The sequence below is a fragment of the Blastococcus sp. SYSU D00813 genome (genome assembly GCF_054050735.1).
On record NZ_JBJGZX010000014.1, the window covers coordinates 1 to 56,533 of the forward strand.

55 protein-coding genes (1 of these 55 cut by a window edge) are annotated in these 56,533 nt (G+C 72.1%); 31 read left to right on the plus strand and 24 right to left on the minus strand.

What is annotated here, in order from left to right:
• The 3 genes from ACI8AX_RS11815 to ACI8AX_RS11825 form a co-directional block, all read left to right on the plus strand.
• Positions 1–1,276 (plus strand): hypothetical protein (locus ACI8AX_RS11815; RefSeq protein ID WP_456550006.1); only part of this gene is annotated, 1,276 nt, incomplete at its 5' end.
• A gap of 374 nt (positions 1,277–1,650) precedes the next feature.
• Positions 1,651–2,079 (plus strand): hypothetical protein, encoded by a 429-nt coding sequence (locus ACI8AX_RS11820; RefSeq protein ID WP_456550007.1) that lies wholly within the window; start codon positions 1,651–1,653, stop codon positions 2,077–2,079.
• Between the two features lie 49 nt (positions 2,080–2,128).
• Positions 2,129–2,389 carry a hypothetical protein gene (locus ACI8AX_RS11825; RefSeq protein WP_456550008.1) on the plus strand — a complete coding sequence of 87 codons (261 nt, stop codon included), beginning with the start codon at positions 2,129–2,131 and terminating at the stop codon, positions 2,387–2,389.
• Positions 2,390–2,401: 12 nt separating this feature from the next.
• On the opposite strand, the gene ACI8AX_RS11830 is transcribed toward ACI8AX_RS11825, so the two are convergent.
• From ACI8AX_RS11830 to ACI8AX_RS11850, 5 genes are all read right to left on the minus strand, one after another.
• Positions 2,402–3,442 carry a glutathione S-transferase family protein gene (locus ACI8AX_RS11830; RefSeq protein WP_456550009.1) on the minus strand — a complete coding sequence of 347 codons (1,041 nt, stop codon included), beginning with the start codon at positions 3,440–3,442 and terminating at the stop codon, positions 2,402–2,404.
• Positions 3,443–3,588: 146 nt separating this feature from the next.
• On the minus strand, positions 3,589–4,011 hold the full coding sequence (locus ACI8AX_RS11835) for a DUF1810 domain-containing protein (RefSeq protein ID WP_456550010.1): 423 nt from the start codon (positions 4,009–4,011) through the stop codon (positions 3,589–3,591).
• Between the two features lie 112 nt (positions 4,012–4,123).
• Complete coding sequence (locus ACI8AX_RS11840; RefSeq protein WP_456550011.1) at positions 4,124–4,888, minus strand: DUF6308 family protein; 765 nt, start codon at positions 4,886–4,888, stop codon at positions 4,124–4,126.
• Positions 4,889–4,958: 70 nt separating this feature from the next.
• The gene (locus ACI8AX_RS11845) at positions 4,959–6,143 is read right to left on the minus strand and encodes a hypothetical protein (protein ID WP_456550012.1); all 1,185 of its coding nucleotides are present in this window, start codon (positions 6,141–6,143) and stop codon (positions 4,959–4,961) included.
• 5 nt (positions 6,144–6,148) lie between these two features.
• On the minus strand, positions 6,149–7,351 hold the full coding sequence (locus ACI8AX_RS11850; protein ID WP_456550013.1) for a hypothetical protein: 1,203 nt from the start codon (positions 7,349–7,351) through the stop codon (positions 6,149–6,151).
• 98 nt (positions 7,352–7,449) lie between these two features.
• Between ACI8AX_RS11850 and ACI8AX_RS11855 the strand changes: the two genes are divergently transcribed.
• Together ACI8AX_RS11855 and ACI8AX_RS11860 are read left to right on the plus strand one after the other, a co-directional pair.
• Positions 7,450–7,671 carry a hypothetical protein gene (locus ACI8AX_RS11855; protein WP_456550014.1) on the plus strand — a complete coding sequence of 74 codons (222 nt, stop codon included), beginning with the start codon at positions 7,450–7,452 and terminating at the stop codon, positions 7,669–7,671.
• On the plus strand, positions 7,668–8,285 hold the full coding sequence (locus ACI8AX_RS11860; protein WP_456550015.1) for a TIGR03086 family metal-binding protein: 618 nt from the start codon (positions 7,668–7,670) through the stop codon (positions 8,283–8,285). Before ACI8AX_RS11855 ends, ACI8AX_RS11860 begins: the two co-directional genes overlap by 4 nt.
• A gap of 4 nt (positions 8,286–8,289) precedes the next feature.
• On the opposite strand, the gene ACI8AX_RS11865 is transcribed toward ACI8AX_RS11860, so the two are convergent.
• Complete coding sequence (locus ACI8AX_RS11865; RefSeq protein WP_456550016.1) at positions 8,290–9,504, minus strand: hypothetical protein; 1,215 nt, start codon at positions 9,502–9,504, stop codon at positions 8,290–8,292.
• A gap of 113 nt (positions 9,505–9,617) precedes the next feature.
• Between ACI8AX_RS11865 and ACI8AX_RS11870 the strand changes: the two genes are divergently transcribed.
• Positions 9,618–10,370 carry an enoyl-CoA hydratase-related protein gene (locus ACI8AX_RS11870; protein WP_456550017.1) on the plus strand — a complete coding sequence of 251 codons (753 nt, stop codon included), beginning with the start codon at positions 9,618–9,620 and terminating at the stop codon, positions 10,368–10,370.
• Position 10,371: 1 nt separating this feature from the next.
• On the opposite strand, the gene ACI8AX_RS11875 is transcribed toward ACI8AX_RS11870, so the two are convergent.
• Complete coding sequence (locus ACI8AX_RS11875; protein ID WP_456550018.1) at positions 10,372–11,415, minus strand: zinc-binding dehydrogenase; 1,044 nt, start codon at positions 11,413–11,415, stop codon at positions 10,372–10,374.
• Between the two features lie 32 nt (positions 11,416–11,447).
• On the opposite strand from ACI8AX_RS11875, the gene ACI8AX_RS11880 reads away from it, so the two are divergent.
• The 5 genes from ACI8AX_RS11880 (at position 11,448) to ACI8AX_RS11900 (ending at position 16,471) form a co-directional block, all read left to right on the plus strand.
• Entirely contained in the window at positions 11,448–12,404 is a 957-nt protein-coding gene (locus ACI8AX_RS11880; protein ID WP_456550019.1) for a TIGR03619 family F420-dependent LLM class oxidoreductase, read from the plus strand.
• A gap of 200 nt (positions 12,405–12,604) precedes the next feature.
• Positions 12,605–13,639, plus strand: coding sequence for an isopenicillin N synthase family dioxygenase (locus tag ACI8AX_RS11885; protein WP_456550020.1), 1,035 nt, complete (start codon positions 12,605–12,607; stop codon positions 13,637–13,639).
• 17 nt (positions 13,640–13,656) lie between these two features.
• Positions 13,657–14,628, plus strand: a complete 972-nt coding sequence (locus ACI8AX_RS11890) for a hypothetical protein (protein WP_456550021.1) — start codon at positions 13,657–13,659, stop codon at positions 14,626–14,628.
• A 47-nt stretch (positions 14,629–14,675) separates the two neighbouring features.
• Positions 14,676–16,073, plus strand: coding sequence for a DUF4407 domain-containing protein (locus ACI8AX_RS11895; protein WP_456550022.1), 1,398 nt, complete (start codon positions 14,676–14,678; stop codon positions 16,071–16,073).
• A gap of 101 nt (positions 16,074–16,174) precedes the next feature.
• Positions 16,175–16,471 (plus strand): hypothetical protein, encoded by a 297-nt coding sequence (locus ACI8AX_RS11900; protein ID WP_456550023.1) that lies wholly within the window; start codon positions 16,175–16,177, stop codon positions 16,469–16,471.
• Here the strand turns inward: ACI8AX_RS11900 and ACI8AX_RS11905 are convergent.
• Positions 16,468–18,051 carry a Na+/H+ antiporter gene (locus tag ACI8AX_RS11905; RefSeq protein ID WP_456550024.1) on the minus strand — a complete coding sequence of 528 codons (1,584 nt, stop codon included), beginning with the start codon at positions 18,049–18,051 and terminating at the stop codon, positions 16,468–16,470. The genes ACI8AX_RS11900 and ACI8AX_RS11905 overlap by 4 nt on opposite strands.
• Before the next feature lie 135 nt (positions 18,052–18,186).
• Between ACI8AX_RS11905 and ACI8AX_RS11910 the strand changes: the two genes are divergently transcribed.
• Positions 18,187–19,401: an acyl-CoA dehydrogenase family protein gene (locus ACI8AX_RS11910; protein WP_456550025.1), complete on the plus strand. Its 1,215-nt coding sequence runs from the start codon at positions 18,187–18,189 to the stop codon at positions 19,399–19,401.
• Complete coding sequence (locus tag ACI8AX_RS11915) at positions 19,398–20,477, plus strand: acyl-CoA dehydrogenase family protein (protein WP_456550026.1); 1,080 nt, start codon at positions 19,398–19,400, stop codon at positions 20,475–20,477. The genes ACI8AX_RS11910 and ACI8AX_RS11915 overlap by 4 nt, the downstream gene beginning before the upstream one ends.
• Here ACI8AX_RS11915 and ACI8AX_RS11920 read toward each other — a convergent pair.
• Positions 20,474–21,094, minus strand: a complete 621-nt coding sequence (locus ACI8AX_RS11920; protein ID WP_456550027.1) for an antibiotic biosynthesis monooxygenase — start codon at positions 21,092–21,094, stop codon at positions 20,474–20,476. The two genes, ACI8AX_RS11915 and ACI8AX_RS11920, sit on opposite strands and share 4 nt — an antisense overlap.
• A 104-nt stretch (positions 21,095–21,198) precedes the next feature.
• Here ACI8AX_RS11920 and ACI8AX_RS11925 point away from each other — a divergent pair, with 104 nt between their 5' ends.
• Both ACI8AX_RS11925 and ACI8AX_RS11930 read left to right on the plus strand, forming a co-directional pair.
• Complete coding sequence (locus tag ACI8AX_RS11925) at positions 21,199–22,059, plus strand: MaoC/PaaZ C-terminal domain-containing protein (RefSeq protein ID WP_456550028.1); 861 nt, start codon at positions 21,199–21,201, stop codon at positions 22,057–22,059.
• A gap of 106 nt (positions 22,060–22,165) precedes the next feature.
• A complete protein-coding gene (locus ACI8AX_RS11930) occupies positions 22,166–22,747 on the plus strand; it encodes a dihydrofolate reductase family protein (protein ID WP_456550029.1) in 582 nt (193 codons plus the stop codon).
• Positions 22,748–22,766: 19 nt separating this feature from the next.
• On the opposite strand, the gene ACI8AX_RS11935 is transcribed toward ACI8AX_RS11930, so the two are convergent.
• The 5 genes from ACI8AX_RS11935 to ACI8AX_RS11955 form a co-directional block, all read right to left on the minus strand.
• Positions 22,767–23,210: a nuclear transport factor 2 family protein gene (locus ACI8AX_RS11935; protein ID WP_456550030.1), complete on the minus strand. Its 444-nt coding sequence runs from the start codon at positions 23,208–23,210 to the stop codon at positions 22,767–22,769.
• A gap of 51 nt (positions 23,211–23,261) precedes the next feature.
• A complete protein-coding gene (locus tag ACI8AX_RS11940) occupies positions 23,262–24,530 on the minus strand; it encodes a hypothetical protein (protein ID WP_456550031.1) in 1,269 nt (422 codons plus the stop codon).
• A 76-nt stretch (positions 24,531–24,606) separates the two neighbouring features.
• The gene (locus tag ACI8AX_RS11945; protein ID WP_456550032.1) at positions 24,607–25,647 is read right to left on the minus strand and encodes a hypothetical protein; all 1,041 of its coding nucleotides are present in this window, start codon (positions 25,645–25,647) and stop codon (positions 24,607–24,609) included.
• Between the two features lie 83 nt (positions 25,648–25,730).
• Complete coding sequence (locus ACI8AX_RS11950) at positions 25,731–26,156, minus strand: type II toxin-antitoxin system VapC family toxin (protein ID WP_456550033.1); 426 nt, start codon at positions 26,154–26,156, stop codon at positions 25,731–25,733.
• Positions 26,153–26,413, minus strand: a complete 261-nt coding sequence (locus ACI8AX_RS11955) for a type II toxin-antitoxin system Phd/YefM family antitoxin (protein WP_456550034.1) — start codon at positions 26,411–26,413, stop codon at positions 26,153–26,155. Before ACI8AX_RS11955 ends, ACI8AX_RS11950 begins: the two co-directional genes overlap by 4 nt.
• Positions 26,414–26,543: 130 nt before the next feature.
• Here ACI8AX_RS11955 and ACI8AX_RS11960 point away from each other — a divergent pair, with 130 nt between their 5' ends.
• Positions 26,544–29,786 carry a DEAD/DEAH box helicase gene (locus ACI8AX_RS11960; protein ID WP_456550035.1) on the plus strand — a complete coding sequence of 1,081 codons (3,243 nt, stop codon included), beginning with the start codon at positions 26,544–26,546 and terminating at the stop codon, positions 29,784–29,786.
• Between the two features lie 73 nt (positions 29,787–29,859).
• Here ACI8AX_RS11960 and ACI8AX_RS11965 read toward each other — a convergent pair whose 3' ends face one another.
• The 3 genes from ACI8AX_RS11965 to ACI8AX_RS11975 are packed head-to-tail and all read right to left on the minus strand — an operon-like array spanning position 29,860 to position 30,985.
• The gene (locus tag ACI8AX_RS11965) at positions 29,860–30,252 is read right to left on the minus strand and encodes a PIN domain-containing protein (protein WP_456550036.1); all 393 of its coding nucleotides are present in this window, start codon (positions 30,250–30,252) and stop codon (positions 29,860–29,862) included.
• Positions 30,249–30,503: a type II toxin-antitoxin system Phd/YefM family antitoxin gene (locus ACI8AX_RS11970; RefSeq protein ID WP_456550037.1), complete on the minus strand. Its 255-nt coding sequence runs from the start codon at positions 30,501–30,503 to the stop codon at positions 30,249–30,251. The genes ACI8AX_RS11965 and ACI8AX_RS11970 overlap by 4 nt, the downstream gene beginning before the upstream one ends.
• 41 nt (positions 30,504–30,544) lie before the next feature.
• Entirely contained in the window at positions 30,545–30,985 is a 441-nt protein-coding gene (locus ACI8AX_RS11975; RefSeq protein ID WP_456550038.1) for a hypothetical protein, read from the minus strand.
• Between the two features lie 190 nt (positions 30,986–31,175).
• Here ACI8AX_RS11975 and ACI8AX_RS11980 point away from each other — a divergent pair, with 190 nt between their 5' ends.
• Positions 31,176–31,763, plus strand: a complete 588-nt coding sequence (locus ACI8AX_RS11980) for a winged helix-turn-helix transcriptional regulator (protein WP_456550039.1) — start codon at positions 31,176–31,178, stop codon at positions 31,761–31,763.
• A gap of 442 nt (positions 31,764–32,205) precedes the next feature.
• On the opposite strand, the gene ACI8AX_RS11985 is transcribed toward ACI8AX_RS11980, so the two are convergent.
• From ACI8AX_RS11985 to ACI8AX_RS12000, 4 genes are all read right to left on the minus strand, one after another.
• Positions 32,206–32,973, minus strand: coding sequence for a hypothetical protein (locus ACI8AX_RS11985; RefSeq protein ID WP_456550040.1), 768 nt, complete (start codon positions 32,971–32,973; stop codon positions 32,206–32,208).
• Between the two features lie 251 nt (positions 32,974–33,224).
• Positions 33,225–33,848, minus strand: coding sequence for a hypothetical protein (locus tag ACI8AX_RS11990; protein ID WP_456550041.1), 624 nt, complete (start codon positions 33,846–33,848; stop codon positions 33,225–33,227).
• Between the two features lie 96 nt (positions 33,849–33,944).
• Positions 33,945–34,307, minus strand: a complete 363-nt coding sequence (locus ACI8AX_RS11995; protein WP_456550042.1) for a DUF1330 domain-containing protein — start codon at positions 34,305–34,307, stop codon at positions 33,945–33,947.
• A gap of 11 nt (positions 34,308–34,318) precedes the next feature.
• Positions 34,319–35,098, minus strand: a complete 780-nt coding sequence (locus ACI8AX_RS12000) for an alpha/beta fold hydrolase (RefSeq protein WP_456550043.1) — start codon at positions 35,096–35,098, stop codon at positions 34,319–34,321.
• A gap of 119 nt (positions 35,099–35,217) precedes the next feature.
• On the opposite strand from ACI8AX_RS12000, the gene ACI8AX_RS12005 reads away from it, so the two are divergent.
• Complete coding sequence (locus ACI8AX_RS12005) at positions 35,218–35,598, plus strand: DUF4267 domain-containing protein (protein WP_456550044.1); 381 nt, start codon at positions 35,218–35,220, stop codon at positions 35,596–35,598.
• A 244-nt stretch (positions 35,599–35,842) separates the two neighbouring features.
• Positions 35,843–36,823: a DUF3048 domain-containing protein gene (locus ACI8AX_RS12010; RefSeq protein WP_456550045.1), complete on the plus strand. Its 981-nt coding sequence runs from the start codon at positions 35,843–35,845 to the stop codon at positions 36,821–36,823.
• A gap of 155 nt (positions 36,824–36,978) precedes the next feature.
• On the opposite strand, the gene ACI8AX_RS12015 is transcribed toward ACI8AX_RS12010, so the two are convergent.
• The 3 genes from ACI8AX_RS12015 to ACI8AX_RS12025 all read right to left on the minus strand — a co-directional run bounded on the left by ACI8AX_RS12015 (position 36,979) and on the right by ACI8AX_RS12025 (position 39,284).
• A complete protein-coding gene (locus ACI8AX_RS12015) occupies positions 36,979–37,518 on the minus strand; it encodes a hypothetical protein (RefSeq protein WP_456550046.1) in 540 nt (179 codons plus the stop codon).
• Positions 37,519–37,635: 117 nt separating this feature from the next.
• Positions 37,636–38,421: a hypothetical protein gene (locus ACI8AX_RS12020; protein ID WP_456550047.1), complete on the minus strand. Its 786-nt coding sequence runs from the start codon at positions 38,419–38,421 to the stop codon at positions 37,636–37,638.
• 239 nt (positions 38,422–38,660) lie between these two features.
• Positions 38,661–39,284 carry a hypothetical protein gene (locus tag ACI8AX_RS12025; RefSeq protein ID WP_456550048.1) on the minus strand — a complete coding sequence of 208 codons (624 nt, stop codon included), beginning with the start codon at positions 39,282–39,284 and terminating at the stop codon, positions 38,661–38,663.
• Positions 39,285–39,705: 421 nt separating this feature from the next.
• Here ACI8AX_RS12025 and ACI8AX_RS12030 point away from each other — a divergent pair, with 421 nt between their 5' ends.
• The 12 genes from ACI8AX_RS12030 to ACI8AX_RS12085 all read left to right on the plus strand — a co-directional run.
• Positions 39,706–40,101 (plus strand): very short patch repair endonuclease, encoded by a 396-nt coding sequence (locus tag ACI8AX_RS12030; protein ID WP_456550117.1) that lies wholly within the window; start codon positions 39,706–39,708, stop codon positions 40,099–40,101.
• Between the two features lie 93 nt (positions 40,102–40,194).
• Complete coding sequence (locus tag ACI8AX_RS12035) at positions 40,195–41,424, plus strand: ATP-binding protein (RefSeq protein WP_456550049.1); 1,230 nt, start codon at positions 40,195–40,197, stop codon at positions 41,422–41,424.
• A 100-nt stretch (positions 41,425–41,524) separates the two neighbouring features.
• Positions 41,525–43,432: a DNA (cytosine-5-)-methyltransferase gene (gene dcm / locus ACI8AX_RS12040; RefSeq protein ID WP_456550050.1), complete on the plus strand. Its 1,908-nt coding sequence runs from the start codon at positions 41,525–41,527 to the stop codon at positions 43,430–43,432.
• 147 nt (positions 43,433–43,579) lie between these two features.
• A complete protein-coding gene (locus tag ACI8AX_RS12045) occupies positions 43,580–43,840 on the plus strand; it encodes a leucine zipper domain-containing protein (RefSeq protein ID WP_456550051.1) in 261 nt (86 codons plus the stop codon).
• Between the two features lie 30 nt (positions 43,841–43,870).
• Entirely contained in the window at positions 43,871–44,119 is a 249-nt protein-coding gene (locus ACI8AX_RS12050) for a hypothetical protein (protein ID WP_456550052.1), read from the plus strand.
• On the plus strand, positions 44,119–44,436 hold the full coding sequence (locus ACI8AX_RS12055; protein WP_456550053.1) for a DDE-type integrase/transposase/recombinase: 318 nt from the start codon (positions 44,119–44,121) through the stop codon (positions 44,434–44,436). The genes ACI8AX_RS12050 and ACI8AX_RS12055 overlap by 1 nt, the downstream gene beginning before the upstream one ends.
• 67 nt (positions 44,437–44,503) lie before the next feature.
• A complete protein-coding gene (locus tag ACI8AX_RS12060; protein WP_456550054.1) occupies positions 44,504–46,042 on the plus strand; it encodes an ATP-binding protein in 1,539 nt (512 codons plus the stop codon).
• A gap of 16 nt (positions 46,043–46,058) precedes the next feature.
• Entirely contained in the window at positions 46,059–48,881 is a 2,823-nt protein-coding gene (locus tag ACI8AX_RS12065) for a Z1 domain-containing protein (RefSeq protein WP_456550055.1), read from the plus strand.
• Positions 48,878–49,882: a PD-(D/E)XK motif protein gene (locus ACI8AX_RS12070; RefSeq protein ID WP_456550056.1), complete on the plus strand. Its 1,005-nt coding sequence runs from the start codon at positions 48,878–48,880 to the stop codon at positions 49,880–49,882. Before ACI8AX_RS12065 ends, ACI8AX_RS12070 begins: the two co-directional genes overlap by 4 nt.
• Positions 49,883–49,884: 2 nt before the next feature.
• Positions 49,885–51,942 (plus strand): AIPR family protein, encoded by a 2,058-nt coding sequence (locus ACI8AX_RS12075; protein WP_456550057.1) that lies wholly within the window; start codon positions 49,885–49,887, stop codon positions 51,940–51,942.
• Positions 51,939–55,190, plus strand: coding sequence for a hypothetical protein (locus ACI8AX_RS12080; protein ID WP_456550058.1), 3,252 nt, complete (start codon positions 51,939–51,941; stop codon positions 55,188–55,190). Before ACI8AX_RS12075 ends, ACI8AX_RS12080 begins: the two co-directional genes overlap by 4 nt.
• A gap of 779 nt (positions 55,191–55,969) precedes the next feature.
• On the plus strand, positions 55,970–56,533 hold the beginning of the coding sequence (locus ACI8AX_RS12085) for a TM0106 family RecB-like putative nuclease (protein WP_456550059.1). 2,664 nt of this gene lie beyond the right edge of the window; 564 of the gene's 3,228 nt are visible here — the first part of the coding sequence; its start codon is at positions 55,970–55,972; its stop codon lies beyond the right edge, outside the window.

Sequence of the window (56,533 nt, forward strand, 5' to 3'; positions counted from 1 at the left end):
GGTCGAGCCGGTGGTCGAGGTCGTGGCCCCAGTGGTCGAGGTCGTGACCCCGGTGGTCGAGCCGGTGGTCGAGGTCGTGGCCCCAGTGGTCGAGGTCGTGACCCCGGTGGTCGAGCCGGTGGTCGAGGTCGTGGCCCCAGTGGTCGAGGTCGTGACCCCGGTGGTCGAGCCGGTGGTCGAGCCGGTGGTCGAGGTCGTCGCTCCGGTCGTGGATGTGGTGGCGCCGGTGCTGCCTCCGGTCGTCGGCGTCGTCGAGCCGGTGGTCGAGGCGGTCGTTCCGCCCGTGGTCGAGGTCGTGACCCCGGTGGTCGAGCCGGTGGTCGAGGTCGTCGCTCCGGTCGTGGATGTGGTGGCGCCGGTGCTGCCTCCGGTCGTCGCCGTCGTCGAGCCGGTGGTCGAGGCGGTCGTTCCGCCCGTGGTCGAGGTCGTGACCCCGGTGGTCGAGGTCGTGACCCCGGTCATCGAGCCAGTGGTCGAGGTCGTGACTCGGGTGGTGGACCCGGTGGTGGAGACGGTCGTTCCGCCCGTGGTCGAGGTCGTGACTCCGGTGGTCGAGCCGGTGGTCGAGGTCGTCGCTCCGGTCGTGGATGTGGTGGCGCCGGTGTTGCCGCCGGTCGTCGCGGTCGTCGAGCCGGTGGTGGAGGCGGTCGTTCCGCCCGTGGTCGAGGTCGTGACCCCGGTGGTCGGTGTGGTGGCGCCGGTCGTCGCCCCGGTGGCCGAGGTCCTGGCGCCCGTCGTCGAGGCTGTCGCGCCGGTCCTCACCCCGGCTGTTCCGCCGCTCGCTGAGCCCCTCGCACCGGTGTTCCGACCCGTCGTGCCGTCGGCGCCCGGGTCCGCTCCCGGCGCGGAACTGCCTGAAGCCCCGACGCCGGCCGCTCCCGCTGTCGACGCCGTCGCGCCCGCCGCGGTCGCGCCTCCCACCGCGACCCCCGTCGACGACCCGGCGCCGCTCGCGCTCGCCACGTCGACCGGGGACCCGCGCGCCACCGCGCCGGCTCCGTCCGCCCGCTCGACCGCGACCGGCTCGACGTCCGGGACCGCGGCCACGCCGCAGGCCGGTGCGCCGGTCGCCCCGGACACCCCGCGCCCGCCGGTCCCGGCGCCCGCGCCGTCGTCCTCGACGACCTCCTCGTCGTCCTCCTCTCCGGTCGCGTCTCCGGACGCGGCTCCCGCGCCGGTCCTCCCTCTGCCCGAGGGCGGGACGGCGTCCGTCGACACCTCGCCGGCCGGTGCGGCCGCCGGGGTCCTCGACGGCCCGGGCACCTCGCCCGACTGACCCTCCTCCCGGCCGCGCCCGGCCCCGCCCGCTGACCGCGGGCCCGCCGGCGACGCGCGGCCAGAAGGAGCGCGGACTGCGCGCTCCGGAGGAGGACCTCGCATGACGCCTCCCGCGTGACCGGCCGCCCGCGGCCGCCCGGTCCCGGACGTCGGCTCTCCTCCGGAAGCGACGCACCGGCCGGCCGCTGACACCGGTCGTGCCCCGGTCGGCCCCTCGGGCGGGCCGGAGCACGAGGCGGAGAGGTAACGGGGGCTGGAGTCACGCACCACGGACGACGCGGCGTCCCAGTGACTCCCGACCTCTCCGCCCCGGCTGGATCACCCGCTGTGCCGCCCTGGGCAGACCCTGTCCGGGGCGGCACAGTGGCGTCCGTGCTGTACACGGTGGTCTTCCTCGCCGTCGTCCTCGCGCTCGTGGTGCTGGGCGCGCGCCTGGCCGGCGCCTGGGGGCCGCGGCGGACGTCGTCGACGGACGCCCCGGACGCCGCTCGCTGGACCGGCCCGCCGAGGACCGCTGCGTGGACCGGGGACGGCGGCGCCTCCTCCGACACGACCTGGCAGCCCACCGCCGGCCCCTGGACCGGGGACGGCGGGGCCTCCTGGGACGACCACGACCCCGCCGACCGGGAGCCCCCAGGGCCCTGGCCCGGTGACGGCGGCGCCGGCGCGGACGACCGCGGCAGCTCCTGGGACGGCGGCGGCAGCGGCTCGGACAGCAGCAGCAGCGGCTCGGACAGCAGCAGCTCGGACAGCGGCGGCAGCGGCTCGGACGGCGGCAGCAGCTCCGGGGGCGGTGACTGAACGCGCGCAGGCTGGCCCGTTGGGCGGCGGCTGCGCCAGAGTGGCCCGCGTGAGGTACCTGCTGCTCGTCGTGCTGCTGGTCGTCCTGGCCGGCGTCGTCCTGGTCACCGCCCGGAGCGTCTCCGCGTCGCGCCGCCCGCGCCGCCGGCGCCCGGCCCGCGACGGCGGCGGCGACAGCGGCTACTGGGGCGGCGGTGGCGGCTCGTACGACGACGACCGCTCCGGGTGGGACGGCGGCGCCGACGGCGGAGCGGACTCCGGCGGCGGTGGTGGTGGGGACGGCGGCGGCGGAGGTGGCGGCGGGGACTGACCCCCGCCGCGCTCAGCGGTGGCCGATGCCGCCCGGGCCGTGCTCGGCGGGGACCTCCTCGCCCGCGGCGACCGGTCCCGGCGGCGTCCCGTCGCCGAAGGGTGACCCGCCGAGCTCCTCCCGGCCGTGCGGGGTCAGCCAGTTCGACGTGTCCGGCCCCATCGGGATGACCTGCGTCGGGTTGATGTCGGCGTGGACGACGTAGTAGTGCTCCTTGATCTGCGGGAAGTCGGTGGTGTCGCCGAAGCCCGGCGTCTGGAACAGGTCGCGGGCGTAGGCCCACAGCACCGGCATCTCCGACAGCTTCTGCCGGTTGCACTTGAAGTGGCCGTGGTAGACGGCGTCGAAGCGGGCCAGCGTGGTGAACAGCCGGACGTCGGCCTCGGTGATCGTGTCGCCCATCAGGTAGCGGCGGTCGGCCAGCCGCTCCGACAGCCAGTCCAGCGCGGTGAACAGCCGGGAGTACGCCTTGTCGTAGGCGCGCTGGGAGCCGGCGAAGCCGCAGCGGTACACGCCGTTGTTGACCTCCGTGTAGACCCGCTGCATCACCTCGTCCATCTCGTCCCGCAGGTGCTCGGGGTAGAGGTCCGGCGCGCCGTCGCGGTGGTACGCCGTCCACTCGGTGGACAGGTCCAGGGTGATCTGCGCGAAGTCGTTGGTGACGACGGCCTTGGTCGGGACGTCGACCATCGCCGGCACGGTGATGCCGCGCGGGTACTCCGGGTCGCGGGCGAGGAACGCCTCCTGCAGCCGCTCGTAGCCCAGCACCGGGTCGCGCCCGCCCGGGTCGAGGTCGAAGGTCCAGCTGCGCTCGTCGTGGACCGGGCCGCAGATGCCCATGGACAGCACCGGCTCGAGGCCCAGCAGCCGCCGCACGATCGCCGACCGGTTGGCCCACGGGCAGGCCCGGGCGATCACCAGGCGGTAGCGCCCCGGCTCGACCTTCCAGCCGCTGGACCCGTCGGCGGTGATGCGGTCGGGGAGGTAGTTGGAGTCGCGCTTGTACTCCTGGCCCTGCTCGACGTAGCCGGACCCGGTGGTGTCGTCGCTCACCGCCCCAGCTTGGTCGAGACCTCGCCGGTCCGCTCGTGATGACCTCCCGGTGACCGGTGGACGACGCGCCGGCGACATCTCGGTATGTCGACAGGGGGCCGCCTCGGGCGTGTTCGGGCGGCCGGGCCCGCTCGGCTGAGCCGTGGTCAGCCGAGCCGGGAGAGCGTGGCGTCGTCCCGCTGCCCGCCGTACCAGCGGTCCAGCACCGCGGCGAAGACGGCGGCCTCGGGCTCGGCGCTCTCGAACAGCGTCATCGACGAGCGCAGCTTCACCGCGTCGACGGGGCCGAGCACCCGCACGGGGTCGACCGGTCCGAGGTCCAGCAGCGCCTGGGCGCACTCCACCAGGCGTGGGCCCAGCACGGGGTGGTCGAGGTAGGCCTGCGCCTCCGGGAGCCCCGAGATCGCGTAGCGCTGCGCTGTCGGGCTGGAGCCGAGGCCGGTGATCTGGGGGAAGACGAACCACATCCAGTGGCCCCGCTTGGCGCCGGCGCGCAGCTCGGCGAGGGCCTGGTCATACGTGCCGGCCTGGGCGTCGACGAAGCGCTGCAGGTCGAAGGGGTCGCTCACGGCCGCTGCATGCCCGCCGTCCGCGCCCGACCAACCCTCGCCACGCCGCTCGGTCGATGCGGGCGCACGGCACCTCCCGCCGACGACCCGAGGGCCCGGCCGGCGACCCCGCCTACCGGGCGCCGACGGTGGCGGGCTCGCGGGTGCCGGCCTCGTCGTCGACGGCCCGGCCCAGCGCGATCGCCGTCTCCGTGCGCAGCGAGCCGGCCAGCCACAGCAGCACGTCGTGCAGCCGCAGCCGGGTCACCCGCTGCCCCAGGACGGCCCCGGCCCGGGCCTCCAGGAGCGCGAACGCCGCGGCGTTCGCGTGCAGCTCGCGCAGCACCACCGCGTGCACCCCGCTGTCGCCCTCGGCGGTGTGCGGCCACAGCTGCCGCCAGGTGATGCCGTCGAGCAGCGGGAACAGCTCCGGCCGGCGGTGGTGCAGCGCCGCCAGCACGTACGGAGCGTGCGGCCCCTCGCCCAGCGACCGCAGCGCCGCCCCCACGGTGCCCGGCTCGGCGAGCACGCTCGTCTCGTCCTCGGGCAGCTCCCAGAACGCCCGCCCGGCCGCGCGCCGCAGGGCACGCTCGGCCACCGGCAGCGCCGCGTCGAGGGCGGCGCGCACCGCGGACCAGCCCCCCGGGTCCAGCCGGCCGTGCAGGCCCTCGGCGAGCAGCACGTCGCGGTCGGTCATCCGGGGCCCGGTCTCGGGCGGCTGGCGGTCGAAGCGGTCGAAGGCGAAGGCCCGCACCCGCACCCAGTGGCCCTCGCGGGCGTTGGGCGCGCGGAAGCGCAGCGGCCGGCGCCCCAGGGCGTAGCCGACGACGGCGGCGAAGGCGTCGTCCACGCCGATCGGTTCCGGACCGGCGCTGGGCAGCATCAATGCGACGTCCATCGGCTCCCCCTCCGACGTCGGCGTCCTCGCCGACGGTACCCAGGACCGGGCGGTCCGGCCGGGCGAGCGCTCAGGCCAGCGTGACCAGCTCCGTCTCACTCGCGGCGGCGTCGCAGGTCACCGCGGCGTAGGCCGGTCCGGCGGCGTCCGGGACGACGAGGGCGTCCACCGTCGACCCGTCGCACAGGGGGACGTCCGGCCCGACCTCGCCGGTCGCGAGGTCGACCGCGGTGACCGTGACGGCGTCGGCGCCGATCGGCTGCCGCAGCCCGCCGAGGTAGGCGTACCGGGCCTCCGGGTCGACGGCGAGGGAGTCGATGACCTGCTCCTCCGACACGGTCGCCACGCGGGTCGCCGTCGTCGCGCCCGGCTCGACCAGGACCAGCGCCAGCACGTTCGCCTCGTCCCCGATCACGCCGTCGTGGACCGCCAGCACCGCGGCGCCGTCCGGGGTGACTGCCAGCCGGCGGACGTCGTACGCCGGCGTCCCGGGCAGCAGCGGCACCGTGCCGGCCGGCTCCAGTGCCGGGGTGAAGCGGGCGAGCTCGGCGGTCTGCTCCCCGTCGGGCCCCGTCTGGGTGTCCAGGCCGACGAACACCGTCCCGTCGGCCGCGACCGCGATCGCGTCGGCGCGGTTGAGGCCCTGCCCCGTCGAGGGCACGACCCGGTCGGCGGCCACCGCGCCCGTGGCGGCGTCCACCGCGAGCAGCCGGAGGGGCTGGTCCACCCGCTGCACCGCGAGGTAGAGCGTGGCGCCGTCGGGGGAGAGAGCGGTGGCGCTCACGTGTCCGGTGTCCGGGGGCAGGTCGGCGGCGACGGGGACGGTGCCCACCGTGCCGTCCGGCGCGATCCGGGAGACGGCCACGGCGTCGCCGCTGTAGCCGGCCACCACCACGGTGCCGTCGGGCGCGACGTCGAGCCCCGACTCCCAGATCCGCCGGTCGTAGGCGTCGAGGACGACCTCGGTCCAGCCGTCCTCCGCGGTGGGGCGGACGACGACCAGCGGCCCGCCGGCGTCGGCGTCGACGGCGAACAGCAGCACCGGCTCGCCGTCGGGGCCGACCGCGGCGTCCTCGGGGGTGGTGAGGGTCCCGCGCTCGGGCACGGTCAGCGACCCGGTGACCGTGTCGAGGGCGCCGCCGTCGGCGGCCGGCCGTGCCCCGGCGGGGCGGTCGCCGTCGTCGGCGGGAGAGGCGGTGCAGCCGGCGGCGAACAGCAGCGCGGCGCAGAGGGCGGGGAGGCGGAGGCGGGTCACCGGGATCACCCGACCAGCGAGGCGGTGAAGGCGACGCCGCCGTCGACGATGCAGGCGGAGCCGGTGGTGACCGTCTGGGCGTCCGCGGCCAGGACGACGTAGCCGACCCCGCCGCCGCCCTGTCCGCACACCGGCACCGAGGCGACGACCTCGCCGGTGGTCAGGTCGAGCGTGACCAGCGTGGGCTCGTAGTCCGTGGTGTTGTACGGCAGGTACACGTAGCGGCCGTCGGGGTCGGTCGCCAGGTGGTGCGGGGTGTCGGAGGTGTCCTCGAGCTCGATCGACTCCGTGACCGCGCCGTCGCGGACGACGACCAGCCGCGGGTCGCCGGTGGTGAAGTGGCCGGCGGTGACGGTGGCCAGGACGGTGCCGTCGGGCAGCACCTGCAGGGCGCCGGTGACGCTGTCCGGCTCGTCGGCGACCAGCTCGACCGGCTCGGCGGCGAGCTCCAGGCCGGCGTCGTACCGGACCAGGACGGCGCCGGACTCGTCGCCGTCGGCGTCCCGGTCGAGCGACACCTGGGCGTACACGTCGCCGTCCGGGCCCAGCGCGAGGTCGTAGAGGACGGCCTCGCCCGGCGTCTCCAACCCCAGCGACGCGCTCTCCTCGACCTCGCCGCTGGCCACGTCCACGGCGAACAGCAGGCTGCCCTCGTCGTCGTCGTACCAGTCCCCGGCGACGTACAGCGTGCCGCCGTCGGGGGAGAGGGCCGCGGCGGTGCTGTCCGGCGTGCCGTCGACGCCCGCGTCGACCGCGTGCTCGGTGACCTCGCCGTCCCGCACGGTGGCGACGACCAGGCCCAGGCCCTCGGGGCCCGGGGCGGGTCCGGCCACGACGACCGTGCCGTCGTCGGCGGTGAGCACCTGCGAGTACTGGTAGAAGGCGGGCACCTCGGTCACCGCGCTGACCTGCAGGCCGTCCGGGCCGGGCACGAGGCGCACCAGCCAGTCGTGGGCGTAGCCGTCGGGGAGGGCGACCAGGGCGAGCGTGGACCCGTCGGGGTGGGCGGCGAGGTCCCAGATCTGGGCGTCCGGCTGCCCGACGGCCTCGGCCAGGTCCACGCCGCCCAGTTCCTCGGTGAGGGGCCCGGCGCTCACCGCCGGCGGCCGCTGCGGCGTCGCCGCCCCGGCCACGCCGGTCGAGCAGCCGGCGGCCAGGAGCAGGCCGGCGGCGCCGAGGAGGAGGGGCAGCGGGGGGCGGGCGGTCATCGGGGTGCTCCGGGAGGGCAGGGGGCGGGACGCCGTCAGGTTCGCCCGCCGCGCTTGCACGCCACTCGCAGCCGCCTTGCGTGCCAGGATCCGGGGTCATGGGTGCCGTCCCCCGGGAATTCCTGCTGGTCGCCGTCGCGATGGCCGTGCTGGCCGCCGGCGTGGTGCTGCTCGTGACCGGGTCGACGACGGTCGGCTGGGTGCTGGTCGCTGTGGGTGCCCTGCTGGACACCGCGGGCGTCGTGGCGATCGTCCGCCGGGCGGCCGGGCGCGGCCGCCCGGCGTCCCCGCCGGTGCCCGGGGTGGTCGACCGGCGATGAGTCCGGCCGGCCCGGCCGGTCACCGCTGCATGGAGACGATGCAGCAGGCGCTCGCGGCCGCGGCCGCCGAGACCGCGCGCGTGGTCGGGGCGATCCGGGACGACCAGCTCCCCGGCGCGACTCCGTGCGCCGGCACCGCCGTGGCCGGCCTCCTCGACCACCTCGACGGCCTGGCCCTCGCCTTCCGCCTGGCCGCGGAGAAGCAGGCCGGCGGGACGGCGAGCGCGGAGGCCGACGCGCTGACCCCCGACTGGCGCACCCGCATCCCCGAGCGGCTCCAGGCCCTGGCCGCCGCCTGGCGCGACCCGGCCGCCTGGGAGGGCAGCGCGGAGGCCGGCGGGGTCACCATGCCGGCGCCGGAGACGGCCGCGGTGGCGGTGGACGAGGTGCTCGTGCACGGCTGGGACCTCGCCGTCGCCACCGGCCAGCCCTACCGGCCCGACCCGCGGGCCACCGAGGCCGCGCTCGGCTTCGTGTCGGCGGTGACGGCGGACGGGCCGGCGCCCGAGGGGCTGTTCGGCCCGCCGGTCGACGTGCCGGAGGACGCGCCGGCGTTCGACCGGCTGCTCGGCCGCACCGGCCGCGACCCGCGGTGGCGCCCGGCGCAGGGCTGAGGCCTCAGCGGAGCAGGACGGCCAGCTCCTCGGGGTCCTCCTCGCCGCAGCCGCCGCCGGCGAGCAGCTGTGTCCCGTCGGCGCCGACGGCCACGTTCGCGGCGAAGCCCGGGCCGTCGCACAGCGCGACCTCGGCGACGGCCTCGCCGGTGGCCAGGTCGATGGTGGTGACGCCCTGGGTCCCGCCGCTCCCGCTCCACGGCACGTACAGGTAGCGGCCGTCCGAGCCGAGGTCGACGTCGTCGGGCACGACGTCCAGGTCGACCACCTCGTCGAGCTCGTGCACCTGCTCGACCGCGCCGTCGCGCACGACGACCAGCCGGATCTCCGAGGACTGGTAGACGCCGTCGACGGCGACCGCGACGTAGCCGCCGCCGGGCAGGACGAACAGCTCCCGGCTGATGCTCTCGACGGAGTCGGGGAGCAGGGGCACCGGCTCGCCGACGGGCTCGAGGTCGGCGTCGTACTCCACGAGCACGGCGCGCGGCGTGTCGTCGTCGGCCCCGGACTCGACCCGCTCGTCGTAGGCGCTCACCAGCACGGCGACGCCGCCGTCGGGGCGGACGGCGAGGTGCCCGGCGTAGTGCTCGCCGGTGCCGCTGCCCGGGTCGACGTCGACGTCGTCCACGACCTCGCCGGTGCCGGTGTCGAAGGCGACGACCCGGCCGGCGACGTCGCCGTCGTAGCCGAACGAGACGTACAGGACCTGCCCGTCCGGGCTGAGGGCGGTGCCGCCGACGGTGGGCGGGAAGTCGCCGTAGCCGTGCTCGAGGTGGACCTCCTCGGCCGTGTCCGCGCCGGGGGCGACGGTGGCGAGCACGATCTCGTCCCCCGTGTCGTCGCCCTCGACGGTGCCGGCGACGACCACGGTGCCGTCGTCGGCCACGAGCAGCCTCGTGTCGGTGTCCAGCGGCGGGAGGGGGACGGTGCCGGTCGCCTCCAGGCCGGCGCCGGCGGCGTCGAGCCGGACGAGGAGTGTCTCGCCGTCGGCGCCGCCGGCCAGGAGCGCGACGAAGGTGCCGTCGGGCGCGGCGGCGAGGTGCTGCAGGTAGGGGCGCTCGTCGGCGATGGTGTCGGTGAGGGACAGCTCGCCGGCGCGCTCGGTGAACGCCGTGTCGAGCTCGGGCGTGGCCGTGCCGGCGACGGCGGTGCTGCAGCCGGCGAGGGCGACGGCCGCCAGGGCGGGGACCAGGGCGCGGGCGGGGGAGCGGTGCTTCACGGGAGCAGCGTCGGGCGGCCGCCTTGCGCCGCGCTGGTGCCCGGCTTGGCCCGCCTCCCGGGGGGCGTGGTCTGATGCCTGCGAAGGGTTCCCGACGCAGAAGAGGTGCACGCGTGTCCGAGTCCGGCTCCGGTGAGGTCCTGCTCGAGGTGGACGGCGGCGTCGCCGTGGTCACGCTCAACGCCCCCGACCGGCGCAACGCGCTGACCCCGGCGATGGCCCGGGAGCTGATCGGGGTGTTCGACGAGGTCGACGCCCGGCCCGAGGTCGGCGCGCTGGTCGTGACCGCGGTGGGCAAGTCGTTCTGCGCCGGCGGCGACGTCGCCACGCTGACCGCGGCCGGCGAGGACCCGGCCCGCCCCGACCTCTACGACGGCATGTCGTCGATCTACGACTCCTTCTACCGGCTGGGCCAGGTGAAGGTGCCGACGATCGCGGCCGTCCGCGGCTCGGCCGTCGGCGCCGGCATGAACATGCTGCTGGCCACCGACCTGCGGGTCGTCGCCTCCGACGCGCGGCTGCTGGCCGGCTTCCTCAAGCGCGGCATGCACCCCGGCGGCGGGCACTTCGTGATCCTGTCCCGGCTGATCGGCCGGGAGGCCGCCGCCGCCATGGTGCTGTTCGGCGAGGAGATCGACGGCGCCAAGGCCGTCGAGCTGGGTCTGGCCTGGGAGGCCGTGGACGCCGACGCCGTCGAGTCCCGCGCCCGCGAGCTGGCCGCCCGCGTCGCCGCCGACCCGGAGCTGGCGCGGGTGACGGTGGGCAACTTCCGCAAGGAGACGGCGACGGCGGTCTCCTGGGAGGTCGCCACCCAGTTCGAGCGGCCGGCGCAGATGTGGTCGATGCGCAGGCAGGCGCAGAAGTAGCTCAGGGGCGCAGCAGCACCTTGACCGCCTCCCGGGCGTCCATCGCCCGGTAGCCCTCGGCGGCCTCGGCGAGCGGCAGCTCCCGGTCGAAGACCCGGCCGGGGCGCAGGCCGCCGGTGAGCACCGCGTCGAGCAGCTCGGGCAGGTACGTCCGCACCGGCGCGACCCCGCCGCCGGCGCGGACGTTCCTCGTGAACAGGCGGCGGAACGGCAGGACCGCCTGCGGTGCGCCGACGAACCCCACCGCGCCGCCGGGCCGGGTGACGGCGACGGCGGTGTCGACGGCGTCCTGGCTGCCCACGCACTCGCACACCGCGTCGGCGCCGTCTCGGCCCAGCAGCTCGCGGACCGCGGCCACGCCGTCCCGGCCGCGCTCGGCGACGACGTCGGTGGCGCCGAGCTCGGAGGCCAGCGCCGCCCGGGCCGGGTGCCGGGACATCGCCACCACCCGCTCGGCGCCGAGCCGGCGGGCGGCGAGCACCGCGCACAGGCCGACGGCGCCGTCCCCGACGACCACCACGGTGGAACCCGGGCCGACGCCGGCCGCGACCGCAGCGTGGTGGCCGGTGCCCATGACGTCGGCGAGCGCCAGGAGGTCGGCGTCGGTGACGTCGGCGGGCCGGTCGCCGGGGACGCGGACCAGCGTGCCGTCGGCCAGCGGCACCCGGACCAGCTCCGACTGGCCGCCCACGGTGGGCAGGCCCTCGGCGTCCGGCAGCCCGTAGAAGGAGAGCCGTGCGCAGGAGCCCGGGACGCCGCGGCGGCAGCTGTCGCAGGTGCCGTCGACGACCGCGAAGTGCGGCACGACGAGGTCGCCGGGCGCTACGGCGGTGACCGCCGAGCCGACCTCGGTCACGACGCCGAGGAACTCGTGGCCCATGAGCAGCGGCAGGCCGGCGCCGGCGCCGCGGTAGGAGTGCAGGTCCGAGCCGCAGATGCAGGTGGCGGTGACCCGGACGAGCGCGTCGGTGGGCCGCAGCAGCGCCGGGTCGGGCACCTCGCGGACCGTTACGGTGCGCGCGGCGTCGAGGCTGGTCGTCAGCACGGCGAGGAGTGCAGCACACGGGAGGTCGCCCGATGAGGTTCTCGACCGGCCTGCCCGGCCTCGACCGCTACCCGCCGAGCCGGTACCCGCCCGGAGCCGAGCCGTGGCAGGCCCGGCTGACCGCCGCGGACTTCCAGCGGATCGCCCGCACCGCCGACGACCTGGGCTTCGACGCGATCTCGGTGTCCGAGCACCTCGTCGTCCCCACCTCGCTGGCGCCCGCCATGGGGGCGCACTGGCCGCACGCCTCCACCGCGATGGCATTCCTCGCCGGTGCGACGACGCGGATCCGGGTGAACAGCGCGGTCATCGTGCTGCCGTACCACCACCCGGTCGCGCTGGCGAAGGCCGTGGCGACCCTCGACGTGCTGTCCGGCGGGCGGGTGACGCTGACCTTCGGCGTCGGCATGGCGCCGGGGGAGTTCGCCGCACTGGGAGTGCCCTTCGAGCGGCGCGGGGCGGTCATGGACGAGTACGTCGCGGTGCTCAAGGAGCTGTGGACGGCCGAGCGGCCCTCGTTCGACGGGGAGTGGGTGCGCTTCTCCGACGTGGTGTTCGAGCCGCGGCCGGTGCAGACGCCGCACCCGCCGCTGTGGTTCGGCGGGCGGTCGCTGGTGTCGCTGCGCCGGGCGGCGCGGGAGGGCGACGGCTGGGCGCCGGCCGGTGGGCTGCTAGGGAAGGGGCCCTGGCTCGAGGAGCCCGAGCAGCTGCCCGCGATGCTCGACTCCGTGGCCCACCTGCGCGACGGGCGGCCGCTGGACGTCGACTACGCGATGGTGCAGCCGCGGATCGGGCCGGACCACACGGTGCAGCCGCCGGCGTTCCGGCCGACCAGCGCGCAGCAGATCGTCGACGAGGCCGGCCGGCTGGCCTCGCTGGGCGTGACCTGGACCAGCGTGCCCTCCCTCGCCGACGTCCCCGACACCCTCGAGGGCCACCTGGAGGGCCTGCACTGGACCGCGGAGAACGTCCTCGCCGCCTTCCGCTGACCCCGACCGGCACCACCGTCCCCCGCGTCGTCGTGCTCTGCCCGCTCCGGCGGGCAGAGCACGAGCGATCTGGCAGACGTGTGCTCCCTCGGCCCTTCGTGCTCTGCCCGCTGCCGCGGGAAGAGCACGAGCGCGCCGGGAGCACATGTGCGGTCGCAGCGACACAGGCACGTAATGCCGCGCGCCTACCGTCGGCCGGCGTGAGCTTCCGCGTGCCCGTCGTCGACGTCTCGCCGTACGTGACCGGGGAGGGCGACCGGGCCGCCGTCGCGCGCGCCTTCGACGCCGCGTGCCGCGAGGTCGGCTTCGTCCAGGTGGTCGGGCACGGGGTGCCGGACGACGTGGTCGAGGGCCTGACCACCGCCATGGACGAGTTCTTCGCGCTCGACCTCGAGGTCAAGAAGGCCTACCGGACCCCGCCGGAGGTCAACCGCGGATACAGCCCGCCGCGGTCGGAGTCGCTGTCGCTCTCCCTCGGCGTGGAGTCGGTGGCCCGCATGAACGACTTCTTCGAGGCCTTCAACGTCGGCGCCGCGCGGTCGACCTACGGCCGCGACGACCTGCCCGCCGACCACTACGCCGAGAACACCTGGCCGGCCGAGGTGCCCGGCTTCGAGCGGCGCGTGTGGACGTACTTCCTCGAGGCCCGCCGGGTGGCCCGCATCCTCACGACCGTGGCCGCCGACGCCCTCGGCCTGCCGGCCGGCTTCTTCGACGCCTACCTGGACCACTCTGTCGACGTCCTCCGGATGAACAGCTACGCGCTGCCTCCGGGCACCGTCGACCCCGACAGCGACCTCACCGGCATGGGCGCGCACACCGACTACGGGATCCTCACCGTGCTGTGGGCCGACCGGGTGCCCGGGCTGCAGGTGCTCGGCGGCGACGGCGCCTGGCACGCCGTCCAGCCGGCCGAGGGCGCCCTGCTGGTCAACCTCGGCGACCTCACCGGCCGCTGGACCAACGACCGCTGGCTCTCGACGCTGCACCGGGTCAAGCCGCCGGTCGTCGACGGCACGATCCAGCGGCGCCGGTCGGCCGCCTTCTTCTGCGACGGCGACGTCGATGCGGTGGTCCAGACGCTGCCGCAGTGCGTCGACGCCGAGCACCCCGACCGCTACCTGCCGGTGACCGTCGAGGAGCACCTCACCGCGAAGCTGGCCGGCTCGCGGGCCGGCCTCCGCAACCCCCACACCGGCCGGGAGACCGAGCGCCTGCTGGCCGGCCGGGACTGACCGGGGAGGATGCGCGGGTGGGCGCACCCGATCCGGACCTGCTGGCCGTCCTCGACCGGCGGCGGGACCGCATCGAGCACGGCGGCACGGTGATCGTCGAGCGGGGCGCCCGGGTGCAGGTCGGCACCTGGGAGGCCGGGGTCGTCCTCTCCCGGCGCGACGACGGGCAGTACCGGGTCGATGGGTACGACCGCGGCGACCCGCGGCCCGAACTCGTCCTGCCGACCGCCGCCGAGGTGGAGCTGTTCCTGGCCGAGCAGCACCCCGGCCCGGGGCGGTCCACTCCGTTCCGCCACCCCGACGCCTGGCGGTTCGACCTGACCGGGCGGCCCGACGGCACGGTCGAGGTCCGCGAGCACGACAGCGGCCGGCTGCGCGCGACGGCGGTCGGCTGGTCAGGGGCGCGGGCCTACTCGGGGTTCGCCGGGTCCACCCCGGCGGAGCTGGACGCGGAGGCCGGTACCCGCCCGAACGACTGGATGCGGCCGGTCGGCGACCCGCTGGGCGACGACGCCCGCGCCCTGTGCGCCCGGGTGCAGGACTGGATCCGGGACGGCGGCGACGGCACCGGCGCGGTGATCGACCGCGACCGGGCCGAGCTCCACCTCGACGGCGGCCGCTTCCCGAACCGGCAGCGGATCACGCGGGTGCGCGGCGTCTGGCACTGGTGGGGTGCCGATCCGTGGGGCGCGGCACCGCCGGTAGTGATGACGCCGTCGGTCGAGGTGCTCGAGCGGGCGTTGCTGCTCCACTTCGGCCTGGGCGTCCGTGCCCGTGTCGCGGAGCCGGGGTGGCGTCGGCTCGACGCGCTGCTCCGGTCCGCGGTCGACGGCCGGGCGGAGGAGGTGGTCCGGGACGGTGCGGTGGTCGCCCGCGGCGCCGTCGCCGGCCGGGACCTCGACCGCGCCCTGGACCTCTCGACCGACCAGCTCCGGGCCTCGCTCCTCGCGCCGGACGGCGGGCTCCTGGCAGCGGGATCCCGGCAGTAGCCCTCGTCACCGTTCCGTGACCGCGCGGGACTGCCGATGAGGAGGGCATGGCACGACGACGGCGCATCGGGGACGGCCTCGCGACGCTCGGTGGGGCACGGCCGGAGCTGCTGGAGGTGGCCCCGGGCGCGCGGCCGCGGTTCGTGGCGCTCGGCGGCGTGCTGCTGAGCACCGGAGGGCTCGCCGTCCTCTCCATGGCGTTCGCCGTGGCGATGGCGCTGGGCGTGTGGTGGCCGGTCGCGCTGCTCATCGGCCTGGGCTGGGGCTTCGTCGTCGTCAACCTCGACCGGATGCTGCTGGTCGGCATGGCGCACGACTCCTCGGTGGGCCGCAACATCGCGCTGGCGATCCCGCGGCTGGGGCTCGCGCTCGTGCTCGGCGTGGTCATCGCGACCCCGCTGACGCTGCAGGTCTTCCACAAGGAGATCGACACCGAGATCGTCACGATGCAGGCCGAGGCCGCCGACGAGTACCGCACCTCGCTGGAGGCCGACGCGCGGTTCGCCGGGCTGCCGGAGCTCGCCCAGCAGGTCGCCCTCGAGGAGCAGATCGTGGCCACCGGCGGTGCCGCCGACCCGGCGCTGGCCGGCGTCCAGGCCGAGGTCGGGGCCAAGCAGACCGCCCTCGACCAGGCCGTCGCCACCCACCAGCAGCTGCAGGCCCGCGCCCAGTGCGAGCTCGACGGCACCTGCGGCACCGGCGACGCCGGCACCGGCCAGGCCTACGTCGAGGCACGCGCCGCCGCCGACGCCGCGGCCGTCGCGGTGACCGCCGCCCGGACCGCCTTGGACGACGCCCGCTCGGCCGCCGCCGACGCCGAGGACCGCAGCCTCGCGCTCGCCTCGTCCTCCCTGACGACGAACCAGGAGCAGCTGGCGCGGCTGAGCGCCGAGCAGGACCGGCTGCAGGCGCAGTTCGACGACACCAACGAGGGCTCCGGAGGCATCCTGCTGCGGCTGGAGGCGCTCGACCGGCTCAGCGACCGCAACACCACGCTGTGGGCGGCCAAGACGATGCTGTCGCTGCTGTTCCTCTGCGTCGAGATGCTCCCGGTGCTGGTCAAGCTGCTGCTGAACTTCGGCCCGCCGTCGGCCTACGACGAGCTGGCGGCGCTGCGCGACCGCGGCGACGTCGAGGTCGAGGAGCTGCAGAAGCGGTCCCGGCTGGAGATCGCCCAGGCCCAGGAGGAGCTCCTGGTCATGGCCGAGAAGGAACGCGTCGACCGGCATAAGGAGGCCGTCCTGGCCCGCCGCCGCTCGGCGCTGGCCGCGGCCGCGGCGGCCCAGCAGCAGCCGCAGCCGGCCGCACCGGCGCCCGCCGAGGCCCCGGCCGCCGGCGGCGACGACCCGCTGCGCGCGCTGTGGGACACCGGCCCGATCCGGCTGGCCCGCAGCGCCGCCCGGACGGTCCGCACGGCCCGCCGCCGTCCCGGGGTCCCCGCGTAGCCGGCTCACCCGTCGGGGTCACGACCCCCACCGGAGCATGTCCCCGCCGCCCGTCGGCGTGATGCCCTGATCAGGGATCACGCCGACTCGGGAGGGCTGGGATGGGCTGGTTCTTCGCGTGCGACCACGGCGTGGTCGGCCGCTGCCCGGTCTGCGGCAGCCTCGCCGAGCCGCGCCGGGCCACCGACGAGCTCCGCCGGCAGGCCGACCGGCTCGCCGCCGCGCCCGCCGGTGACGCCGACACCGCCGCCCTGCGCGCCGCCTCGCGTCGCGAGCTGGCCGAGCCGGCCGAGGAGCTGGAGGCCGAGCAGGCCGTGCGCGAGGGCATCGCCCGGGTCATCGCCCGCGACGCCGGGCACGTCCCGTGGTGGCGGCGCCGGGCCTCCCGCCCGATCTAGTCCGCGGGGGCCGGCCCGAGCAGCCGCACCTCCTCGATGTCCATCTGCGCCTGGACCTCGCGCAGCACGATGTCGTCGATCCGCCGGGCGTCGCGCAGCGCGATGACCGCCGCCCGCTTGTGCTCGAGCAGGCCCAGCCGCAGCTGCCGGTCCTGCTCGCGCAGCTCCGCACCGCCGTCGCCGTCCGCGGAGTACTCCACCTCCAGGTCGCGGGCGTGCTGCTCGTACTCCGCGCGGACCTGCTCGAGCAGGTCGCCGTCCACCCCGATCCGGGCCGCGACCGACGGGAGCGCCTCGAGCGCCGCCTCCGACGCGCGGGTGCGGGCGAGGTGCACCTCCTCGGCGCGGGCGGTGTCCTCGGGCAGCCGGGCCCAGCGGACGACGGCCGGCAGGGTCACGCCCTGCACGACGATGGTCAGCAGGATGACCACGATCGTCGTGAACACGATGAGGTCGCGGTCGGGGAACGGGGTGCCGTCGCCGAGCGTCTCGGGCACCGCGAGCGCAGCGGCCAGCGACACCGCGCCGCGGAAGCCGGCCCAGCCGACCGCGGTCCGGGTCTGCCAGGTGGCCCGGCGCAGCCGCTGCTGCGGTCGCCGGTCCAGGGTGCGGATGACACCGGCCATCACGTGCACCCAGGCCAGCCGGGTGCCCACCACGACCCCGGCCAGCACCAGCGCCACCCAGAGCGCGTGCAGCTCGCGGCCGTCCTCCAGGTCGTCGATCACCCCGGGCACCTGAACCCCGACCAGCACGAACAGCGAGCCGTTGACCAGGAAGGTGGCGAGGTCCCAGAAGGCGTAGGCCTGCACGCGCGAGCGCGCCCGGATGATCCGCGGGCCGGCGTGGGTGAGCAGCAGCCCGGCGACGACGACGGCGACCACCCCGCTGGCGTGCACCTCCTCGGCGACCAGGAACGCGGCGAACGGGGTGACGACGCTCAGCGCACCCTCCCGCAGCGGGTCGTCGAGCCGGCGGCGGACGCCGATCACCGCGAACCCGACCAGCAGCCCGGCCGCGATCCCGCCGCCGTAGGACAGCAGGAACTCCCCGGCCAGCGGCGCGGGCTCGGCCTCGCCCTCCCCGGTGGCGACCGAGACGGCGACGGCGAACAGGACCAGCGCGGTGCCGTCGTTGATCAGGCTCTCGGCGCGCAGCGTGGTGAGGGTGCGCCGCGGCATCCGCTTGGCGAGGCCCGCGATGGCGGCGGCGTCGGTCGGGGCGAGGACGGCGCCGAGCACCCAGGCGGCGTGCGGGTCCATGCCCAGCGCCATGGCGATGCCGGCCACGGCCGCGGCGGTGGCGATGACCAGCGCGACCGCCGACAGCAGGATCACCCGCAGGTTGGCGCGGATCTCGCGGAGGCTGGTGTTCAGGCTCTCCCAGTAGAGGATCGCCGGCAGGAAGATCAGCAGGACGACGTCGGGCTCGAGCTCCACGCCGCCGATCTCGGGGATCAGGCCGAGCGCGGCGCCGGAGAGGATGAGCAGCACCGGCGGCGCGACGCTGTACCGGGCGCCGACCGTCTGGCCGACGATCACGGTGAGGCTGAAGACGACGGTGACGACCAGCGCGAGCACGGCCCCGCACAGTAGGGCCTCGCACGTGCCGGCCGCCCGCCCTCGACGGCGGCGCGACACCCTTGTAGTTTCCGCGGGCAACCTCCCGTGTGACCCGCGCCACCGGCGCGCGTCCGGAGCCCAGGAGCGCAGCCGGTGGCGGACGAGACCCTCGACGAGTTCCGCGCGCGCGTGCGCACCTGGTTCGCCGAGCACGTGGACCTGACCGACGGGGTCACCGGGTCGATGGACGGCGTGGAGGTCGCCCGGCGCTTCCAGGCCGCGCTGTTCGACGCGCACCTGGCCGGCATCACCTGGCCGGTGGAGTACGGCGGGCAGGGGCTGACCACGGCGCACCAGCTGGCGTTCAACGAGGAGGCCGAGCCGTACGTCGTCCCCACGCTGCCGCTGCTGATCGGGCTGGGCATGTGCGCGCCGACGCTGCTGGAGGTCGGCTCGCAGCAGCAGCGCGACCGGCACCTGGCGCGGATGCTGCGCGGGGACGAGGTGTGGTGCCAGCTGTTCTCCGAGCCCGGGGCGGGGTCCGACGTCGCCTCGCTGCGCACCCGCGCGGTGCGCGACGGCGAGGACTGGGTGGTCAACGGGCAGAAGGTGTGGACCTCGGGCGCCCACTTCTCCGACTACGGCCTGCTGCTCGCGCGCACCGACCCCGACGTCCCCAAGCACCTGGGGCTGACGATGTTCGTGGTCGACATGCGGGCGCCGGGGGTGACGATCCGGCCGCTGCGGCAGATCAGCGGCGGGGCGAACTTCAACGAGGTCTTCTTCGACGACGTGCACGTGCCCGGGGACGCCGTCGTGGGCGAGGTCGGCCGCGGCTGGCAGGCCGCGGTCACCACGCTGATGAACGAGCGGGTGTCGATCGGCGCGGGCGGCGGCGGGCTGGGCCGGCGGCTGGGCGGCGGGGAGTTCGCGGCGCTGGCCGACCTCGCCCGGCGCCGCGCCGGGCTGGCCGACCCGGTGCTGCGGCAGTCCCTGGCGTCGGTGTTCGTGGAGGAGCGGCTGCTGGAGCTGCTGTCGAGCCGGATCCGCGAGGACGTGAAGGCCGGCCGTACCCCGGGTCCGCAGGGCTCGGTGGCCAAGCTCGCCGGCGCGCAGCTGTCGCGGCACGCGGCCGAGGTCGGGCTGGAGCTCCTCGGGGCGTCGGGCACCGCGTGGCCGGCCGACGACCCCGACGCCGAGCGCTGGACGCAGGCGCTGCTGGGCGCGCCGGGCAGCGCCATCGCCGGCGGCACGCCGGAGATCATGAAGAACATCCTGGGCGAGCGCGTGCTGGGGCTGCCGCGGGAGCCCGCGGTCGACCGGGACGTGCCGTTCCGCGAGCTGAAGGCGGGGGGTGGCCGCTCGTGACCTCGGTGGCGGAGGACCTGCGGACGTCGGTGCGCGGGTTCCTCGAGGCGGTGGTGCCCGAGGCGGAGGTGCGGCGGATCGCCGACTCGTCGTCGGGCTTCGACGCGGGGCTGTGGTCGCGGCTCACCGACCTCGGGCTGACCGGCCTGGTCGTGCCGGAGCAGTTCGGCGGGGCGGGCGCGGGGTTCGCCGAGCTGGGCGTCGTCCTGGAGGAGACGGGGCGGGCGCTGCTGCCGGCGCCGTTCTTCTCGACCGTGGTGCTGGGGGCCTCGGCGCTCGTGCTGTCCGGCGACGCCGACGCGCAGGCTCGGTGCCTGCCCGGGATCGCCGACGGGTCGCTGCGGGTGGCGGTGGGCAGCGTGACCGGGTCGCCGTCGTGCGAGGCGGTCGAGGGGTCGCGCGGCTGGCTGCTCGACGGGACGGCCGAGGCGGTCGTCGAGGGCGCGGGCGCCGACGTGCTGCTGGTGTTCGCGGACTGCGACGGCGGGACGTCGCTGTTCGCGGTGGACGCCGCGGCCGGCGGGCTGTCGCGGACGCCGCTGCGCACGCTGGACCTCACCCGCCGGCAGGCGCGGGTGGAGCTGCACGCGACGCCGGCCACGCCGGTCGGGGAGCGGGGCGACGGCGACCGGGTGCGGGCGGCGCTGCTCGACCGGGCGCTGGCCGCGCTGGCCGCCGAGCAGGTCGGGGGAGCGCAGCGGGTGCTCGAGACGGCGGTGGAGTACGCGCGGACCCGCTACCAGTTCGGCCGGGCGATCGGGTCGTTCCAGGCGGTCAAGCACCGGTGCGCCGACATGCTGATCGACGTCGAGCGGATGCGGGTGGCGGCCGCGGCGGCGCTGGCGGCGGTGGACGCGGGCTCGCGCGACCTGCCGGTGGCCGCGCGGGTGGCGGCGTCGTTCTGCGGCGACGCGTACTTCGAGGCGGCGGCGTCGAACATCCAGGTGCACGGCGGGATCGGGTTCATCTGGGAGCACCCGGCGCACCTGTACTACCGGCGCGCGAAGGCCTCGCAGCTGCTGCTCGGCTCGCCCGCGGAGCACCGCGAGGCGCTGATGGACCTGCTGGAGGGCTAGACCAGTTCGGGGACGCGCAGGTGGGAGAGGACGACGTCGGTCTCGGCGACGTCCAGCACCCGCGCGCCGACCGCCCGCGTGAACTCGTCGCGCATGATCCGCGACCGGTCGCGCACCGCCTCCAGCGCGACGCGGCTGTGGAAGGTGACGGTGCTGACCGCGCGGTCGTTGGCCCGGTCGGCCAGGAGGCTGAGGCTGCAGAAGTTCGGCAGCTCCTCCAGCCGCGGCACCAGCATCTCGCGGTAGGCGTCGAGGAACCGGTCCATCTGCCCGTCGTCGACCCGCACCCAGGTCAGCCGGGCGGCGCCGCGGTCGTGCATGGCGTGCGCCCGGTGCAGGACCGCGATCTCCCACTCGTGCACCTCGATCTCGGCGCCGAAGGCCGCGATGAGGCGGTCGCGCATCGGGTGCACGAGGGCGGCGCTGGCGTGCATGGCCTCCTCGTCGCGCCAGGCCGAGGTGGCGATCGAGCGGCCGGTGTCGCGGTCGACGAGCAGCGACAGCCCGACGCAGCCGGGCATCTGCTCGACGGCGGGCAGTGCCTCCGCGCGCATGTAGGCGATGCCGGCGTCGATGGCGGCGGTGAGGCCGCGGATGGTGGTGGATCGGGCGTACACGGTGTCCCCCTTCCCGGCGGCGACGCTGCCGCAGGGGTCAGCGTCCTCGGGTCGGGGCTCCGCTGCCAGGGATCGGCGCGTCCGCCGACCGCTAGGAAGGGGCCATGGACACCACGCGGATCCCGTTCGGCCGGCCCACGGAGCCGGTCGAGAGCTCGAGCGACCCGGGGGAGATCGCGGCCTTCGCGCTCGCGGTCAACGACGGCGACCCGCGGTACCAGGACGGCCGCGCCGTGCCGCCCACGTACGCGGTCGTGCCCGGACTGCAGCCGTTCCTGGCCTCGGTGCTGCGGCCCGACCACGAGGCGCTGGCCGGCGGGCGGGGCGCCGGGCACGGCGAGACCGACCTCTACATCCACCGCCCGCTGCGGCCGGGCACCGTGCTGCGGACCACCGCGGAGGTCAGCTCGGCCGTCACCAACCGCGGGGGGCTCAACCTGTTCAACCGCGTCGCCAGCGTCGACGAGGACGGCGAGCTGGTCTACGAGCACTTCTGGTCGGTGATGTACCTGGGCGAGGTCACCGGCGGCGACCGCGGCCGGCCGATGGCCGACCACACGTTCCCGGAGGGGGCCCGGTCGCGGCGGGTCGGCTCGATGGTCCTCGGGACGACGGCCGACCAGACCTTCCGCTACGCCGGCGCGTCGGGGGACCGGGCGGTGATCCACGTCGACGACCGCGCGGCCCGGCCCATGACCGGCGACCGCGGCAAGTTCCTGCAGGGGCTGTGCACGCTCGGCATCGCGAGCCGGGCGCTGGTGGCGCTGGCCGCCGGCGGGGAGCCGCACCGGATCCGGCGGATCGCGGTGCGCTTCGCCCGGTACGCGTTCCCCGGGGACGAGATCACGGTGTCGGTGTACGACGCCGGCCCGGCGGACGGCGGCCGGCGCGCGTTCGCCTTCGAGGCGGAGTCGGGCGGGCAGACGGTGCTGCGGCACGGCCGGGTCGAGGTCGACCCGGCCTGAGTCCGCCGTCCCCAGCGGCCGGTGACCCGCTCTCGGCCGATGAGCTCCGCCGTCGGCGCCGGTCTGTAGTCGCGGACCGACCGACCCGCACCGGAGGAGAGCCGCGATGACCGCCACCTACACCTGGGACGTCTTCAGCAGCGTCGACGGCTTCGGCTCGTACGACGAGTTCGGCGACTGGGGCGGCTACTGGGGCAAGCAGGGGCCGGAGTTCCTCGACCGCCGCATCGAGCAGTACCGCGCCGACCAGCGGCTGGTGATCGGCGGGAACACCTTCCGGGAGTTCGTGGGGTTCATGGGCGACGCCGCCGGGGTGTCGGAGGCCGACGACCCGGTCAACCACCGGATGACACACATGCCGACGACGGTGGTGTCGACGACGCTCGAGGGCCCGCTCGACTGGCCCGACGCGACGCTGGCCGTCGGGGACGCGGTCGACGTCGTGGCCCGGCTCAAGGAGGAGTCGCCGGTGCCGCTGCGGTCGCACGGCAGCCTGTCGATGAACCGGTCGCTGATGGCCGCCGGGCTGGTCGACCGGGTGCAGCTGACCCTGTTCCCGGTGATCACGGGCCGGACCGGCACCGACCCGATCCTCGCCGGCGCGGCCGACTTCGACCTCGAGCTGCTGGAGAGCCGGACGCTCGACGCCCGCATCCAGGAGCTGGTCTACCGGCCCACGCTGCACTGAGACCGCGCCGCCCGGCGGCTCACTCGCCGCGGGCGGGCTCCGCCGTCCGGCCGGACGCGGGGTCGACGGTCCGCCACAGCTCGTCGAAGGCGATGCTGTCGTAGAGGGCCGTCCCGTCGACCACCTCGCCGTCGCGCAGGGTCAGGAACCAGGCGTAGGTGTTGCGGTACTCCGTCCCGGCGGTGGTGACGCCCGCGCCGTCCCACAGGACGACGACCGTGTCGCCGTCGGCGTACACCCCGCGGATGGTGACCGGCCGGAACGGCGCGTCGGCCGGGAACCGCGCCGCGAAGGGGAGCAGGACCTCGTCGACGAACTGCCGCGCGCTGCCGTAGGTCCCCGCGGCCAGGGACCGGCCCGCGATCTCCCACGTCATGTCGTCGGCGAAGATGCGGGAGACGTGCCCCTCGCCGCGTGACCACGCGGTGAAGGCGTCGGTCACGATCTGCCGGTTGGTCGTCATCGGGCGATCCTGGCGCAGCGCGCGCCCTCGGCGGGGCGTCGCCGCCGCGGCTCAGCCGACGAGGAAGGCCGAGGAGGTCCACGCCCGGTCGTCGCAGACGCCGGTGGCGACCAGGGACCCGCCGTCGGCGGCCAGCTCGACGCTGCCGAAGGACGCGCTGGTGACGCACAGCGGGACCTCGGAGACCGCCACGCCCGTGGCCAGGTCGACGGCCGCGAGGGTGGCCGCGGCGCCGGTGTGGGTGAGCGGCACGTAGGCGTAGCGGCCGGTGCGGTCGAGCGCCAGGTCGGCGGGCAGCCAGTCCGAGGCGAGCGGGCGGCTCGCCGCGACCTCGCCGTCGCGGACGACGACCAGCCCGTAGCCGGTGCCGGTCACGGCCGTCGTCCCCAGGGCGACCACCGCGGTGCCGTCCGGGGCGACGGCCAGGGCGTGGCCGCGGGGCGAGGCGGCGCCGGGAGCCACGTCGACCGGGTCGCCGAGCGGGGCGAGGTCGGCGTCGACCTCGACGACGTGGAGGCTGCCGCCGGTGGCGTCCTCGGAGCGGGCGCTCACCAGCACGGTGGCCCCACCCGCGGGACGCGCCTCGACGGCCTCGACGCTGACGACGCCGGGCACGCCGAGGTCGAGCACCGTCTCGGCGCGCACCTCGCCGGTGGCGACGTCGACCGCGGCGAGCGTGGAACCGAGCGCGGGCCCGCTGCCGAACCAGGAGTGGCCGACGTAGGCGGTCGCGCCGTCGGGGGAGAGGGCCAGGTGGCCGCCCTTGGACCCGCTGTGGGCGTCGGTGCTCCACACCGGCTGCGGCACGTCCTGCCCGGGCCGCAGGGCGTAGAGGACGACGTCGGCCCCGGCGGTGGTGGCCACCGACCCGCGGCCGAGGGCGAGGACGGTGCCGTCGGGGGTGACTGCGAGGTCGGCGTCGAAGTCGAGCGCCGGCATCTGCCAGCTGGTGCGGCCGCCCGGTTCCGCGCCCGCCGGCGGGAAGAGGCGGATCAGCCGGGTCGAGTCGGTGCTGCCGTCGACGGCGCCGACGAGGGCGACGTAGCCGCCGGCGGGGTGGGCGGCGGCGGAGAAGGCGACGAACCCGGGCTCCACGTCGAGGGCGGTCTCGTCGAGCGCTGTGGTGAAGACGCGCGGAGCCGGGGCGCTGGAGGTCGCCGCCGAGCCGCCGCCCCGCGCGGCGCCGTCGTCCGCGGCGGGCGTGGGGCGGCCGTCGGTGGTGCCGGCGCAGCCGGAGACGGTCGCCACGGCGGCGAGGGCGAGTGCGGCGGCACGGGCGCGGGGGAGCACGGCGGTCCTGTCGGTCGGCGGAGCGGTCATCGCTCCATCGGTCGATCCGGTCCCGCGACCCAGGGCACGGAGGGCCGGCTGACCCGAGCGGGGGAGGTGCGGTGGATCAGCTGAGGAGCCAGGCGCGGGTGGCGCCGTCGGCGAGGCAGACACCGGTGACCACGAGGGTGTCGCCGTCGGGGGAGAGGGCGGTGGCGCCCAGGCTGCCGAAGCCGTCGCACAGCACCGTCTCGCCCACCTGCTCGCCGCTGTCCAGGTCGAAGGTGGCGACGCGGGCCTCCTCCTGCAGCGCGGCCAGCGGCACGGTGGCGGAGCGCCCGTCGGGGCTGACGACCAGGTCGAGGCCGGAGTCCGCACTGCGCCCGAGGTCGACGGTGAGGCCGACCTCCTCGTCCGTGACGGTGAGCAGCCGGCCGGAGTCGGCGGTGGCGAGCGTGACCACGACGGTGTCGTCGTCGGTCACCTGCAGGTCGGCCGGGCGGGTGGCCTCCTTCGGCGCGAGCTCCACCGGGTCGCCCTCCGGCCGCAGCTCGGCGTCGAAGCGGAGCAGCGCGGTGCCCTGGCCGCCGTCGGTCGCGACGAGGGCGGCGACCCCGCCGTCGGGCCGGGACGCCAGCCGGGTGACGGTGCCGTCGGCCACCTCGGCGGTGGCGGTGACCTCCCCGGTGGCCGGGTCGACGGCGAGCAGCTGCCGGCCGGCCGCGGCCACGACGAGGCTCGTGCCGTCGGGGGAGAGGGCGGCGGCGACCACCTCCGGCGCCGCGCCCAGCGAGGTGGTGGCCGGGCCGTCGACCAGCTCGAGCGTGTCGCCCGCGGCGCCGGTGCCCACGACGAGCGGGACGTCACCCGGGGTCACGAGCAGCTCGCCGCCGGAGGCCACGGGCGTGACGTCGCCGGCTCGCGGCTCGCCGTCCCGGACCAGCAGGTCGACGAGCACGCCTCCGTCGCCCGTGTCGAGCAGCGCGACGGCCCCGGCGGTCGGGCGGGCGGCGAGGGACGACATGCGCGCGTCCGTTCCCGCGGCCTCGTCGAGGTCGACCGTGCCGAGCACCTCGCCGAAGGCGACGTCCGGCGCGGGTTCCCCGTCCCCGCTCGTGCACCCGGCCGCGCAGACAACCCCTGCGAGCAGGACGGCCGTCCTCCGCATGGCGCCTCCGCTCGTCCGCCGGCGACTGCGATGGTGCCTCCGATCCGCAGGACGGGCCCGTCGACGTCAGCGCCGGTGGCAGCTCAGGTGTTCGTGTCCGCGACGGCGAGGCCGTCCGCTCGCCATGCCGCGAGGAGCTCGCGATCGCCGCCGGCTGCCACGAGATCATCACCGGCGACCGCCAGAGCAGCCGCGCAGTGGACGGCGTCGTACCCCCGCAGGCCGTGACGATGTGCTGCGGCTGACGCGGCGGCGAGGCGTGCCCGGTCGGCGGGGATGACGGCGACGTCGTCCCACATGGCATCCAGCAGCGCCGAAGCTCGGGTGACCGCGGTGGCGGACAGATGCCCGCCGCGACCTGCACGGGCGAGAGCAGCGGAGGCCTCGACGTGTCCGATGGCGGAGCACAGCACCAGGTCAGCCGCATCCCAGAGCTGCCGGCAGCGGGCCGACGACGCCTCGGTCACCAGCAGCGGTACCAGAGCCGAGGTGTCGAGGTAGAGGTTCACCGGCGATCGGCGAGCACGGTCTCCGAGAGCGCGACGTCGGCGACGACCGGTTCCGGCGCGGGCCGTTTCGAACGGGACGGAAGGGTGACCACACCCTCCGCGACCAGGCGTTCGAGGTGCGACGGGGCGTCGACGGGCGTGATACGGGCGACCGGCCGGCCGTGGTCGGTAACCGTGATCGTGGCGCCGTGAGCGACCGCAGCCAGGTGCTTGCTGAGGCCGTCCCGGAGCTCGCGGATGCCGATGGTCGTCACCATGCCCCCATTGTGGCCACAAATCGCCGGTCGCTTGTGGCCACTATACCGATCGCGGTGTTGCGCCGGCCGCGCGAAGAGGCTCCTGAGGACGGACGCGCCTGGTGTCGCCGGACCGACCTAGCCTCGATCCGTGCCCGAGGAGCTCGACGCCCTGCTGGCCGAGCCGGTGATCCGCCGGTCGGTCGGCGAGGACGCGTTCCGCCGCGGCGCTGTGTACGCGCACGACGGCCGGGTGCTCGACCTCGAGGTCCGGCCCAACGGCCTGGAGATCGGCGCCGACGTCGCCGGCAGCGGCGGGCTGCTCTACCACGCGTTCGCCCGCTACGACCGGGCCGCCGACCGGTGGCGGGGCGCGTGCAGCTGCCCGGTCGCCGTCGACTGCAAGCACGTCGCCGCGACGCTGGTCGCCGCCCGGGACAGCGGCACGCCCGCCCACGACCCGTACGGGACCCCGGTTCCCGTCCCCGCACCGCAGCCGACCTGGGAGCGGGTGCTCGCCGACCTGGTGCAGGACCCGGGCCGGCCGGGTGCGCGGCCCTTCGTGCCCATGGGCGTGCAGTTCCAGGTCGAGGAGCGGCCGGGCCGGGCGGCGTCGGTCCGCCTGCAGCCGGTGGTCCCCGGAGCCCGGGCGAAGTGGGTGCGGACCGGGGTCTCGTGGCGGAACCTGCCGCACGAGCGGCACACCAACCGCGACCCGGCGCACGTGGCCGCGCTGCTCGGGCTGTACGAGGCCTCGCGCGTGCGCGGGCAGAACCACTGGTACGGCAACACCGCGGAGCCACCGGTCCTGCTCGAGGAGTTCGGGCCCGGGCTGTGGCCGGCGCTGCGGCGGGCGGTCGACGACGGCATCACCCTGCTCACCAAGCGCGGCGAGCCGGTGCGGCTCATGCCGGAGCCGGGCGAGCTCGTGGTCGACGTGCACGACGACGGCATGGGCGGCCTCCGCTTGGAGCCGGTGGTGCGCATGGCCGACGACGTCCGCGTGCCCGCCGGTGACCTGGCGCTGATCGGCGATCCGGCGCACGGGGCGGCGCTGGTCCCCGGCGGCGGCGGGCTCGTGCTCACCGCGCTGGAGCAGGTGCCGCGCGGGGTGCAGAAGCTGCTGTCGGCGCGGGTCGTGCGGGTGCCCGAGGCCGACCGCGAGCGGTTCCTCGCCGGCTTCTACCCGGCGCTGCGCCGCGCGCTGCCGGTGCGCTCGACGTCGGTGGAGCTGCCCGAGGTGCGGCCGCCGGAGCTGTGCCTGCGGGTCGAGCACGAGCCCGGCCACCGGGCCACGCTCGCCTGGTCGGTGCTCTACCGCACGGGGGACGACCTGCGGCGGCTGCCGCTGGCCCGCGGCACGGGCGTCGTCCCCGACACCGGGCGGGACGCCGCCGCGGAGGACCGGCTGATCCGCGCCCTGCCGCTCCCGCCCGAGCGGCTGACCCGGCTGTGGCGCGGGCACCCGCACCGGCCGGCGCCGTCGGCGGAGCTGCAGGGCATCGACGCCGCCGTCCTCACCGCCGAGTGGCTGCCCCGGCTGGCGCAGGCCGGCGTGCACGTCGAGCAGGTCGGCGAGCCGCCCGACTACCGCCGGTCGGAGTCCGCGCCCGTGATCACGGTGTCGGCCACCGACACCCCCGACGGCGACTGGTTCGACCTCGGCGTCACCGTGCGCGTCGACGGGGAGGAGATCCCGTTCGTCCAGGTGTTCGCGGCGCTGGCGCTCGGGGAGGAGTTCCTGCTGCTGCCCAGCGGCATGTGGTTCGACGTCTGCCGGCCGGAGTTCGACCGGCTGCGCCGGCTGCTCGACGAGGCGCGGGCGCTGCAGGAGACCGACGCGACCGACGAGCGCGACCTGCGGATCAGCCGGTACCAGGCGGGGCTGTGGGAGGAGCTCGTCGAGGTCGGCGTGGTCGACGAGCAGAGCGAGCGGTGGGAGCGCGACGTCGCACGATTGCTGGAGACCGAGGTGGCGCCGGCACCGCCACCTGCGTCGCTGGCCGCGCGGCTGCGGCCGTACCAGCTCGAGGGCTACCAGTGGCTGGCGGTGCTGTGGGACCTCGGCCTGGGCGGCGTGCTCGCCGACGACATGGGGCTGGGCAAGACCCTGCAGACGCTGGCGCTGTTCTGCCGGGCGGCCGACGCCGGGGAGCTGACCGCGCCGGTGCTGGTCGTGGCGCCGACGAGCGTGGTGTCGAACTGGGTGCGGGAGGCGGCGCGGTTCGCGCCCGGGCTGCGGGTGGTCCCGGTGACCGGCCGCAAGCGGGGGACGTCGCTGGCGGAGGTCGTGGCGGGCGCGGACGTCGTCGTCACCTCGTACGCGCTGCTGCGGCTGGGGGAGGCCGACTACCGGGAGCTGCCGTGGAGCGGGCTGGTGCTCGACGAGGCGCAGTTCGTGAAGAACCACCGGGCGAAGACGTACGCGGCGGCGCGGCGGGTACCGGCCCGGTTCAAGCTGGCGATCACCGGCACGCCGGTGGAGAACGACCTGATGGACCTGTGGGCGATGCTGTCGATCGTCGCGCCGGGGCTGTTCCCGAACCCGAAGCGGTTCTCCGAGCACTACCGGGTGCCGATCGAGCGCAACCGCGACGCCGAGGTGCTGGCCGCGCTGCGCCGGCGGATCCGGCCGGTGATGCGCCGGCGCACCAAGGAGCAGGTGGCCGCCGAGCTGCCGCCCAAGCAGGAGCAGGTGCTCGAGGTGGTGCTCGCACCCAAGCACCGCCGGGTCTACGACACCCACCTGCAGGCCGAGCGGCGCAAGGTGCTCGGCCTGGTCGACGACCTGCAGCGCAACCGGTTCACGATCTTCCGGTCGCTGACGCTGCTGCGGCAGCTGGCGCTGGACCCGGCGCTGGTGGACGACGGGTACGCCGGGATCGGGTCGAGCAAGGCCGACGCCTTCCTGGAGCACCTGCGCGAGGTGGTCGCCGAGGGGCACCGGGCGCTGGTGTTCAGCTCGTTCACCGGCTTCCTGCACACGGTGCGCGAGCGGCTGGACGTTCTCGGCCTGCCGTACGCGTACCTGGCCGGGTCGACCCGCGACCGCGACGCCGTCGTCTCCTCGTTCCGCGACGGCGAGGTGCCGGTGTTCCTGATCAGCCTCAAGGCCGGCGGGTCGGGGCTGAACCTGACCGAGGCCGACTACGTGTTCGTGCTCGACCCGTGGTGGAACCCGGCGGCCGAGGCGCAGGCCGTCGACCGCGCGCACCGGATCGGCCAGGACAAGACGGTGATGGTCTACCGGCTGGTCGCCGCCGACACGATCGAGGAGAAGGTGCTGGCGCTCCAGGAGCGCAAGCGCGACCTGTTCGCCCGCGTGATGGAGGACGACGACGGCGCGCTGACCGGCCCGTTGACCGCCGAGGACATCCGCGGCCTGTTCCGCTGAGCGTCCCGCCCGGCGCCACATGGCGTCCGGCCGCTCGCATCCGGTCGCGCCGCGCAGGAGACCCGGCGATCGGTCAGACGCGGATCACCGGGGGGCCGCCGAGGTCGACGAGGGCGTCGAAGTCGGCGTCCTGGCTCACGACCGGCACGCCGTGCGCCAGTGCCGTGGCGGCGATCCAGGTGTCGTTGACGTTCAGCCGCCTGCCCGATCCGGCGATCCGCAGCCGGAGCTCCGCCCAGGAATCGGCGACCGCCGCGTCGATCGGCAGGGGATTCAGGTCGGCCACCGCCTGCAGGGTGGTGAGCCGTCGAGACCGCACCGCCAGGTCGGCGGCGGCGAGCACGCCGGCCCGGAGCTCGCCGTAGGTGATCACCGAGACGGCGAGCTCGTCGGGCAGGCGCGCGAGATCGAGGGCCCGCCCCTCGTGGGCGATGAAGACGCTGGTGTCGAGCAGGCCGCGGGTCACCCGACCGGCCCGAGCTCGTCCGTCCCGCCGGCGAGAGCCCGCAGCTCGTCGGCCAGGGCCGGGTCGGCCTGCACCCGGCCGAGCCGCTCCGCCAGGACCGAGGCGCCCGTCCAGTGCGAACGGCGCGTGCGCAGGGGCCCCAGCTCGGCGACCGGCTGACCGTTGACCGTGATCTCGACCGATTCACCGGCGGCGACGCGACGGAGGACGCCCGCGGTGTCGTTGCGCAGCTCCCGGGAGGCCACCCTCATGGCTACGAACGTAGCACTGCTGTAGGCCATTGCGGAGTCGCTCATCCTCGGGGCCACTGCTCGCGGGGGAGGACGGCGACGGCGGCGCGCCCGTTGCCCACGTGCAGGCTGCAGTCCAGGCCGGCCCGGTCGCGTAGGACCGCCTCGATCGCCGAGGACCAGGCGTGGTCGTCGGGGGAGAGGCCGGCCGGGCCGCGGCGCTCGAGCAGCATGGCCAGGTGCAGCTCGCTCGGCTCGACGTCCTCGGACTCGGCCACGGTGTCGTGCAGGTGCGTCAGGTTCCCGAGCACCTCGCGATCGGGCTCCAGCGGGACGTCGTCGATCGGCATCAGCAGCGGGACCATCGTGCCGTCGCGGCGCAGCCACGTCAGCCACAGCGAGCGGCGGGCGGGCGGTCCGTCGAGCTGCAGCAGAGCGGCCCATCGCTCGGTCAGCTCGGCGTCGCTGGTGGTGCGGACATCGGGACTCGGTCGGGTCGACATGGGGAGGCACTCTGGCCGATCCGGCCGACCCGCCTGGGCGTTGTCCACAGGCACGATCAGATGGCCGCGGCGTCGTTCGAAGCTCGAACGGCGCGCTAGTACGCATCGGCGTACCGGTCTGTCGCTGCCACGGGGTGAGTCGACGGCACGACTCTTGCCATCTCTAAAACAGAGAGTAGTATCCGTTTATGTGAGAACTGCCCCGCCGCTCGTCGCGCCGCTGTTCCGGTCAGACGGCCAGGCCCGTCTGCTCGCGGAGATCTTCCTGTCGGGCGCGGACGAGCTCAACCTCAACGAGCTGTCCGAGCGCGTCGGGCTGGCGTACGGCACGGTGCACCGGGAGGTGGGCCGCCTGCTGGAGGCGGGGTTGCTCACCGAGCGGCGGGTGGGCCAGGCCCGGTACGTCCGGCCCGACCCCGCGTCGCCGCTGACTCGGCCGGTCCGCGACCTGCTGCTGGTCTCCGCCGGCCCGGTCCCGCTGCTCGCCCGGGCGCTGCGCGACATCCCCGGGGTGCGGAGCGCCTTCCTGTACGGGTCCTTCGCCGCCCGGCTGCGGGGCGAGCCCGGCGAGGCGCCCCGCGACATCGACGTCATGGTCGTGGGGGAGCCCGACCCGCTCGCGGTCTACGCGGTCTGCCAGGAGGTCGGTGACCAGGTCGGGCGGGAGGTCAACCCGACGATCATGACCTCAGCCGAGCTCCAGGAGCACTCCGGCTTCCTGACCCAGGTCCGGCAGCGCCCGACCGTCGCGGTGCTCGGGGACCTCCCGTGGCAGTGACGCCGCTGACGGCCGCCCAGCAGGCTGCGGTCGACGCGCTCGTCTCGGGACGCCGCCTGGAGCAGGTCCCGGTCGACGAGCAGCGGTGCACGGCCTTCCTGCGCCAGGCCGAGACGGCGCTGAGCGACCTGCCGAACGTCACCCACGCGCAGAACCGGTACAACCTCGCCTACGACGCGGCGCACGACGTCGGCGAGGCCCTGCTGGCCGCGTACCCGCACCCGCAACGGGCCCGGCCAGCACGACGCCCTCGGGCGCTTCCTGGCCGCTGTCCTCGACACCCCGCCGGAGAACGCGGCGGCGCAGCACTACGACCGGATGCGCCGCGAGCGCAATCGGCAGCGCTTCGACGCCCGTCCGATCGCCACGGCAGCCGCCACCGCCGCGGCGCAGGCGGCCACGACCCTGCTGCAGGCCGGCCGAGCTCGGGCCGGCGGCTGACTCAGCCGACGACGAACACCGTCGTCGCCGGGCCACCGGTGCGGGCGCAGGCGCCGATCGCCGCCGCGGCCTCACCTGTCGCGTCCAGGGCGAGCGCCCCGACGTCGCCCGCGCCGACGCAGAGCACCACGCTGCTGATCTCCTCGCCCGTCGCGAGGTCGATGGTGAGCAGTTCGGGGTCGACGCCGTAGGCGGCTTGCGCGAGGAGGGCCCGCCGGCCGTCGGGGGTCAGGGCGACGTCGGCGCCGGAGTCCTCGGTGTCGGCGACCTCGATCGGCGTCCCGGCCCGGCCGCCGCGCACGGCCACCAGGCGGACCAGCGACGCGGCCGGGTCGGCCAGGGTGACGACTGCGGTGCCGTCGTCGGCGAGCGCGAGCCCGGCCGGCGTCCCCTCCGCGTTCAGCTCGACCGGCGGGCCGACCGGGGCGAGCGCGTCGTCGTACGTCTGGAGTCCGGCGTCGGTGAGCAGCGTGACGCCGTCCGGGCCGGCGGCGAGGTCCGCGACCGGTCCCGGAACGTCCCGCGTGGCGGTCACGGTGCCGGCGGCCGCGTCGACGGCCAGCAGGAGCTCGCGGTCGGGCAGCGAGGCGGCGGCGTAGACGGTGCGGGCGTCGGGGGAGAGGACGGCGGAGACGTCGTCGGCGGCTGGGCCGATCGGCGTCAGCCTGTCGCCGGCGACCAGCTGGAGTGCGTTCCCGGAGACGCCGACGACGAGGACCGTGCCGTCGGGCGCCACGAGGACCTCGGCCCCGGACCCGACGGCCGGCATGGCGGTGACGGTGCCGGCGGCCGGGCCGTCGTCCCCGAGACCCACCTCGACCAGCGCGCTCCCGCCGTCTGCCGTCCCGACCAGGACGACCCAACCGCCGCCGGGCAGCGCGGCGAGGTCGAGAGGCCGGACGTCGGCGCCGGCGGCGGCGTCCAGGTCGACGGCGCCGAGCAGCTCCGGGCCGGCCGGCGGGTCCGGGGCCGAGGAGGTGCAGGCCGCCAGGGAGAGGAGCAGAGCGGCGGCGAGCTTCCTCAGACCGTCTCCGGGACGCGCAGGTGGGCGAGCGCGAGGTCCATCTCGTGCACCTCCAGGATCCGGGCGCCCATGGCCCGGGCGAACTGCTCGCGCAGGAACCACGCCTGCCGGCGCACCAGGGCGATCGCCTCGCGGCTGTCGAAGCTGGTCACGCTGACGGTGCGGCCGGCCCGCCGGTCGAGCATCAGGCTCACGCTGCAGAAGCCGGGCAGCTCCTGCAGCCGCGGCAGCAGGTTCAGCCGGTAGGCGTCGAGCAGCCCGTCGACGTGGTCGGGCGGGATGCGCGCCCAGGTGACCTGGGCGCCGGCGCCGTCCCCGGCCATCCGGTCGCGGTGCAGGACGGCGATCTCCCACTCCTGGACGTCGGAGTGCTGGCTGCCGACCATGTGCTCGAGCCGGTGGCGGGTCGGCCGGACCTCCTCGGCGGTGGCGCGCATGGCCTCCTTGTCGGCCCACGCGGTGGCGACGATGACGCGGCCGGTCGCCCGGTCGGTGAGCGCCGAGAGCCCGTAGCAGCCCTCCGCGGAGGCGAGGTCGGGCAGCACCTGCTCGCGCAGGTACCTGACGCCGTCGTCGATCCGGGCGGGATCGGCGTGGATGTTGGTGGACCGTGCGTACATGCCGCTCCCGTCGGTGGGGCGGCGCCCGGGCGGCATCGCCTCGTGCCGGTCACTGTGTCCCCGGTCACTCCGGGGGGCAAGGTGCGCGCCGCCGGACTACCAGGCGGTGGTCGGCTGGAGGACGGCCTCGGTCAGCGCCTCGGTGCGGAAGTGGGTGAACTGCTGGTACTCGGGGTCGGCGACCATCCGGCTGAACGCCTCGCGGCTCGGGTAGCGGACGAGGAGGACGGCGTCCCAGGCCTGGCCCTCCTCGGCGACCAGCGGGGTGGAGCCGTCGCCGGCGTAGACGACCTCGCCGCCGTACCGCGGCAGGTAGGTCTCCTTCAGCGCCGCGGAGTACTGGGCGTAGGACTCGCGGCCGCCCTCGGCGAAGCGCAGCAGGTTGAGCATGACGACGGGACCGCCTGGGTCCTCGGCGAGGAAGCGCTTGAGGTCGGCGCCGCGTGGGTCGATGGCCATGTCCTCGGAAGCTAGCGGCCCGGTCCCGGCCCCGCGTCCCGGCCTGCGGCGACCTCGCGGGCCAGTTCCTCGATCGGCGCGGACCAGGCGCCGGGCGAGGTCCAGACGAAGCTGTGCGCGCCGGGGAGGGTGCGGAAGCGGCCGTCGGGTGCTCGGTCGCTGAGCTCGCGGGCCCACGGCTCGGTGCAGAGCCGGTCGGTGTCGCCGTAGAGGACGAGCACCGGCTGGGCGACCCGCGCGATGGTCTCCTCGAGGCGGTCGGCGAGGTGGACGCCCAGCGCGTGCCGGACCCGGCGCAGGCTGGCCCGCTTGCGCTCGGGGGCGTGCTGCGCGTCCAGGTCGGGCGGCTCGAGCGCGTGGTTGCGCCGCCAGGCGAGGAGCACCTTGCGGAGGCTGCGGAAGGCCGGGTCGATCGTCGGACTCGCCAGTACAAGCGCTTTGACGTCGTCGGGCTTCCGGGCGGCGACGTGGGCGGCGACCTGGGTGCCGCTGGAGTGCCCGACGAGGACGACGCGCTGCAGGCCGGCCGCGGTCAGCCACTGGACGACGGCGTCGGCGAACTGGGCGACGTCCATCGGGTGCGGCGGCTCGCCGCTGCCGGAGAAGCCGGGCAGCTCGACCAGGTGCGCGCGGGTCCAGCTGCCGAGCGCCTCCACGGCCGGCTGCAGGTAGTCGGAGACGGCGAGGCCGGGGACGACGACGACCTCGGGGACGCCGGGCCGCGGCATGCCGGCCGTGCGGCTGCGCATGACGCCCCAGCCGGTGGAGCGGTGCTGCAGCTCGACCGCCACGCCGGCCGACGCTAGTGCGGCGGGGGACCGGTCGCCCTGCGGGACGGCGGAGCCGCTGGTTGGGTGGGGGTGGGCGGTGAGCCAGCGCCGTCCCGGCCCGGTGCAGGGGAGTGTCGGCCATGGCGAAGAGCGCCACAGGGACGTCGAAGCAGTCGATGGCGAAGGCGCTGGGCGCCGCGGGCGCGGCCTTCGGGCTGGTGAGCGTGGTCGCGCCGCGGGCGGTGGCGAACGGGTACGGCGTGCCGGTGACGCCGGCCGGGCTGCAGCTGCAGCGGCTGTTCGGCAGCCGGGCGCTGGCCCTCTCCGCGCTGGCGCTGACCGCGAAGACCGACGAGGAGGTCGACCGCGGGCTGGCCGCGGTCGCGGCGGTCAACGTCCTCGACACGCTGACCGCGCTGGCGGCCAAGGGCCAGGCCGGCAGCCGGACCACCACGCGGGCGGTCGTGAGCTCCCTGGCCTACGGCGCGGCGGCGCTGTGGGTGCGCTCGATGAAGCGCTGAGCCGGCGCGCTCGCTCAGCACGACGACGCCCTGACCGCGGAGGACCTCGGCTACCTGTTCGCGTGAGCTGAGCGACTGGTTCGCGCCCGGTGCGGCGCGGACCGATCGGGCGGCGGGCGTCCTAGCGTGCGTCCGACGGGGTTGTCCGTCGTCCCGTCCGTCGAGCAGGAGCGTGCCGGTGCCGTCCCGTCCTCCCGCGCGCCCTGCTCCCCGCGGCGGGGGAGTGCGGTGGCTCGCCTCGGCCGTGGCCACCGGCTTCCTGCTGAGCGTGGGCGTGGCGTGCGTGTCGGAGGGCGGCTCGGACGCGGCTCCGGCATCGGCGACGCCGCCCGGGGTGTGGCCGCTGACCTGGGCGGACAGCGCCGGGGTGGACACGGCTCGGCCGGCGCTGGCGGTGAAGGTGGAGAACTCCGCGGCCGCCCGCCCACAGACCGGGCTCAACGCCGCGGACGTGGTGTGGGAGCAGGTCGTGGAGGGCGGCATCAGCCGCTACGTCGCCGTCTACCACTCCACGCTGCCGCCGGCGGTCGGGCCGGTGCGCTCGGTGCGGCCGATGGACGCGCCGATCGCCGCGCCGCTGCGGGGCCTGTTCGCGTACACGGGTGGTCAGGCGCCGTTCGTGGAGGCGGTACGCGCGGCGGGGCTGCAGGACGTCAGCTCGGACGCCGGTGCTGCCGGCTACTCCCGCGCTCCCGAGCGCACGGCGCCGCACAACACGTACGTCGACCCCGCGGCGCTGCTGGCCCAGGCCGACGAGGGGCACCGGTCCGCGCCGCCCTCGCAGTTCGTGTTCTCCGCGGATCCGACCGCGTCGGGGGAGGGGACGCGGGCGACTCAGCTGGACCTGACGCTGTCGCCGGTCGCCGAGCCGCAGTGGACGTGGAGCGCCGGCGACGGGGCGTGGCTGCGGTCGGAGGGCGCGACGCCGGCGGTGGACAGCGACGGCGTGCGGCTGCGGGCCACCAACGTCGTGGTGCTGCGGGTGGACGTGGCCGACACCCAGTTCACCGACAGCATCGGCAACCCGGTGCCCGAGACGGTGATGGTCGGCGGCGGGGAAGCGCTGATCGCCACCGGCGGGCACACGGTCGAGGCGTCCTGGTCGAAGGCGTCGGTGGGGGAGCCCGTCGTCCTCACGTTCGACGGGTCGCATGTGGAGCTGGCGCCCGGGAGCACGTGGGTCGAGCTGGTCCCGAACGGGACCGGCTCGGTCGCCGTCGGCTGACCCCGCGTCAGGCCGGCGCATGTGCCGCCGCGCCGTCCGCGGCCGCCGCTGAGGCCGGTACGCCGTCCGGCCGGCGGACAATCTCGGTGACCCAGGATCGCGCGAAGGGCGAGGTGCAATTCGGCGCGGTCTGATCCGATCGGGGGCGCCGGCGGCTACTCGTTGACGTCGGCGACGCCGTTGCCGTCCAGGTCCGAGCCCGGGCCGAAGCACTCCTCGACGGTCGCGGTGCCGTCGGAGCAGCGGACCTCGAGGTCGGAGGAGTCGTAGTAGGGGTCGTCTGGATAGGCGTCCTCGCGGACGCAGCCGTAGTCCTCCTCGAAGTACCAGCCGCCCGGACAGCCGCCCTCGGCGTCGATGACTGCCTGCGCCGCGGCCGCCTCGCGCGCGGCCTGCTCGGCCGCGGCCTCCGCCGCGGCCCGGGCGGCCTCCTCGGCGGCGAGCCGGGCGGCGGTCTCCTGCTCGGCGGCCTGCTGCGCGGCGGCTGCGGCCTGGGCCTGGGATGCGGCGCTCGCGTGGGCGGCCGCGGACGAGGCCAGCGACTCCAGCTCGGCCTGGACGCCGTCCTGCGCGGCGCGGGCCGCGTCGGTGAAGACGGCGTCGAGCGCGGGCGGGGCGGCGGGCGAGGACTCCGAGCCGCAACCGGCGAGCAGGCCGGCGGCGAGCACGGCGAGGACGGGCAGACGCGAGCGCATCAAGAAGGACCCCCGAATCGGCGCCGTTCCCCCGTGGCCGGCGCGGCGGGGAGCGTCGCACGCCGGGGCGACGAAACGGAGACGCCACGGTCCGCAGTCGCCGACTTGGGTGACGGGTCACGCTTCGCCGACGACGAAGACGGTGGTCGCGGGGCCGTTCCGCCGCGCGCAGGCGTCGATGGCGGCGAGGGCGCCGGTGGTGGGGTCGAGGGCGAACGCGCTGACGTCGCCCGCGCCGACGCACAGCACCACGCTGCCGACCTCCTCGCCGGTCGCGAGGTCGACGGTGAGCAGTTCGGGATCGACGCCGTACGCGGCCTGGGCGACGAACGCGCGGCGGCCGTCGGGGGTCACGGCGACGTCGGCGCTGGAGTCCTCGGTGTCGGGGACCTCCGCCGGTTCACCGGCCCGGCCGTCGCGGACGGTGAGGAGGCGGAGCAGGGAGGCCGCGGGGTCGTGCAGCGTGGCGACGGCGGTGCTGTCGTCGGCTCGGGCCAGGCCGGCCGGGTCGCCGTCCGGGCCGAGGTCCACCGGCTCTGCTGCCGGGACGAGGGTGGTGTCGTAGGTCTGCAGGGCGGCGCCGGCGTCGGTGTCGAGGAGGACGACGACGCCGTCCGGGCCGGCGGCGAGGTCGGCGACCCGGCCCGCCGGCTCCGCGGTGGCTATGCCGGCGCTGGTGGCCGGGTCGACGGCGAGCAGCTGCTCACCGTGTTGTGTTGAGGTGGCGAGGTAGGCGGTGCGGCCGTTCGGGGAGAGGACGGCGGTGACGTCGCCAGCGGCCGGGCCGAGCGGGGTGCGGCGGTCGCCGGTGAGCAGCTGGAGCTGGTCCTCGGCGACGCCGACGACGTGGAGGGCGCCGTCGGGGGCGGCGAGCACCTCGGCGCCGGAGCGGACGGCGGGCACCGGCGTGACCGCGCCGGCGTCGTCCGTATCGACCTCGACCAGCCAGGTGGCGTCGTCCTTGCCGGCCAGGACGACCCAGCCGCCGTCCAGCAGGCGAGTGAGGCCGTAGGGGCGGACGTCGGTGCCGACGGCAGCGTCCAGGTAGATCGCGGCGAGCAGCTCCGGGCCGCCGGCCGGGGCCTCGGGGGAGGAGGTGCAGCTGGCGAGGGCGAGGGCGAGGAGCAGGGCGGCGAGCTTCCTCAGACGGTCTCCGGGACGCGCAGGTGGGCGAGCGCGAGGTCCATCTCGTGCAGGTCGACGATCTTGGTGCCCGTGGCCTGCGCGAACTGCTCGCGCAGCGAGCGGGCTTGCCGGCGCACCAGGGCGAGGGCGTCGCGGGTCTCGAAGCTGGTGACGCTGACGGTGCGCCCGGCGCGCCGGTCGACCAGCAGGCTGACGCTGCAGAAGCCGGGCAGCTCCCGTAGCCGCGGCAGGAGGTTCATCCGGTAGGCGTCGAGCAGTTCGTCGACGTGGTCGGGGGTGATCCGGGCCCAGGTGACCTGCGCGCGGGCGCCGTCGCCGGCCGGGCGGTCCCGGTGCATGACGGCGATCTCCCACTCCTGGACGTCGGAGTGCTGGCTGCCGAGGATGTGCTCGACGCTGTGCCGCCACGGGCGGACGCCCTCGGCCGTGGCGCGCATGGCCTCCTTGTCGGCCCAGGCGGTGGCGATGATGCAGCGGCCGGTCTCCCGGTCGGTCAGCACTGACATGCCGATGGAGCCGTCCATCTGGACGAGGTCCGGCAGCACCTCGTCGCGCAGGTAGGCGACGCCCTCGTCGAGGCGGGCCGGGTTGCCGTGGATGTTCGTGGACCGTGCGTGCATGCCGCCGCTCCCCTCGGACGGGCGGCGCCCGGGCGGCATCGCCTCGCGTAGGTCACTTTGTCGCCCTCTACTTCTAGGGGCAACACTCCGCGCGCCTCCGCCTTGAGCCACCAGCCGGGGAACACGGCGGCAGTGCGGGTGGTCGCACACGAGGGCAAGAGGGGGTGGTCGCTCACTTGGCCTGAGGGCTGAGCACCGGCCCCCGCCGCCCGACGAGGGCGCGTATTCCGGTCGCAGGCACCCCTCCAGCCGCTGTCGCGATGCACTTGAAGGGGCAAGAAGAGGAGGTAGATCTGGCCCGAGGTGGTTCCGCCAGAACAACTGGGCTCCGGACCTCTCGACACCGTTGCGGTACGCCTAGCCTCCCGGTGTGCCGGGTGATGGGGGCAAGCGCGAACGTCCGCAACCGCTCGATGAGGGCGTGTCTCGTCAGATGCAGCGCATGCCTCGCCGCGATACCAAGCCTGAGGTGGCCCTGCGGAAGGAGTTGCACGCTCGCGGGTTGCGGTTCCGGAAGCAGTTCCCGAGTCTGCCCGGTCGCCCAGATCTCGCGTTCACCCGGGCGCGCCTCGCCGTCTTCGTGGACGGGTGCTTCTGGCACAGCTGTCCCCTGCATGCGACACGCCCGAAGAACAACGCCGCCTGGTGGGAGACGAAGCTTGCCGCGAACGTGGCCCGGGACCGGCGTCAAGATCAAGAACTTGTGGATGCAGGCTGGACTGTCGTACGGATTTGGGAGCATGAGCCTGTCTCCCTCGCAGCCGACCGGATCGAGGCGATGTGGCGAACCTTGCTGGGCGAGCCGCCGCGACGCTGAGCCGGGCTTGTGGCAACCTGGGCCCATACGTGAAGTCGAGGAGTTTGTGTGCCATCCAGTCGACATCGGTCCGTCGCCCCCTCAGCAGCCCGTTTGACTGAGTCGCTCCGTGACATCGGATACGACTTTCCGGCCGCGGTGGCGGATCTGGTTGACAACAGCGTGATGGCGGGTGCCGAGCGGATTGACGTATTGATCCGATTTGATGGCGCCAATTCCGTCGTCTTCATCGCGGACGACGGGATCGGCATGAGTCCGAACGGCCTCGTTGAGGCGTTGCGTTTTGGGAGTCGCCGGTCGTACAGCAATAACGACCTCGGTCGATATGGGCTGGGATTGAAGACTGCGTCGCTATCTCAATGCCGTCGCGTGATGGTCGTCAGTCGCCGAGTAACCGACGGGCCGGTGTCGGCGCGGGAACTCAACCTCGACACGATCATCGAGTGGGACGACTGGCTAATCACGTCGCCCGATCAGCGCGCCACTCGGGCGGCGCGAGAGGTTCTGGGGAACGGCCGAGGGACGGTCGTGGTCTGGAGCAACCTAGACCGAGTCCTGCCAGAGCGGCGACCGGACGGTGGATGGGCAAGGCGGCGCTTTGACCTTCTCGCCAAGAAGACTGCTGATCATCTCGCCATGGTCTTCCATAGATTCCTCGAGGGTGCGGACTCTCGGCAGGTCATCATTACGGTGAATGGTGAAAAGGTGACACCTTGGAACCCGTTCGCAGTGGATGAAGAGAAGACGCAGACGTTCGGAGTCCAGACCTTTGAACTGACTGCAGGTGAGACCGTCGGCCGCGTCAAACTTGCGGGCTATATACTCCCAGCCAAGGATGACTTTAGTTCACCCTCTCGGTTTGAGCAGCTCTCCGGTCCGCTGAAGTGGAACCGTCAGCAAGGTCTTTACGTATACCGGGCCAACCGACTCGTGCAGTGGGGTGGATGGGCAGGTATTCGCGGAATCGATGAACATCTCAAGTTGGCGCGCGCGTCCCTCGACTTTGACACCGATCTGGACGATCTCTTCCAGATTAATGTCGCCAAAATGCGCGTCGCTGTTCCCGCCCAACTGAAGCAGCTGTTGGAGCGGCCGATCAATGATCTCTGCATGGCCGCCAATCAAGTCTACCGAGACCGAACCGAGAAGGTCCGCTCGGCAAACCGGTCCGGTGGGACCGTGCAGATATCTTCGATGGCGGGCTTAGCTCTGCGCTCTGCGGCGGTTCAAGCCGGTGAGTATGAAGCGCTTAAGCGAATCGCTGGTCAACTTCGGGAAGTAGCGCCCGAAGTATGGCAGGCCCTTGGCTTCTCTCAGCAATGACGGGATTGAACTGATGTCCTCGAGTGAGACTTCGTCCGGCGATAATGGAACGGTCTGCCTGTCCGATTCCGTGACGCGCCCCACATATGGCGTAAAGCTAGTGCGTGGCCCGTTCCTTAAGCTGAAGGCGAATGCCGATCATGCGACCAGTAGGGATGAGCTGGTCGACCTCGTGGCACGGCTTCGTGAGGAGTCGCCTGGTCTTCGGTTGGCTGCTGACCTCTTCAGCGGCGCAGGCGGAATCAGTCTCGGACTTGCTCGAGCCGGGTTCACGCCCGTGGTCGCCGTTGACCACTACGCTGAGGCTGTTGAAACGCATGCACATCATTTCCCCGGTCTTAGTCTGAACTGGGATCTCGCGGATGTTAACCGAATTGAGGAGCTTGCAGAGCTCCTGACGACCATCGGGGTTGACGTAATCGCCGGCGGGCCGCCCTGTCAGCCGTTTTCGAAGGCTGGCCGATCGGGCATTCGCTATCGAGTGCGTCATGGCCTCCGAGACCCCATTGATGAGCGCCGTGATCTTTGGCGGTCGTTCTTGGAGGTTGTGCAGCTGGTTCAGCCACCGGCGGTGCTGATGGAAAATGTTCCCGACATGGCACTTGATCGTGAGATGTTCATTCTCCGTTCAATGGTCGAGGAGCTCGAAGAGCTTGACTACGGCGTAGAAGAGCGGATCGTGGACACGTGGCGCTACGGGGTTCCACAGTTCCGTCAGCGCCTGATCCTCGTGGCTCTCCGAGGTCGCCTGCAATTCGTTTGGCCGCACGAGTCGCCGGAGCGAGTGTCCGTGTGGAATGCAATCGGAGACATGCCGGAGGTGAGTGGCGGGTGGCGCCCTGAAGGCGGGGCGCACGGATGGGCCGAATATGACGGTCCCGTCACCTCGTTCCAGCAGCGTATGCGCCAAGGCGTCAAGGCGTCCGATCGCGGAAAGCTGTATGACCACATCACTCGGCCGGTTCGGGAAGATGACGCCAGAGCCTTCGAGTTGATGGATTCGAGTACCCGATACTCAGATCTCCCAGCTGAAATGAAGCGGTACCGTGACGACATCTTCGACGACAAGTACAAGCGACTTGACGAGAATGACCTGTCGCGCACCATCACTGCTCATATCGCGAAAGACGGTTACTGGTACATCCACCCTCGCCAGGGCAGGACCATTACGGTCCGCGAGGCGGCTCGACTGCAAACTTTCCCGGACTGGTACAGGTTCGCCGGTCCTCCTTCAGCCGCGTTCAAGCAAATCGGGAACGCCGTTCCGCCGTTGCTGGCCGAAAACCTTGGACTGGCTATCGGAGAGGCGCTCGAGTCGTCGGAGAAGGTGAAGTCACTAACGCGGGAAATCGCCGCGACACTCTCATCTTGGCTGAACTCCAATGAACCTCGAGGAGTGCCTTGGTTGAAGGCGACGACTCGCTGGCAAGTGATTTCGGCTGAACTACTACTCGACCGAGCGACGTCTGACGTCGTGCGGTTGGTCTGGCCAATGATTCGCTCTTGGGAGTCGCCCGAGGTCACACAGGACAACGACGAGATGCTCCGAGACGTCGGCACACTCATCGGGCGGACTGCTCGAGCGACCCAACTGCTAGAGCTCACTGACTGGCTGGTGGACCATCCAGGCGCGCTGGATGATCTGGACGGGGCATCGCGTGTCATCCCGGCTATTCCTGCTGCGGCCTTGGACCTGGCCTCGCTTGTTGTGCCAGTCGCGGGCGACGAGGGGTCGGAAGAGCCGGTGCTGTCGACGAAGGGTGTACTCCGAGTTGCAGCGCGCGTCAGTGGCGACAATGTCGACCGCAAGAACCGGCTCACCGATGGGCGCTTGGCCGTCGCGCGCCTGATTGGCGGCGGCGAGGACGCCCGTCTCGCCCACCTTGGACTAATCGAGCTGGCCGCTACTGTATGTCGCCCGACCGAACCCCTGTGTGATGTTTGTCCTCTCCAAGACGTGTGCGTGAGTTCGCGGGCGGAGGAGCGTCGGGCTTCGATGCTCTTCTAGCAGGCCGACGTACCTAGGGGTACTGGCCGGACAACATGGTTGAGGGCGTGCGATCCCGCGATCTAATTGAGGATCTCGTGGAGGGAGGACCTCAGGACGTGGAGTGGAGCTGCTGAAGGCGACCACGCCACGCACTCGGAGGTCCTCGTGCTCCACGAGAATGCCGTTTTTGCCCCACGCCAGCTCCTGCGGCTGGCGAGCCCGGTCGTCGAGGAGCGGTGGCCCAAGAGGCGGGCCGCGGAGTTCTTCAGGGTCAGCTGGAGGACCGCCGATCGGTGGGCCGAGCGTTACCGGGTCGCCGGCCGCGCCGGCATGGCCGATCGGTCCAGCCGGCCGCACCGCAGCTCGGGCAAGACCGGCCCGCAAACGACCAAGCGGATTGCGTCGTTGCGGCTGCGCAGGCGCTGAGGCTCGGTCCGGCTGGCCGCCGAGACCGGCGTGGCGCCCTCCACCGCGGCGGCGGTACTGCACCGCTGCCGGATTAGCCGGCTGTCGCGGCTGGAGCGCCGAGACCAGCAGGTGCTCCGCTACGAGCACGCCGCGCCCGGTGAGCTGCTGCACGCCGACGTCAAGAAGCTGGGCAATATCCCCGCCGGCGGCGCCTGGCCCTTCGTCGGCCGTGAGCAGGGCAAGGCCAATCGGCATCGCGACGGCGGCCGCGGACGCAGCGCCACCGCCAGCCGCTGATGCGCCACGGCTTCATCCACGTCGTCCTCGACGACTACTACCGGCTGGCCTACGCCGAGATCCACTACGGCGAAACCGGTGCCACCGCCGCCGCGGTCTTGCACCGAGCCACCGCCTGGTTCACCGCTCGCGGGGTGAGCGCGCGCTGGGTGCTGACCGACGACGGCGGCTGCTACCGCAGCCGCGACTGGGCCGCCGCCTGCGCCGAACTGGGCATCACCGCCAAGCGCACCCGGCCCTACCGGCCGCCGCTCGAGAGGAGTCCTGCTGGGCGTGTGAGCTCGGACGTTCAGCGATCAGCGCCGAAGGCGGAGTAACTCTTCGGAGCGACGCGCGTTCGGTCCGTCAGGGTTTCGAGACAGTCGCGGATAGGCTCACCTGGCTATGGCGCGAGTCACCGGAACGACAGGCAAGTCCCGACGGGCGAAGGACACTCAGTTCGATGTGGTCCGGCCCGACCCTGCGGGCACCATCCAGTCCTTGGCGTCGCTCGGGTATACGCCTGAGGCAGCTGTCGCTGATCTCGTCGACAACAGCATTGCTGCGAAATCGAAGGCGATCCGAGTCGAGTTTCGGTGGGAAGGGGCCGACGAATCTTGGGCCGCCATCGTCGACGACGGGCAAGGCATGGATGAGGAGGCCCTGCTTCGAGGCCTAACCGTCGGTGGTCGAGGACTGGATGAGCGCGACCGAGGAGACCTCGGCCGGTTCGGAATGGGCCTGAAGACGGCGTCGTTCTCGCAGGCCCGTCAGCTGATTGTTGCCTCGAGACCGGGTCCGGGCCCGTGGCTGATTCGAACCTGGGACGTCGACCATGTCCTCGAAGTGGGGGACTGGGAACTGATGAGGGGATGTCCACCCTCCGCTCTCGCAATTCTCGAAGACCTCACCGCCTCTACGTCAGGCTCCGGCACAGTCGTTCTGTGGAGGCGGCTCACCAGGCTCGTCGCGGCCGACAGCCGGCCGGGAGACGACTGGGCGAAGCGAGAGTTCTACACGCTCGTCGAGCGGATTGAGCGGCACCTAGGCATGGTGTTCGCGCGCTATCTCAGCAAGCGAGCATCCCGGCTCTCAATGAGTCTCAATGGCCGCCCGATTGCTGGGTGGGATCCCTTCCTCGGCGCACACAAGTTTGTCGAGGCACTGCCACTCGAACGACCTTTGCCCGGCGTCACGGTGCAGGGATACGTACTGCCTCATCGAAGTCGTCTCACAGACGACGAGTACTTAGACGGTGGCGGGCCTCGAGGTTGGTTGGACCAGCAGGGATTCTATGTGTATCGACGGGACCGGCTCATCGTTGCTGGCGATTGGCTGAAGCTGAGCAACTTCCGCAAGGACGAGAAGCACACCCTCGCTCGAATCGCCGTCGACCTGCCTCCTGAGCAGGATCTCGAATGGGCGCTGGATGTCAAGAAGTCGACGGCGACGCCTCCTCCCGCGCTCGTCAGGCACCTTGCCAGGGTGGGCAAGGCCACGAGAGAGCGAGCGGGAGCTGTCATCAGTCATCGGGGCCGCGTAGTACGAGACCGACAAACTTCCTCTGAGGACTTCACGTGGAAGACGTTGAGTCAATTCGGCCAGACCCGCTTCGTACTCAACCGCGAGCACGTACTCATTCGTGAAATGATCGACCGGAACCCTAGTGTTCGCAGTGACCTCAACGCGGTGCTCACGATGATTGAGTCCACCCTGCCGGTGGGTCTCATCCGAACGACCCCGGAAGCGACCGTTCGGCCCTCGGCTGCGAGTGACGATGAGGTTGTTCCTGATGACGTCCTCGAGATGGCGTCACGGATGCTCGAGGTGATGCTGAATCGCCGCGTGAGCCCGGCGGATGCCCTAGGACGTGTGACCCGCATGCCTCCCTTTAGTGACTACCCCGCTCTTGCCTCCCTGCTGAGCGGCACAGACCAAGCCTGATCCCACGGGGGAACCTATGACGTCGATCGATGACGCCCTGCAGACAGCCGTTCGACTTGTGCTCAATCTGCTTCCCGAACAGGGGGTGACAACCGAACACATCCGTGCGGCAGCCGAGGACGTTCACTTCATGCTGTCCCGCCGCGGCGGGGAGGTCGCTAGTCTCGAAGAGCTAGTCCGACACGTCGAGTCGTTGACTATTGTCTTCCAAGAGCCCGGCTCGTCCCTCTTGGATACTAAGGGGCACGTGGAGTGGCTCAGTGAGCGTCGGGCAGAAACTCAGTGGAAGTTCTGGGAGCGCTACCGGCGCTACATGGAGGACCAGCTGCTCATGCCGCCGAAGGTGGTGCGGCGCCTCGACAATGTGACCGACAGCATCTTGAGCAAGCTTGAGGATCCGACACGGCCGGGGCCCTGGGACCGGCGCGGACTCGTTGTCGGTCATGTGCAGTCAGGCAAGACAAGCAACTACACCGGCCTGATCTGCAAGGCGGCGGATGCCGGCTACCGACTGATCGTCGTTCTCGCAGGTATCCACAACAGCTTGCGAAGCCAGACCCAGCTACGACTCGACGAGGGGTTTCTCGGCTTCGACAGCCAGTTCCAGACTCGAAGTGATGAGGCGGGGGAGAACCACTTCATTGGCGCAGGACTCCTCCCTGGGTTCGAGCGGTTGTACGCGGGCTCATTGACCACCAGCCTTGAGAGCGGCGACTTCAAGGCCGCTCGCGCCAAGAGCCTCGCCTTGCCAGTTGTCGACGTGCCGGTCCTCCTCGTCGTTAAGAAGCACGCGAAGATCATCCGGTATATCCACAGCTGGATCACTGGCATGCAGGGAGCGGTCGACCCCGAGACCGGACGGAAAATCGTACGCGATGTGCCTCTGCTTCTAATCGACGACGAGGCGGACAACGCTTCGATCGACACAAGCGCCGAGGACTCCGACGCACCCTCGGCCATCAACCGAGAGATCCGGCGGCTCCTGCACGCATTCGATAGGTCTGCCTACGTGGGGTACACGGCAACGCCGTTCGCAAACATCTACGCGGACCCACACGAGGACCACGACGACTTCGGTGACGACATCTTTCCCCGAAGCTTCATCGAGGTCCTTCAGGCCCCGAGCAACTACTTCGGCCCCGACCGGGTCTTCGGCCTCGACGACGCGGAGGACATGGGAGCCGTACCGATCCACCGAGCGATCCAGGACGAGACCAGCTGGATGCCGCCGGGACACCGAAAGGACTGGCAGCCGCCGGCGGAGGCATTTCCCGCATCGCTCACGGCCGCCATGCTCGACTTCGTCTTGTCAAATGCAGCCCGCCGTGCCCGCGGTCAAAGCAGTGCGCATAACTCCATGCTTGTCCACGTCACGCGGTTCCAAGACGTCCAAGAGCGGGTGACGGAACAAGTCAACGACGCACTGCTCACCATCAGGGACCGGCTCCGCTACGGCGACGCGCGGTCCGAGTTGCAGATCGGCGACGAGCTGCGGCAGCGCTGGGAGGAGGAGTTCGTCCCCACGACCGAATGGTTCCGCGCCTCTGGAGACCCGCTTGCGCCCCTGACCTGGGACGACGTTCGACCGCACGTCCTACCGGCGGTGGAGAAAATCAAGGTCAGGACAATGAACGGGTATTCGAAGGACTCATTGGACTACTACGAGAATCGAGCTACGGGGCTCTCCGTCATCGCAGTGGGAGGCGACAAGCTCTCTCGGGGACTGACTCTCGAAGGTCTCAGCGTCAGCTACTATCTCCGCGCCTCCCGCATGTACGACACGCTCATGCAGATGGGGCGGTGGTTCGGCTACCGCCCTGGCTACGAGGATCTCTGCAGGCTCTACACGACCCCGGACCTGCGTTCTTGGTACCGGGAGATCACACTTGCTGCCAACGAGCTGCGGGCCGAACTGCAGGAGATGGCTGCGCAGGGTGCCACGCCCATCGACTACGGACTCCGAGTCCGCACCTCCCCGGCTGGACTTAGCGTCACCGCGGCTAACAAGATGCGCAGGGCGCAGAAAGTGAAGCTCTCGTTCAGCGGCGCGAATCCGGAAACTGTCCTGTTCGATGTCCGCCCCGGCGTTCTCAGGAACAACGAGGAGGTGGTCGCCTCCTTCTTGGATCAGATCACGGCCGAGAGTGGAACGCCCAGCCGCGAGCATGGAAACTACGTGTGGCGCGGAGTCGGAGGGGACTCGGTCGCGCGAGAATTCTTCGACGGCTACAAGTCGGACCCGACGGCCTGGCGAGTCCGTCCTGATCTCATCTCCCAATACATCAAGGCGTGCGTGCGAGCCGATGAGTTGACTGACTGGACTGTCGTGCTCGTCTCGAACTCCGCTGCTGCGACCAAGCAAGGGAGTCCTCTCCGGGAGGTTGACTTCGCGAATCATCGAGTCAAGCTGGTGACGCGCTCTCTCATTCCTGACGGCGAGCCCGGTCAGCGCGAGCGGGAGCTCAACGATGAAGCCCGGTACGCGATCAGGCGCGTTCTGAGTCCTTCCGATGAACTTCTGGACTTGACCGAGCAGCAACGTGACCTCGCCTTGGCGCTGACCAAGAAGTGGTACGAGGAAGACCCCGGCAAGCGGACATCGGTCCCGTCGTCGCCCAGTGGCCCCGCCATACGGCTTCAGCGTCGGCCGAACCAGGCGCTCCTGCTCCTGTACCCGATAGACAACAGCAAATACAAGACGGCTGTTGAGCGCCCGATGGTCGGCTTCTACGTCAGTTTTCCCCATTCAGAACGTAACGTCATGGCGGAGTACCTGGTGAACCCGATCTGGCAACAGTTGCAGGATGCGGGTGTGACGTTCGATGAGGACAGCGAATGACCGTCACCACCGAGGACTGGGTTGCGCTGGAGGGGCAGCCAGGAGCCGCCGGCACCGTTCTGCGCCGGATCCACCCTGAGTCGACTAGGGATCTCTACATCGCGGTGGACCTCGACACTCGCGCTCGGCGCCTGATCTACAAGCGGGCTTGGCACAGGGGTGGCTCTGTCCCCACTCTGCCGCGCACGAAGGCGCTCGACTTGGTGTGTCGAGTTACCGATGCCGGAGGCTCGCTGACGGTCAGCGTTGAGCTGCACGTGCCCGCACTCGCCGAGGTGTTCACAACGGTGGCCGGCGACCTAGCCCAAGCCGTGGTCGAGGCCCCCTCGGATGACGCGGCCGTTTCGGAACTCGTCAGCCGACTTGCCGGCTGGCAAGAGCTCTTCCGCGCGCTGTCTCGCAGGGGGCTGGGCGATCTCGAGCGGCGTGGGTTGGCGGCGGAGTTGCTCACGCTGCGAGACGACATTCTCCCGCTGGTGGCCCCTGATGTGGCGGTAGGAGCTTGGACGGGCCCCCTCAGAAAGAACCAGGATTTTCAGTTCCCCGGCGTGGCACTTGAGGTCAAGGCTACTGCCGGCCTGAATCCTCTGGGTTTCGTCGTGAGCAACGAACGTGAGCTCGATGAGCGGGGAGCAGGCCGCCTGTACCTCGTGCACGTCTCCCTCGACGAGCGTCGCGGTGGACTTGGGCTAACGCTGAACGACCTTGTGTCCCAAGTGGAGGCGTTACTGGCTCGGAACCCGACAGCTGCTCAGGTCTTCATGACCCGGCTGGCCCGCGTCGGATATGTGAAGGACGACTGGGATCTCTACAACGAGCCGCGATATGAGATGCGGTCACGGCGCTATTTCGAAGTGAAAGATGCGTTTCCGCGTGTCGTGGAAGGTGACCTGCGCGAGGGCGTGGGCCAAGTGCGGTACACGGTAACTCTGGCCGCATGCACGGCCTTCGAAGTCCAGCCCGCGCACGTGCACAGCATGATTAAAGACGGGGGAGTGTAGCGATGGTCAGCGCCCTGGAGGAATTTGGGGACGGGCTCGTCCAAGACGTGCTCGCTACGGCTGAGGCAACCGATGTCACACTGCCCGACGCCTTCACGCAACGCATGATTGAGCACCTCACCGAGGCAGGTGAGCTCGATGACGGGTTGGTGTGCTATCACCGCGCCCGCGGCGTGGAAGTGAGTGGCTACGCCATTGCCGAGGACGAGTCGCGGGTGGATGTCTTCATCACACACTTCCGACATGACGTCGCTAGTCCAACACTGCCCGCGTCCGAGTTGGAGACCCTGTCCAAGCGGCTCAAAAGCTTCATAACCAAGTGCCGCAACGGGTACCGCCTCGACGTCGACGATTCGTCACCTGTGTTCGATATGGTCCAAGATATCGAGCGGACCCTCAAGGCCGCAACGAGCGTTCGATTCTTCCTCTTCACTAATGCCACCACTCGGGTGCGCGGCGTCCGCCCCGAAACTGTGGACGGCATTGAGTATAACTACAACATCTGGGACATCGCCCGTCTGCATCGCCTACTAACTTCTGGGACGTTGCACGAGCCAATCATGGTCGACTTCGCACAGCGATTCGGCGCTGGGTTGCCATGTCTTAGCACTCCCGTTACGGATACCGACTATTCGGCCCTTCTGACCATCGTTCCCGGCCCGGTCCTTGCTAGCCTCTACGATGAATTCGGCACTCGACTGCTTGAGTTGAACGTCCGTAGCTTTCTGCAGACCAAGGGTGCGGTTAACAAAGGTATCCGTGAGTCGATTCTCAAAACGCCCGAGCGATTTCTGGCCTACAATAATGGGATCTCGGCAACGGCCAGCCGCGTCGAGTTCTCGGAAGACGGGAAGTCTATCATCCGGCTGCATGACCTTCAGATCGTGAACGGCGGACAGACGACTGCGTCCGTTCATAGTGCGGTCAAAAGGGACGGTGCGGACGTGTCGTCGGTCTTTGTCCAGGCGAAGGTGACCGTGGTGTCACCCGAAAAGCTCGATGAGATCGTTCCACAAATCAGTAAGTACTCCAACACTCAGAACAAGGTCACCACGGCGGACTTCAGTGCTAATAACCCCTTCCACGTCGACGTAGAGAAGCTCTCCCGCGCCGTCTGGGCTCCGAGTCCCACCGGTGACGGCCAAGAGACGCGCTGGTTCTACGAGCGAGCTCGCGGACAATACGCAGATGAGTTGGCACGGCAGCGTACGCCGGCTCGCCAGAAAGCCTTCAAGCTCTCGCATCCCACAAAGCAGAAGTTCACCAAGACGGACCTAGCCAAATTTGTCACTACGTGGGAGCAGCTGCCCCACCTAGTGAGCCGAGGGGCGGAGAAGAACTTCCGCGAGTTCATGGATCGCATGGCTACGAAGTCTCGGCCGCGAGTCGATGAAGTCTATTTCAAGCGTATGATTGCGCAGGCCATCCTCTTCCGCGAAACCGAACGAATTGTCTCAGGAAAGAACTTCGGCGGCTACCGTGCGAACATCGTCACCTACACGATAGCCAAGTTGGCTAATGCGACGGCCACGCGGATCGACCTCGACGACATCTGGCGTCGCCAGGGCCTGTCGCCTGCGTTGGAGTCGGCTATTTCTTCTCTTTGCGTTCCGGTGCAGGCGTCGATTACTAACCCGCCGCGGGCTGCCAACATTGGTGAGTGGTGCAAGAGGCCCGAAGCCTGGACCGCGGTCGAGGCGATCAAGTGGGCTACTCCCGCGGCGCTAGCAGACGAGCTGGTGGACCTTCGAGCTCGGCGCGTTGCCGATGCCGAGGCGGCTCGAGTGTCGGCGGAGGCGAGCGCGGAGCCGACCGTTGCGTCAGCCTCCGCAGTGCCTGCTGATGCTTGGTTTGAATGCGCCCACTGGGCCAAGCAGACGAATGCCTTGGCGCCGTGGCAGCGAGGGTTGGCCTTCAGCCTGGGACAGCGCGCGAGTCGGGCCGTTGACCCCTCGCCGAAGCAGGCGGTGCAGGGCATCGCGCTTATGCAGGAGGCGCTCCGGTTGGGTTTTCGGCCGCAGGTGCCGCTTCCCGCCTCGTTTGACCAGGACCACGCGTGACGCAGTACTTCCGGTTGTGCACCAGGGATGGTCGTGAGCTTGCCTGCGACATGTCGATCGAATTGGTGGCTGGCCGGCCCGCGGTGGTGATTGAGTCGAGGTCGGGCGCGCTATCGAGCGGCGCTGCACGAAATCCGGATTACAACGAGGCGCTGGAACTCCTGCTTGATCGCGTGGCTGAGCGGGCCTGCGACGTCCTCGAAATCACTCTCGAGAGCAAGCCGGCGCAGGCCTTGCCGGTCGAAGCGCGTCGCTTGCCCCTCGAGTGGCCGCTCGGGCTCAGGCCGAGTGTGGACACAAGACAGCTTCGGTTGATCATCGCCGATGGGCAGCGGGCGGTGGCCTCCAGCCCCACCAAGCCGATCGGGACTGGGAACGCGAACCGGCGCATCCGGCTCGTCATCGGCGGCGTCCTGACGGCCTCTGACCTCGCGGCGGTGCTCCACCCGGTCAGTCGCGACCCGGTGTCCTTGTCAAATCCCCCCGAGGACACGGCGGCCGTCGTCGTACACGAGTGGAGAGGGCCTGTGCTCCCTTGGTTAGCCCCGGGCGCTCCCGTTCTTCCGACCCTGCTGCGACGCGCACTTCCCGATGGCGTTCTCCCTAGTGGACTTACCGAGCTCCTCCCTCTAGACGTGACGTCGCCTTGGACCAGCAGGTTCCCGGAGGCCTGGAGTGCGCCAGAGAGCATCCAATTCAACAACGCGTTCGCAGAAGTCCTCGCAATCGGAAACCCCTACAAGCGGGTCGTCAGCGAAGGGCAAGTGGCGACTCTGCAAGGACTGTCAATGGCGGACGTGGGCCACCTGTACGAATCCATGCCGTTACGTCAGCGGACCCGCAACGTTCTCTTTCGAGAGTACGGAGAGTCGACGCAGGTCTTCCATGGGTTGGCCAATACCAGCTTCGGTCAATTGATGGGCATGCGCAACTTTGGAGCCATGTCATTCTTTGACTTGATGGTATGCGTTGACCAAGTGCTGGAGAGCTCCGACGGTACCGTGGCCCTGCCGGCCGCCGGCCAAGGGTGGGCGCCGACGCGGCTTCCGGCGGAGGCGGTCGTCGAACCATCCGTTCCGAAAATCCTTGTATGGCAGGAAGTCGGCTCGCCCGTCCTCCCCCGAGTCCTGCGCCGATGTTTGCCGGGAGGCGCTCTGCCAGCTTCGCTATTGGCCTCCCTGCCGGTCAATCCTGCTTCTCCATGGGAGAGTCGGTTTTTAGAGGCCGACGACAATGCGGCGCCCCTTTTCCCGGTGGCGTTCTCTGACCTCCAAAACGAGTCGAACCGGCGCGAGCTGTTTCTCTCCAGGGCCCAGGCCGACTGCATTGCCCACCTCTCTTTAACCGAAGCTGCGGCCGTCTTCGAACGGCTGCCGCTGCGTGCCCGAACACGGAATGCACTCCTTCGGTGCTTCGGGGGAGCAGAAGGGGTCCTTCATGGACTCGCGGAGGCGACTGTCGGTGACATCTTCGACATCCGTCACTTCGGCGCCGTCTCGTTCTTTGATCTTGCGACCTGTCTGGACCAAGTGCTTGAAGGTGGGGGCTCTTTCGATATCGCCTACCGGTCGGCGGAGCCCTCCATGGCGGGTGTAAACGATGACGAGATGCTGTCGGAAGCCCCGCATGTCCCCGACTACGCGGATGTTATCCGGCGTGATGATCGCCGCTTCGGAGATCTCTTCGACGACGACTCCGACACCTTGGAGCGCTATTTACAGCGAGGAGCGCGTGACAAGCGTCGCTGGTCCTGGCTGCAGCAGGTGGTGTTCGAGGTTGACGCGCGATGCGAGCTGCGCGGTGGGCAGCGAATTGAGGACGAGGCCGCAGACATCCTCAGCGGAGCTTTAGGACAAGGACGGGAACGCTGGCTCCCCGTTTTCGTGCGCCGACTCGGTCTTGACGGTTCTGATCCGGGAACTCTGGATGAGGCGGCGGCGCTCGTTGGGGTGACCCGGGAGCGTGTTCGCCAGGTCCAGACTCGCTTGGAGCGCAGCTTGCCGCAGGGCAAGGTGTGGGCTCCCGCCGTGGACCAATGTCTGGATCTGCTGGCCGTCATGACTCCGACGACTACAGCGGAGCTGGACGCAGCGCTCGTTGCCGCGGGCTTGACTCGCCGCGATTCTTGGTCTGCGCGTGCACTCGTGGCTTTGGCCAAGCTCTCCGGCCGGACCCTCGACTTGGAGCAGGATGGTGAGTGGATCGGCGCGGCGGCCGAACTTGAACATGTCAACAAGATCCGCACGGCCGCCCGGGCCGTCTCAGGTTTTCTTGGGGTCGCCACCCCGGCGCACGTCGCCGTGCGACTTCAGGAGTCCGGTGAAGGAACGGTCGAGTCGGGCTTGGTGGCAGCGATGCTTGAGCGAGACCCCGCTGTACATAGGCTCTCCTCGGGGTCATTCTGGATGGACCACGCTTCCGGGAGAAACAGGCTAGTCAATGTTAGCCTTCGCATTCTCTCGGTGCTCGAGCCGCAATCGTTGGAGGACATGCACGAGGGTGTGGCGCGCGCCTTCGCTTGGCGAGCGTCGACCGGAGGCGAGCGATTTAAGTCTCTAATCGCGCCAGAAATCTCAGTGCTTAGTGAATTCTATGTCGACCACCCGGCCTTCCATGTCCTCGAGGATGATTGCATCACAGCTGTCTCAACTCTGCCTCTAGACAGTCTCGGGCCAGAGAAGGCGATTATGGTCGAGCTCCTGCGAGCACAAGAGCCGCCGGTGATGGACAGGAACAGTCTCATCGCTGCGTGCGTAGGCGCCGGCATGTCGTCAGGTACGGCGGGAGTGCTCATCACCTACGGGGAATTCATCAAGCGTTACGGTCCTAACGTCTGGGGTCTACGCGGTGCTCGGGTCTCTGATCGCCAAGTTGCCGAGGTGCAGGCTGAGGCAAAGGCCCGTACGACGCAGATTGACGCAACGAGAATCGTGGGTCGTACGGCGACGGGCCGGCCTTGGTTCGCGCGGCGCGTCACGCCCAGCTTTCTTTATTCCGGTGTCATGTCTAACGACTGGGAGAGGCACACCTTGGACGGCGCGCGCCTAGAGGTGGTCGACGGCCTGGACGGTGAAAGTGTGGGGCAGTTGCGGTTCTCTGGCAGTTTCAACTACGGTTATGCGGCCTGGCTCAAGAAGAATGATGTCAAAGTCGGGGACGTGATTCGTGTGACCGTCGACCTCAATGTGAATCAATGCATCGTAGAACTTGGAGACGAGGAGTTGCTCGCCGAGCCGTTCGACTGGTGACCTGAATTCTGTAGCGTTCGGTCGTGGCGCGGGTGTAAATGGTTGTGGCACTTGGGCCGAGCACCGGTCTCGGCTTGCGCGAAGGATCCTCCGGTAGCTCGATCGCCGAGCCCAAGCCACTCGACAAGCGTGTCGGCCTGCAATCGCCACCTCGATCGCAGATCTACCTCCGCCGCCGTCGGCAAGCGGCTTCGGACGCCTTAAGGCCATCGAATACGAGACAGTGACCTGCACACCGGCAGCTCAGGCCGGCTGACCCGACCTGTCGCCTACTCGTGCAGCAGTCCCCGATCTCGCCGGTGCCGGGGGGAAATGCCCACGTCGGTTGTCAAACCCCCATCGGTGAAACGGGCGATCGACTTCGGGCGGAGCGGCTGGCGCTATCGGCAATGGGGCGTAGCTGGTGTCGAGACCGTTCACGTCACGGGTGCATGGCCGAGTTCAGCCCGCACATACCGAGCGTGCGGCGGCGGCAAGGCTGCTGACGTCGCACCCGCCACTGGGCCGGCGCACGTCTTTCGCCGCGCCAAGCTGCGCGTGAACTGCTCGGGGCGGTCAGGGTGACGCCGGTGGATCCAACCCGCAACTGAGATGGGCGGTTGGTGAGCCGCCGCCATGTCGTACGCCGCCTGACGGCGAGGAGACTTCCGGCCGGCCGCTGGACATGCCAGCCTCAACGCGCTCCACACGCGCACCACGGGGGAAGTTTGCCGTATCAAGCCCTGCCCGCCGCCGTTCGACCAACGGCGAGCTGAGCCGTGTACCGCCGCGACGGACGGTTGGTCCTCAGTCCCAGCGACCTGACCCGGCACCAGGAGTGCCACCACCTGACGACTCTGAACCTCGCGGTGGCGGAGGCGCGGCTGCAGCCGCTCGCCGAGGGCACGGACGACCAGACGGTCCTCATCGCCGATCTCGGCATCGCCCACGAGCTGCGCTACCTGGAGTCGCTCGAGGAGCAGGGCCTCACCGTCGTCCGCCTGCAGGGGCAGCGCTCCGAGGCCGCCACGCTGGAGGCGATGCGCGCCGGCGTCGACGTCGTCCACCAGGCCACGCTCTTCGACGGCACGTGGGGCGGCCAGGCCGACTTCCTGCTGCGCGTCGAGCAGCCGTCCGACCTCGGCGACTGGTCCTACGAGGTCGCCGACGCCAAGCTCGCCCGCCGGATCAAGGTGCCGGCGCTGCTGCAGATGGCCACCTACGCCGACCGGCTCGCCGCCCTGCAGGGCCGCGTGCCGGAGCGGATCTGCGTGGTCACCGGCGACGGCGAGGCCCGCCCCTGGCGGCTGGTCGACGTCGCCGCCTACACCCGGCGAGCCCGCGCCCGGCTCGAGGGCTTCGTG

Excerpts from the sequence above, each read along its gene's own strand:
- ACI8AX_RS11985 (WP_456550040.1), bottom strand. The coding sequence starts at position 32,973 with ATGCCGGCCGTCGGGTCCGGGGCCGAGGTCCTCGTGGCGCCCGACGGC.
- ACI8AX_RS12060 (WP_456550054.1), top strand. The coding sequence starts at position 44,504 with ATGGCGCGAGTCACCGGAACGACAGGCAAGTCCCGACGGGCGAAGGAC.
- ACI8AX_RS11935 (WP_456550030.1), bottom strand. The coding sequence starts at position 23,210 with ATGACGACCAACCGGCAGATCGTGACCGACGCCTTCACCGCGTGGTCA.
- ACI8AX_RS12070 (WP_456550056.1), top strand. The coding sequence starts at position 48,878 with ATGACCGTCACCACCGAGGACTGGGTTGCGCTGGAGGGGCAGCCAGGA.
- ACI8AX_RS11860 (WP_456550015.1), top strand. The coding sequence starts at position 7,668 with ATGAGTCCGGCCGGCCCGGCCGGTCACCGCTGCATGGAGACGATGCAG.
- ACI8AX_RS11895 (WP_456550022.1), top strand. The coding sequence starts at position 14,676 with ATGGCACGACGACGGCGCATCGGGGACGGCCTCGCGACGCTCGGTGGG.
- ACI8AX_RS12055 (WP_456550053.1), top strand. The coding sequence starts at position 44,119 with ATGCGCCACGGCTTCATCCACGTCGTCCTCGACGACTACTACCGGCTG.
- ACI8AX_RS12005 (WP_456550044.1), top strand. The coding sequence starts at position 35,218 with ATGGCGAAGAGCGCCACAGGGACGTCGAAGCAGTCGATGGCGAAGGCG.
- ACI8AX_RS11900 (WP_456550023.1), top strand. The coding sequence starts at position 16,175 with ATGGGCTGGTTCTTCGCGTGCGACCACGGCGTGGTCGGCCGCTGCCCG.
- ACI8AX_RS11840 (WP_456550011.1), bottom strand. The coding sequence starts at position 4,888 with ATGGACGTCGCATTGATGCTGCCCAGCGCCGGTCCGGAACCGATCGGC.
- ACI8AX_RS11955 (WP_456550034.1), bottom strand. The coding sequence starts at position 26,413 with ATGGTGACGACCATCGGCATCCGCGAGCTCCGGGACGGCCTCAGCAAG.
- ACI8AX_RS11930 (WP_456550029.1), top strand. The coding sequence starts at position 22,166 with ATGACCGCCACCTACACCTGGGACGTCTTCAGCAGCGTCGACGGCTTC.
- ACI8AX_RS11850 (WP_456550013.1), bottom strand. The coding sequence starts at position 7,351 with ATGACCGCCCGCCCCCCGCTGCCCCTCCTCCTCGGCGCCGCCGGCCTG.
- ACI8AX_RS11970 (WP_456550037.1), bottom strand. The coding sequence starts at position 30,503 with ATGAGGGTGGCCTCCCGGGAGCTGCGCAACGACACCGCGGGCGTCCTC.
- ACI8AX_RS12015 (WP_456550046.1), bottom strand. The coding sequence starts at position 37,518 with ATGCGCTCGCGTCTGCCCGTCCTCGCCGTGCTCGCCGCCGGCCTGCTC.
- ACI8AX_RS11855 (WP_456550014.1), top strand. The coding sequence starts at position 7,450 with ATGGGTGCCGTCCCCCGGGAATTCCTGCTGGTCGCCGTCGCGATGGCC.
- ACI8AX_RS11880 (WP_456550019.1), top strand. The coding sequence starts at position 11,448 with ATGAGGTTCTCGACCGGCCTGCCCGGCCTCGACCGCTACCCGCCGAGC.
- ACI8AX_RS12025 (WP_456550048.1), bottom strand. The coding sequence starts at position 39,284 with ATGCACGCACGGTCCACGAACATCCACGGCAACCCGGCCCGCCTCGAC.
- ACI8AX_RS12075 (WP_456550057.1), top strand. The coding sequence starts at position 49,885 with ATGGTCAGCGCCCTGGAGGAATTTGGGGACGGGCTCGTCCAAGACGTG.
- ACI8AX_RS11945 (WP_456550032.1), bottom strand. The coding sequence starts at position 25,647 with ATGCGGAGGACGGCCGTCCTGCTCGCAGGGGTTGTCTGCGCGGCCGGG.
- ACI8AX_RS12065 (WP_456550055.1), top strand. The coding sequence starts at position 46,059 with ATGACGTCGATCGATGACGCCCTGCAGACAGCCGTTCGACTTGTGCTC.
- ACI8AX_RS11975 (WP_456550038.1), bottom strand. The coding sequence starts at position 30,985 with ATGTCGACCCGACCGAGTCCCGATGTCCGCACCACCAGCGACGCCGAG.
- ACI8AX_RS11990 (WP_456550041.1), bottom strand. The coding sequence starts at position 33,848 with ATGTACGCACGGTCCACCAACATCCACGCCGATCCCGCCCGGATCGAC.
- ACI8AX_RS11995 (WP_456550042.1), bottom strand. The coding sequence starts at position 34,307 with ATGGCCATCGACCCACGCGGCGCCGACCTCAAGCGCTTCCTCGCCGAG.
- ACI8AX_RS11940 (WP_456550031.1), bottom strand. The coding sequence starts at position 24,530 with ATGACCGCTCCGCCGACCGACAGGACCGCCGTGCTCCCCCGCGCCCGT.
- ACI8AX_RS11925 (WP_456550028.1), top strand. The coding sequence starts at position 21,199 with ATGGACACCACGCGGATCCCGTTCGGCCGGCCCACGGAGCCGGTCGAG.